We start from the raw sequence: 54891 nt of genomic DNA on the forward strand, positions 1-54891 counted from the left end.
TTCGCCAGCGTCATCGTGATCGCTGACGTCAATGTCGTCTTCCCGTGATCAACGTGCCCGATCGTCCCTATGTTTACGTGCGGCTTCGTCCTTTCAAATCTCTCCTTGGACATGGTCGCCTCCTTGAATTAATAATTTTTGATGACCTGCGCTGGAGCCCACGACCGGGATTGAACCGGTGACCCCTTCCTTACCAAGGAAGTGCTCTACCGCTGAGCCACGTGGGCTAACATGAAAAAATCTCTCACTATACTAATGACAAACTTCCTTATAAATAAAGGGATGGAGCGGGAAACGGGATTCGAACCCGCGACCCTCAGCTTGGAAGGCTGATGCTCTAGCCAGCTGAGCTACTCCCGCTCTTATCTGTTCCAAATTGTTCAGGTCCTGTGCGCGTCTTCTTTAACCCTGTCAAAAGGTTGATGTTTTATTACAATCAACGTTTTTGTTACCCCGTAAGATAGCACGGCACAAAGATTATGTAAATGGTGGAGAGGGGAGGATTCGAACCTCCGAAGGCTGCGCCGTCAGATTTACAGTCTGATCCCTTTGTCCACTCGGGAACCTCTCCAAACAAAAAAGCCCTCGTGATGCAGGTTCCTCAATAGCCAGAACACGACCTCACGGAGCAGACTCCCTCCTGGTCACGTGGAGCTGGCGAAGGGATTTGAACCCCTGACCCGCTGATTACAAATCAGCTGCTCTACCGCTGAGCTACGCCAGCTAACAAAGTTTTTATAATATCAATTCAAAAAAATAAAATCAAGATTTTTTTCATTTTTATTTTACTTTTTTGTAATGCTTCTTCTCATGACCTCATAGAGGATGACTCCACATGCCACGGAAACGTTCAGAGACTCCGCCTGCTCGCTTATAGGGATTCTTATGGAAGCATCCGTCCTACTCATCAATTCTGTTGTGATCCCGCTGCTCTCGCTCCCAAGGATCAGGGCAAGGGGAAACTCGAACAGAAAATCGTAGAAATCCTCCTTCCCGTCCTTCTCAACGGCAACGATATGAAAGCCTTTCTCTTTGAGCGCTTCTGCCAGGGATACAAGACTTTTTTCTCTGGAAATTCTCGCATGAACAATGCTCCCTGCCGATCGTTTTGCAGCCACCTTTGTCATTCCGACTGATCTCTTGATTGGAATGAAAATCCCTGCAACACTCGTTGCAACCGCAGTCCTCACGATGGCTCCGAAATTACCCGGATCTTCGATGCCGTCCAGGATCAGGACGATGGAACGGTCATCGATAAATTGGAAGATCTCCTGTCTGCTGGAATATCTTGAGGCTGCGATGGTGGCGACGATTCCCTGGTGTTTATCGGTCCCGCTCATCCTCCGCAGCATCCCCACGGGGACATTGGAAACGGGAATCCCTCTCTGCCGGGCCATCCTCATAAGAGCCCCGACTTTCCCTTCGGCGCCCCCTTTGGAAATGAAGATCTTCTCGATCTCAACTTTCCCCGAATGCAGTGCTTCGTGCAAAGGATTTATCCCGTATAGTATTTCTTCTTCGAACTGGTCTGTCATCCTTCCACGATCCTGCAAGTGTTTCAGCGCTCCCTCTGAAGAAGAGCCACTGCCTGAGCCGCCATTCCTTCTCCCTTCCCGACGAATCCCAGACCTTCCACTCTCTTCCCCTTGATACTGATCATCTCTCTGCTCACTCTCAGTGTAGAAGCTATGCGATCCTTCATTGCCTCGAAGTATGCCGCAAGAGGAGGCTGATCAGCTATGATTATGGAATCGAGGTTTATGATGGTGAACCCTTTCTCATGGACGATCATCCTAACCTTCTCGAGCATCTCCACGCTCGATGCATCACGCCAGGCTGGATCAGACACTGGAAAATAAAAGCCGATATCTTTCTCTGCCATTGCTCCAAGGATGGCATCGATGATACTATGAATCAGAACATCGGCATCGGAGTGACCATCCAGCCCTTTATCGAATGCAATCTCGACGCCGCCCAGTATGAGCCTTCTTCCCCTCTTCAGCGGATGAACATCGTATCCTATTCCCGCTCTTATCATGGCATCTTCCTTTCCCGGGATCGCATGAAAAGTTCGGCAATATGAAGATCACTTAGGCTGGTAACCTTCAGGTTGGTTCCCTCCCCTTCCACTACGCTGACCTTGAATCCCAGGCGTTCCGCAAGAGAGGATTCGTCTGTTGCCTCCCGCTTCTCTTTTGAGGCGGTCTTCATAATCTGCCCGAGAACATCGGCGCGGAATCCTTGAGGGGTCTGCGCGAGGTAGAGTTTATCCCTCTTGAGAGTCTTCAAAATGAATCTTTTTCGATCTACCTCCTTGACCGTATCATTGACCTTGATGGCGGCTATCGCCGCCCCGCATCTTTTCGTCTCCGCCAGAACCTTTTTGATCAACTCCCTGGAAACTAACGGCCTGACGCCATCATGGATGAGATAGATAGAAGCATCTCCAGCCGCCTTAATACCGTTCTCCACCGATTCAAATCTCATCTTGCCGCCCGGCACAACGCACGCAACCTTTCCATACTTCCCGGTGATCGCGCTAAAATATCTCTTTAGATATCGCCGCGGAAGGACGACAATGATCTCGCTGATTTCATCTATCTCTTGAAAAGGGATGATGGCATTTTCCAGAACGGTCTTGCCGGCTATCCTTAGGAACTGCTTCGGGAGAGTTGTACCCAGGCGCTTCCCCTCGCCCCCGGCAGCGATGATGGCTTTGACGATTTGTTTTCTTCCTGACAAGTCGTTTAAGGATCAGAGTTCCATGAGCTCTTTGTTCTTGTTTTTGACGAGATCATCTATCTTCATGACGAATTTATCCGTTATCTTCTGAATCTCATCATAACTCTTGTGCTCTTCATCCTGCGATATCTTTTTATCTTTCTCCAGCATCTTGATCTCTTCGTTGCCATCACGCCTAATCTGCCTGAGAGCCGTCTTCCCCTCCTCTCCAATCTGGTTGACTTTCTTGCCGAGCTGCTTCCTGCGCTCCTCCGTCAGGGGAGGAATGGGGATTCGGATGACCTTTCCATCGCTGATCGGATTCAGACCAAGATCAGCCTTCAGGATGGCTTTCTCAATCGCTTCCATGACACTCGGGTCGAAGGGATGAGCGATGATCATGGCGGGATCCGGGATTGAGAGTTTGGATATCTGACTGATTGGAGTTTCGGTTCCATAGTAGTTGACGGTCACGCCATTGAGGATTGCCAGGGATGCTCTCCCCGTTCTGATGACAGCAAGTTTGTGTTTCACGTCTTCGATTGTCAGGTTCATCCTCTTCTCTATTTTTGAAATGCATTCTTTCTGCATATCAGGACTCCTTGATGATCGAACCGACATCCTCTCCCAGAATGATCCGTTTTATGTTTCCCTTCTTTCGGATGTTAAAGACTATAATCGGCAGCCGGTTATCCATGCACAGTGAAATGGCGGTGGAATCGATCACCTTCAACCCTTTTTCCAGAACTCCCAGATATGAGATAGATTTGATCAGCTTCGCATCGGGGTGCTTCTCGGGGTCATTGGTGTAGATCCCATCGACTTTGGTTGCCTTCAGGAGGACCTCCGCCTTCACTTCCATGGCTCGCAGGGCAGCGGCGCTGTCAGTCGTGAAGAAGGGGTTGCCCGTTCCGGCTGCCATGATGATGACCCTCTTCTTTTCCAGGTGACGGATAGCCCTCCGCCTGTAGAACGGTTCGGCAACAGCTCTCACCTCAATGGCGGAAAGGACGCGAGTGACAAGGCCCAGTTTTTCCAGAGAATCCTGGATGGCCAGTGCATTGATAATTGTGGCAAGCATCCCCATATGGTCCGCGGCCACGCGATCCATGCCGACAGCGCGAGCAGATACGCCACGGAAGATGTTTCCCCCGCCAATGACGAGGGCTACCTCCACTCCGAGATCATAAACTTCCCGGATTTCTTCGGAGATGGATTCGATTGTGCTGGCGCTGATCCCGTACCCCTCGGTTCCCATCAGCGCCTCACCGCTTAGCTTGAGCAGAATCCTATTGTACTTAAGGCTTCGTTCAGGAAGGTCTGTCACCGGTCACTCCCGTGTTATGGCAAAGTTAACAGCTAACTGTTACCCTCTCCAAGAGCAAACCGTACGAATCTCTTCACCTGAATGTTCTCGCCGATCTTCGAAATGAGGGAGGCGATGTGATCTTTCACCGTGACGTCCATGTTCTTGACGAAGGGTTGTTCAAGGAGGCAAGCTTCCGCATAGAACTTTTCCATTTTTCCATCGACGATTTTCTCCAACACCTTTTCGGGCTTTCCTGAAGCCGCCGCCTGACTCCTGTAGATCTCCCTCTCGGCTATAAGAACCTCTTCGGTGACCTGCTCTCTACCAACAAACCGTGGAGATGAAGCGGCGATCTGCATGGCAAGATCTTTGACGAGCTGCTGGAAATCCGCGGTCCTGGCTACGAAATCGGTCTCGCAACTGACCTCCAGGAGCACGCCGATCTTCCCGCCAGGATGGATGTATGAACCGATGATTCCTTCGGAAGTCGTCCTGCCCGACTTCTTGAAAGCCGCGGCCAGTCCCTTCTTCCTTAGAATCTTGACCGCTTCATCGACGTTCCCTTTCGCCTCACTGAGAGCCACCTTGCAGTCCATGACTCCCGCGCCGGTCTTTTCACGAAGCTCCTTGACAAGCCCCGCGCTGATATTTGCCTGATCTCCCGCGTTCATTGTGATTTCTAACCTTTCTTTTTATCGCCTTTGGGCTCCCGGAATCCTTTCTTATCCCGGCTCCTGGCAAGCTTGATCATCTTCTCCCGCGTTTTTACTACATCAGTTTCCTTGTCAACCTCTTCATGTTCGAGCTCGGCTTTCGCCATCTTGGCTGCTACGATCTCCTTCCTGATCTCTCTCATCCTTGAGATCGATGCCGCCCTCTCTGCCTCTGCCAGCTTTTCTTTCTCAGCAATCTCATCCTTCTTCGCGCTGATGAAGAGATTGACTCCTTCGATGACTGAATCGGCGATCTTGGAGGTGAAGAGCTTAATGGCCCTGATGGCATCATCGTTACCAGGAATGACATAATCGATGTTCTCAGGGTCACAGTTGGTATCCACGACCGCGACGATGGGAATTCCTATCTTGGACGCCTCGCTGACGGCGATCCTTTCCTTCTTGGGATCGACGATGAAAATGGCATCCGGGAGCGATTCCAGAGTCCGGATCCCGCTAAGCACCTTTTCCAGTTTGACCCTCTCCTTTTCCAGCCTGGCTCTCTCCTTCTTGCTGAGATTCCCATGATTCTCCGGCTTGAGGATCTCTTCGAGTTTGTTTAGCCTGTTTACGCCCTTGATCACCGTGCGAAAGTTCGTCAGAAGTCCGCCGAGCCATCTCTGATTCACGAAGGGCATTCCGCAGCGGACGGCCTCCTCACTGATGACGTCTTGAGCCTGCCTTTTCGTCCCAAGAAAGATGATTTTGTTTCCACGAGATGCCAGCTCGGTAACGAAATTGGCGGCTTCGCGGAATTTATCCAGGGTTTTCTGAAGATCGATGATGTAAATATTGTTCCTCTGGCCAAAAATGTAAGGCTTCATCTTCGGGTTCCAGCGTTTTGTCTGATGCCCGAAATGAACCCCCGCTTCTAGCAGTTCCTTCAATTCTACTGATGCCAAGTTCCCTCCAGAAAAGAATGATTAACGTTTCGAGTACTGGAATCTCTTCCTGGCCCCCTTCTGGCCGTATTTCTTTCGTTCCTTCGCCCTCGGGTCGCGCGTCAGGAAGCCTTCCACTTTTAACTTCTTCCGAAGCTCTTTGTTGTATTCGAGAAGGGCCTTGGCGATGCCATGCCGGACTGCACCAGCCTGGCCGCTTATCCCTCCTCCATTGACGGTGATTTTGATGTCGAACTTATCGATCGTATCTGTCACGGCAAGAGGCTGCTTGATGATCATCTTGATGGCCTTGCTCGGGAAATACTTATCGAAGCTCTCCTCGTTGACTGTGATGTTCCCGCTTCCGGGGCGAAGGAAGACCCTCGCAACAGACGTCTTTCTTCTTCCCGTCCCATAGTATTGAATAACGCTTGACATGAACACCTCTTATTAAAGTTTTATCTCTTCCGGTCTCTGCGCAGCATGGGGATGTTCACTCCCGGGATAGACCTTGAGCTTCTTTAACATGGCCTTTCCGAGTTTTGTCTTGGGCAGCATGCCCCACACGGCCATCTCGATTACCATCTCCGGATTCCGCGAAAGAAGCTTTCCTGCCGCGATCTCCTTGAGACCCCCCGGATATCCCGAGTAATGCCTGTACATCTTTTCTTCAAGTTTGTTGCCGGTCAGGACAACCTTGGATGCATTGATGATGATAACATGATCACCCACGTCGATGAAAGGAGCATAGGTTGCCTTCTTCTTTCCGGTAAGATATTCCACCACTTTCGTGCAGAGGCGGCCCAGCGTTTTCCCTTCGGCGTTGACAAGCCACCATTTTTTTTCGATCTCCCCCTTTGAAGGGACATAAGTTTTCATGGTTATACCTCGGCTGCGATTAACTATATTTATCAATCCGACATCTTAAAAGTTTTTTAAGATGATTGCCTCTATTTCTTTAGAACCATCGTTTTCATCTTTCAAGATTGAAATTCGCTTTTCTAAGCCTAATAAAGAAATTGATTTTTTACTATAGCTGCAATATTTTGTCAAGGATAGAGCCAGCATTGTTTGCTCCACTGGCATCTCAAGAATTAGTCTTCTGAAATAAACGAAGCAATCACTTTGGATGCTCCTTTGAGGGTTTTTTGAGTCAATCCCATCTTCAGTTGAAAATGGGATTGACTCCATCAGGAAAATGAATAATTGAGATTCAAAATAAGCTGAGCTGAAAAGAAAGGACATCGGGTAAAATTCCTCCAAAATGTTATATGATTACTCGCCCATGGCTATGAGAGATGTAGGAAATATAAGAGAGATGTTTTCGAGCATATCGGGAAGGTATGACCTCCTGAATCATCTCCTTAGTTTTAACATAGACAGAAGATGGAGAAAGAAACTAATCGCAATGATCCCTGCCAGGAGCCGTCTCGTTCTCGATTACTGCTGCGGTACTTCCGATCTAGGAATTCTAGCAGCTAAATCGGAAAAATCTATCATTGGATTGGATTTCAGCCATGAGATGCTGGTTGAAGGTAGCAGAAAGATCCTGAAGGAGGGGTTGAACCACACCGTCTGTCTCATCGAGGCGGATGCCCATGTACTGCCCCTGAAAGATGGAAGTGTTGACACCATTATGACCGCCTTTGGCATCAGAAACCTGGTGGACCTTGAAAGAGGCTTTTCTGAAATGGCAAGAGTCCTGACTGCAGGAGGGACGGCACTGATAATCGAATTCAGCAACCCGACCAACATCTTCATAAAGATGCTTTACTATCCTTACCTGAGATTCCTCCTTCCTCTCTTCGGAACTCTGATCAGCGGGAACAGGAACGCGTATCATTACCTCACCTCAACGATCATGGCTTTCCCGGAACCTGAAAAGATCCGGCAGATAATGGAAAAAGCAGGTTTTGAAAAGGCAAATCTCAAAGGCCTATCAGGCGGGATCGTTACTCTATACATCGCCAATAAGAGAACTGGCGAACAATGAGGGTTTATCTTCTTCCCGGACCTCTCTCTTCGATTGTGAGGACGATGTATCAGATGAAGCTTTCTTCGCCCATGAGGAGGTTCATGATTGCCTTCTGCACATGGAGTCTATTTTCAGCCTGCTGGAAGATCACTGAATATTGAGCATCGGCAACGTCGTCGGTGACTTCTTCTCCCCTGTGTGCTGGGAGGCAATGCATGAAGATGGCGCTCTTTGAAGCCATATCCATTACAGTCGAATTGACCTGATAGTCTCTAAACTTCCGGATCCTTTCTTCCCGTTCCGCTTCCTGTCCCATGCTTGCCCAGACATCCGTGTAAACGACATCGGCCTTTTTCAGTCCTTCGCGGATATCATTGGTGACATGTATCTCTACCCCTGTCTTCTTCGCATCCTCCCTAGCTTCCCTCGCTACCTCTTCTCTCGGTTCGTACCCTGGGGGTGTGACTATGGTGATGTTCGCTCCCACCTTAGCGGCGCAGTGCATCAGTGAGTGTGCCACGTTGTTTCCATCCCCGACAAATACGACCTTCAATCCCTTGAGATCTCCCTTGATGTCTCTGATCGTGAAGAAGTCAGCGAGCGCCTGGCAGGGATGGAATAGATCCGATAGCCCGTTGATCACTGGAATGCCGGCATAAGCCGCCAGGTCAACGATCGTCTGATGGCTGAACGTCCTTGCCATGATGGCGTCGGTCCATCGCTCGAGATTTCTGGCCACGTCGGGGATAGATTCCCTCTTCCCAATCTGAGCATCCGATGATGCGAGGTAGATGGCGTGCCCTCCCATCTGAGTCATGCCAACCTCAAAGGTGACCCTCGTTCTAAGAGAAGGCTTCTCAAAGATCATGGCGAGGGTCTTTCCAGCAAGAGCATCGGTGTACCGATCAGGATTGGCCTTCATGATCTCCGCCAGATTAAGAATCTCCAGAATTTCATCGATCTCCAGGTCATGGATGGATATAAGGTCCGTGTTTTTCATCTTTTCTCCCGCTTTTTAGCCCATTATGATAACAGATTGAGAGCCGATTTTTAAAAAGCCTGCGAATTTTATCAGGTTATGATTCTTTGGTCCGCTCGACCATAGGAGGAAAGAGCGGAAGGCTCTCTCGGATGATGAGTGTCCCGCTTTTCCCTTCTATTGCATCCTTTACGGAAGAGATCGAAGTAATAAGGACTTCCTTACCAGTGGTTTCGACGAAATCGATGGCGGCTTCCACCTTGGGGCCCATACTCCCTGGCGGGAACTGACCCTGCTGAAAATATCTCTTAGCTTCCTTCAGAGTCAGGAGAGAAAGCTCCTTCTGGCTCTTCTTGCCGTAATTAAGGTAAACCTTCTCGATGTCCGTTAGAATGATGAAGAGATCGACGCCAACCTCCTTGGCGATCAGAGCTGCGGCATAATCTTTATCGATGACAGCCTCGATCCCGTGTAGAAATCCCCGTTCATCCCTGTAGACAGGGATGCCACCTCCACCTGCCGCTATGAGGACGTAACCCTGGGTTATGAGACTCTTGATGACATCCATCTTCAGGATGGCAATCGGCTTCGGTGAAGGGACGACCTTTCTGTATCCTCGTCCGCTATCCTCCACCATCGTCCATTTTTTCTCGGCCATGAGATACTCTGCTCTGTAAGCGGTGTAGAATGGACCGATCGGCTTGGTTGGATTCTTCAGAGCCGGGTCATCCTTGCTGACCTCGACCTCGGTGAGGATGGTAACAATATCCTTCTTGATTCCCCTCTTCCTGAAGGAGTTGGACAGTGCCTTTTCGAGCATATACCCGATGCTCCCCTCGGACTGGGCTACGCAGACATCAAGGGACAATGGCGGGACTTTGGTGACTGCTTCCTCCACCTGGATCAGGATATTTCCTACCTGGGGACCGTTACCGTGGACAAGTATTAGGTCGAACCCCTTTTCCACAATGTTGCAAAGAATCTCGGCAACCCTCGCGGCATTCTCGAGCTGCTCGCCCTGTGTTCCCTCTTTTCCTCTCTCAATGAGGGCATTACCACCGAAGGCTATCAGTGCAATCTTTCTGTCGTCCATCTGTCAATCCCGGAACCTTTCAAGGACTTCTGCCAGGTCAGGCTTGCTCATCTCTCTAAGCCTGTAGGTCACCCGCAGCGCCTGTTTCTTGAAGTCGATGATGCGTCTCAGATCGATGGGCGTTCCAATAATTATAAGGTCACAATTTGTCCTCTCAATGGTTTCCTGAAGCTCTTTGATCTGCCTGTCACCATATCCCACGGCAGGGAGGAGTGCTCCTATATGTGGATAATCCTCAAAAACCTTCTGAATAGAACCAACGGCAAAGGGTCTCGGGTCAATGATCTCAGCGGCGCCGAATTCACGCGCGGCTATGGTCCCAGCCCCATATTTCATCTCTCCGTGTGTTAGAGTAGGACCATCTTCGACGATCAGCACGCGTTTCCCCTTTATCATTTTGGAATTGTCAACTTCTATCTTCAAGTCAGCCTCAATCACTATCGCCTTAGGATTGATTTTTTTTATATTCCGTTTGACTTCCTGGACCCCCTCCTTCGGTGCAGTCGAGACCTTACTAATGATGATGACGCCAGCCCTTCTCAGATTGACCTCTCCGGGGAAGTACCTGATTTCATGTCCCGGCCTGTGCGGATCGACAATGACTATCTCTAGAGAGGGCTTATAGAAGGGCAGGTCGTTATTTCCACCATCCCACATGATGATATCGGCTTCCTTCTCCGCCTCTTTCAGGATCGCTGCATAATCGACTCCGGCATAAACGATGTTGCCGTTCGTGACATGATGTTCATACTCTTCCCTCTCCTCGAGCGTACATTCCTGCCTATCGATATCCTCTACCGACGCAAACCTCTGGACCTTCTGCTTTACGATGTCACCGTAAGGCATGGGATGCCTTATGACGACAATTTTCTTTCCCATGCCGCGAAGAATCTTGGATATCCTCCTGGTCGCCGGGCTTTTACCGCTTCCCGTCCTCACGGCACATATGGAAATTACAGGGAGCCTGGATTCCAGCATGGTGTGCCTTGAGCCGATCAGCTTGAAATCAGCCCCCGCAGCAATCACCTGGGAAGCCTTATGCATGACAAATTCGTGCGATATGTCGCTATAGGAAAATACAACCTCATCGATCCCATGTTGATCAATGAGCTCATTAAGCCTTTTTTCCGAATAGATGGGTATTCCCTCAGGATAAAGCTTTCCGGCAAGCTCGGCCGGGTACTGCCTCCCTTCGATGTTTGGTATCTGTGTCGCGGTGAAGGCCACAACTCTGTAATTCTCATTATCTTTAAAGTATAGGTTGAAGTTATGAAAGTCCCTTCCTGCTGCTCCCATTATGAGAACATTTTTGACTGCCATAGAACCTCCTGATTAATTATGATAAAGATGATTTTTTCTGAAAAATGAAAACGGAGCTTAAGCTCCGTATAATCCCTGGTTAAAATTAATATAAAAATATAGCAAATGCTTAGCTTAAGTCAAGGAAGGGAGGGTTTCAATGGATCGATCCCTAATTCTATTATTTTTGTATATAATTCTGTTTCACTAAGACCAAGGATCTTCGAAGCTTCTTTCATGTCGCCTTGCGCATCATTCAGCGCTAGAAATATCTTAAATTTCTCAGCGACACCGGCACCTGCGTCCCTTGCCTCTTGGAGATCCTTTTCCTTTAAAGAGGCAATGAATCCCTCAAAGGCAAGCCGAGCCTCATTTCTCCAGCCTATGCCTTTACTGATACACCACTCTGCAAGCGTTTGTCCTGGCAAGTTCAAATGTTCAATCTTGATTAGATCCCCCTCAACCAGGATGACAGCCCTTTCCATGCAATTCTCGAGTTCCCTGATGTTCCCGGGCCAGTGATAACTTTCCAGGGTTTTCAGAGCCCCATCGGTGAGTTTTAAATTCTTCTTCCGGAACTCTCTTGAGAACTTCTCAATAAAATGCCTGGCAAGGAGATGAATGTCTGATTTTCGTTCCCTCAGTGGCGGTATCAGAACCGGAACCACCGAAATCCTGTAGTAGAGGTCCTCCCTGAATTTCCCTTCCTCCACGCTCTTCTTCAGGTTCCTGTTTGTGGCGGCTATGATCCTTACATCGACTTCGACGGTCCTGGTCCCTCCGATCTTCTCAAACTTCTTTGTCTCGATGACGCGAAGGAGCTTGACCTGGACGTTGTGGGCGAGGTCTCCAATCTCATCCAGGAAGATCGTCCCCCTGTGAGCCATCTCAAATCTTCCCATCCTGGATGTGTGGGCACCAGTATAGGCTCCTTTTTCATGGCCAAAGAGCTCATTTTCAAGTAGGGTCTCTGGAATGGCGGCACAGTTGATAGGAACAAACGGCTCATTCTTTCTTTTGCTCAGAAAATGAACGGCACGGGCAAAGAGCTCTTTCCCCGTGCCGCTTTCGCCAAGGAGAAGAACCGTTGCATCAGTAGGGGCAATCTTCTTGATCTCAGCCTCTATATCTTTGATCTTCTCATGCTCCCCGACAATTTTCGGAAAGCCAAGCTTCTCTGAAAATTCCTCCTTCAAGATTATATTTTCCGTAAGAAGGTTCCTCTGCCTGATTCCCCTGTCGATGAGGAGAAGCAAGTGGTCTGTATCCACCGGCTTCGAGATGTAATCGAAGGCTCCTTCCTTCATGGCAAGGACGGCATCTTCGATCGTCCCGTAAGCGGTCATGACGATTACAGGGATGCTGGCATCAACTTCCATGGTCGCCTTGAGGATCTGGTGACCATCAGCTTCAGGCAGCCGCAGATCGGTTAAAACGAGGTCGTAGCCTTTCTGGTTAAGCATGGATATGGCGGCTCTGCCGCTCGGCGTGTCGTCGACGAGATGACCTTCCGATTTCAGCGTCTTTTTTAGGACCTCTCTCAGGGAGTCCTTGTCCTCAACGAGTAAGATTCTGCTCATGCCTCTCAGATACCCGCGTTTCTCAGCTCTTGCTTAAACCTTTCGAGTTCCTCTTCAGCTCTTCTCAGATCCTCCTCGCCCTGCTCTATCTGCTTCTCCGTCCTTTCAAGTCTCTTTGCGTTATCCATGGAGGCTTCCTCCTTCTGATCCTCTTCGGTTATCTCAGGGCGAGGCAAGAAAGGATTCTGGATCGATGCTCTCTTTTTCTTGAGATACTCCAGTCGTTGCTCTGCTTCTTTCACTTTAGCTTCCTTTTCCGCTATCCTGGCCTCTTTCCATTTCTGGACCGCCTGGGGTTCGGTAATCTTCTTTATGATCTCTTCGACGGATTCAAATGTGGCTTCTTCCTCTACCTCTTCTGCCTTTTTCTTCTCTCCCTCTGTCGCATATTTCTCAAGGTCATCGTTCGTGAAAACGTACGGCTCTTCCTCTTTCTTAGTCTCCTCTTTCTTCTTCTCTTCCCCGGCAGATGCAAAGGGAAATGCCAAGATAAGCAGTGCTATCAGCAGAAATGCGAGAAGTCTCAGATATTTTTGCATCGACAAATCCTCCTACTAACTTTATAAAATAAAACGCAATGAAATTATAATACAAAAGTCTTCACTATTCTTTTCTAAATAGTAAAGAAGTTTCCTGCGTTTTATAGAACTCTTAGCCCCTGAGCGACACTTGCCGGGAGCAGCGGGGGTTCCCATCCGGGCAAGCAGGAAGGGGAAAGCCCGCCCTTTGCATATCAATTTGCATCAAATTGTGGGATTACATGTCCGTCTGCATGGAAGAGATGACGACTCTAGGCAGGTCAAGCTCTGCGGGAGGCCACTGTCCTTTAATCAACCTCTCATCGAAGTAGATCTCCGGTGTGCCTGCAATGGCATGATCCTCGCCTGCTCCCTCCTTGGCGATGACACTTCCGAAATAGACCGCCTGTCCCTTTGCATTGAACTTCCCGTTAGTGTATAGAACCCCATAAAAGTTGATCTCGGTATTGATGGGTGAACCGGCATCCTCCCTGTCTGAAGCACTGGTTGATGTGGGGGTTCCGGTCAAATTGTACGTGCCTGTCTTCGAAGCAGGGTAACTCAAATTGAGATGCGTCTCTCCATCATTGTAGGCACCATCGAGAGGTTGTCCATTGGACCCATCGAGGTAAGGCTCTCCGGGGGGGATCAGATTCCTCATGGGAGGGCTTCCAATACCCAGCGTAACAAAGTTGGATGAATTCAAATATACAAATCCTCCCGACCACCACCCTTTTCCGCTGATTGTCACCTCGGGCGTCAGGTTATCGTACCATCCGTCTGCATCGTCATCATGGGGTGCTTTGCCATCGGCCGTGTCAAAGAAGAACAAGCCCATATTCGTATTCGTGAAGTACTCGATGGAATTGGGAGTGCCGCCGCCGTCTTCTTTGAAAAGCTGGGTAGCCGGATCATAGGAATAATAATGGATATTTCTTCCGCCGCTCAGGGCTATATTCTTCCACATGTCGTAATCGAAGTTCGGACATAGGTCCTTATCTACATACTGGAAGAGATTGCTGTGCTCCTTATCGATATCGGTCGCCACTGCAGCCGGATCAAACGGCCAGGGCTGCTGGTTTGTATTGGGAGCCCCGATGATCTGTCCCCCTACCTCTGCCTTGTACCAGGGATCCTCGATCGAATCGTCCGAGGAGTTGATCCACGCATTTAAATCAGAACCTGTTATGTGGGTCAGCAGATCTTCCCATGGAAATGCGCTGTTATGCTTGACGTCGATGGAACCGCCGGAGATGAAATCGGCATTGTTGACTGCCGTTGCGACACCCCAGAATACGGAGAAATCCCCGGTCCAGGACAGGTTTCTGCAGGAATGCAGAGGGCCCCACGGGCCGGGATACGGCGTCTCATTGAGAACGGCCTTCACTACCCTCTCGGCGATCTTTCTCTCGTTGGATGTACCGGCATTCTCGAAAAGGGATGCTGTTACTCTGACAGTTCCCATACCGTATCTGATCCTGTTCGCCCCGATCGTGATGATGGGCGGTTCATAGATGTCGATCTGGGTGATCCTTGCTCTGTAATGGGACTTTGGAAAATCCGGAAGGATGACGTCATTTACGCTCTGGAGAAATGCCCTGACGCTGGAGCTGGAGCTTGATTCGGATATCCTCATGTCGGGTCCGTCTTCCGTCCCTGAAAGCGCATCCTCGAGAATGCCGCGATAAGGCTTGTCGAAGATATCATTCGTGGTTTGCTTGTAATAGGGCTTCCCTGACGTGCCATCGGCAAGAACTCTTGCCGTCGAAGGGTTGTTGTCATGGTCTATCATCCTGAGACTCCGATCGACCTGGGATGATGCAGGAACGAGGTAGCTGTATGGAGAATCTGGCCTGTCGAACCAGTTCTTGACAAGCTTGACACCAGCCTCGGCAACGTAATGCGTGATGGAATAGTTCCTCTCGTTGACCGAGATCTTATTTTCAGTGTCCGCCATCAAGAGGAAAGAGATTCCAAGCAGCGTCATGATGACCATGACCAGAAGCGATATAACAAGAGCAGAGCCTTTCTGACCTTTCACCATTTTCATCAATCTTTCTTTCATTGGTCAAACTCCATGATTGATTTTCTGTAAATAAAATGACATTGAGCTATTCTTATTCAGGTATTGGTTCGATCCTCAAATCACATTCTCCTTGGGAAGGTTCACCATGATATCGGAACGTATAGACGACTTCCACGATGTCTTTCAACTGTCCAACGATGAGAGGCTTATCGAAGAGGAGCCCCATCTTCTGAGGATTCAGAGCCGTGTACTCGGCACCGAGTGGGAGAGGAGGCCTCGGGTCGTTGTTGAATGATACGCTGGCTGGCAAGGTGTCACCGCTTGAACTATAAACTACGTTGGGCTGCTGATCGAAAGATAGGCCTTCCACCCATGGATAGTATATCTTCTGAAGCTTCTTTCCCTTCTGCGTTCTATCCTCAGCCAGCCTGACCACGAGTTTGAATATCTCAAGGTCCTTTCCACTTGAATTGGCGATCTTCCACCAAATGCTGTTGTATTTGCTCGCCCCCTTAGTCGGGTTGTAGACAGGATCGCTTGCCGTGATCTCACAGGGAACGGTCGGAACGACATTGTAGGTTACCGTCTTTGTCTTTATGCAGCCGCTGGAATTTTCCACAGTGGCCGTCACATAATAATTGCCTGGAATAGTAACCGTCCAGGAGAAGGTGTATGGCGGAGAACCCGGTCTATCCTCATTGTAAACCGTTTGATTGTTCTGGTCGACGATCTGAAGATTGCAGGAGGTATAGGTGTCGGTTCCGGATACGGAGACGGTGATGGTATAAGTCCCCGTGGCCATCTCGCTTCCATCCGGAGGATCGATGCTGATCTCTCCATCAAACGGACATGACGATAGAGCGGGGTCTGACAGGTCGCTCTCATTGGGACAATCGTCAAGAGCGCTGACCCTGTAATATATCTCCCAGTCTTCAGACTGCCCTTCGGCCCCTGTATCGATATATTCAGAGGTACTCGAATTTCCGATATAAGTATATTCCGCCATCCATGGGTTGCTTCCCGTCGGTATCCTGGCCTTCCAGATTTTGTAATTGTCGATGAAGATCGTGTTTGGAGGAGTGGCGGTATCCTGAGTGACGGGAGTCCAGGTGATCCTGATGCGATCGGGACCTATCCTGTTAGCATTCACGTTGGTCGGTTTCGCCGGTTGGATGGCGGACGATGCTTTTCCCTGAATGGCAGCAGCCCACGGTGCACTTTCATTCCCACACTTATCCACCGCCGTGATGTTGTAATAATAGTTACGGCAATTGACAACGTTCCAATCAGTATATTGCGGGCTGGCTGAAGCCAGGACGGTATTTTCATCGGCCAGCAGGTAGGATGGTCCGGGAGTGTAAGAGGAGGAAGTGCTTCTGTATATCCTGTAGCCTTTGAGATCTCTTATAGTCGGGGAGCCTGGATCACAGGCAAGGGGGTCGGCATTCTGCGAGACAGCATTCCAGCTGAGCTGGATCCTCCCTACAAGGCCTTCGGATGGATCATGCCCGGTGATGGTGGCAGAGCCAGAATCTACCGCCGCCGGAACAGTCCTAGTTGGACTGACGTCGTCTTTTACAACTGCGGAGATTGCCGAACTGTACTGGCTCCTGTTGCCAGAAGCATCCACCGCCGCGACGGCAAAGTAGTAGAGCGTGCCTGTCATGAGATTGGATATGAAGATATAGGTATTTCTCGTTTCCCGAACATCATCCATGGAGCCAGGGGAAGTCCCGAATTTCACCATGTAATGATCGACGATCTCGTTGGGATCGTTGGCGTTCCACTTCACGATCATCCCTTCGCAGTGACCCTGACAGAGAGCGACTCCGGTTGGTGTGCTCGGAGCGGTTAGATCGATGTCGGGAATCCCTTTCATGCCGAGATTTCTTGGAATGATGTCTGAGGTCAGGTTGAATTTTCTGTACTGTCTGGTCTTCGGATCAGAATCGGCTGGGTCCACCCACTTTGGATCAGGATGCTGGGTCATGCCGACGAGATCCACCTCAATCCTTCTTATAGTGGACCGTGTATCCTTTGCCGATTCCGATCCTCCAGGTGCCGTCATTAGAGCACCATTCTGGTCATAGTATTTGAATGTCATTGATTTGATATTGTCTGCAACGGGCTGCCTGACTATGAAGGAGGATGTTCCATATGTAGCATAATCGTTATTAAGAGTGATCTTGTATAAGACGTATGGGGGGGCATCCTGCATCAGGGCCACATGATCGATTGTGACTTCCTCGACCGTTCCATCCCGTGTCGAATCGGCTACATCGGCGTAGATTTTAATGGAACTCCCTCCCGTCCAGCCTTCCTTGCCAAGAGCATACGTGACGATCTCATCGTTCCCCGTGGTGATGGTGCTGAAGGTCACGGCCAGGGAGCTCTCGGGGGTACTATTCAACGAGGGATCCTCATGATCGTAATCTCCCCTGACAGTGATGGTGGTGTCCCAGGCTCCTTCGATCTGTTCATCGGGGAGGACCGGGCTCCCCATGGGATTCGTGTTGTATCCTGCAAGACGGAGGTCCGTACAGAGTTCATCAAAAGCAACCCTTGTGCTCTGTTGCTGATCCGCCGCCATTTCTCCCTTCTTGAAGGATTCGCGAGAGAGATTGTAGATCACAAAGGCTACGGCTGCTGCTATGACGAAGATGGTAGTGGCGACAAGGATCTCTGTGAGGGTCAATCCCTTTTCACCCCTTATCACCATTCTTAATCTGCTCAGTATCTTTTTCATGGAAAATCACTCCTCAAAGTTAAAATCTCATGGTGGCCAGTTCCAGTTCTCGATGCCGCAGGTTCTCGTTCCATTCCACGAGAACGGTTATTCTTATTCCTCGCGCCGATGAGAAAGTGGGCGGTGAAGCCGTCCCACCGATGGGCTCGAGCGTGATCGTTGCCATTCCATCGTTGAGTTTTGACTCTATTCCTGCTTGCCAGTGCTGCGCATAGCTGTTGGTCTCCGTATCGGCAATGCAGGATGTTGCAGATTCGGAACAGCCAAATTCAGTATAGAGTTGATGGTAGCTGAGATTGTCGAGCTCTTCGAGGATGTCCTGCGCGATGGAGAGAGCTTCGGTCATCTCGCGACCGCTCTTGACAAACCTTGCCCCGTAAGTGAAGAGTCCTGCGATGGAAACCAGAACTCCCGCCAGAAGGGCTAGAGCGATCATGACCTCAATAAGATTGAAACCTCTGTGGTCGCTTAATAGTTTCATCGTGCCCTCCATCAGGATGTGATCTGTTCAAGCTGCACGGTAATCTTGCCTATGGCATTAACGGTGACAGTGTATCTGTTGATCAGGTCGCCGGCGATCCTGTTCTCGAGGACGACGGTCTTTTCCCCTCCTGAAACTCCGCCGTTAGATGTGAAAACGATCGGGTTGGAGGTCGTGGAAACCAGCCTGACGCCAACCGGCATCTCAATCTTCACCTGCGTTCCATTGGCATCATCGTACGTGTAGTAATTGAGCGGGTCGATCTGAATGTTGAAATCTCTCGTGGTCCTGTTCGTGACCGCTATGTATCTTGCCGCTCTTAGATCAACAGTCAACTGATCGGCGGCGGACCTAATTCTGGCCCGCTTTATCCACTCTCCCATGGCTGGGAAGCCGACGAGAACGATGATACCGAGAATCGCGAGGACTGCCAGCATCTCCGTCAGGGTAACGCCTTTTGAATCCTTTAATCTTGCCATTTTTTCCCCTCTCAAAACATGGCCTAATCAAGCATCATTTATGCCATGGACATTATATATTGCAACCTAATTATCTTATTTATTTATAACAACTTGTAAAAGTAGTCGCGTTTGCATATTGTCAGTGACATGATTATGACAAATTTTTCAGCAAGCTCCGTTACAAAAAGTATCTGATTCTCTCCCGTTTTGCCTTCGAAGGATCCTCTTCATAGACTTTCCTCTATAAAGATCCCTTTCAGGAGGCTCTCAGCTCAAGAAATGGGAAAGTTATTTTAAAGATAAGACCGATCCCTTTCCGATTCTCTACTTCGATAATCCCGTCGTGGCTCACTATGATCTTCTGAGCTATTGCCAGACCGAGTCCTGTGCCGGACTCCTTTGTAGAGAAAAAAGGAATGAAGATCCTGTCAATCTGGTCATCCGGGACTCCACCCGCATAATCATAGAAAATGACCTTTCCCTTCTTATCCTCCGATCTTTCAAGAGCGATTTCTACTCTTCCGCCAGAGGGACCGTAAGCCTCCGCAGAATTTCTGATGATGTTGAGAAAAGCCTGCTTCAACAGCGCTTCATCTGCCGAGATCTCCAAGGGATCAGCATGCAGCTCGATCTGAAGAGGTTTAAATTGCTCATTGTTCTTCAGATCATCCTTGAGATCCATCAGGAGCTTTTTCAGATCCACCCTGGAAAGATTAAGCTTGGCCGGTTTTGCATAGGAGAGAAAATCATCGACGATCCGCTTAGACGATTCAACCTCCTTCAGTATCGCCTTCGCGCTTTCAACGGATTCTTCGATGCTCCTCCCCTTGATGATGAGCTTTGCATTAGCTAGGATGGCGCCGAGAGAATTCCTGAACTCGTGGGCGATCCCCGCAGAGACCACTCCTGCTGCAGCCAGATTCTCCCTCACTCTCCCCCTTTCCTGGAGATTCTGGATCTCCGTGAGGTCAGTCAGTATGCAGAGGGCTCCAATAATCTTGCCGGCCTCCCCCTTGACTGGAGTCACGGCGGCTCCAATATGCCCTCTTTTCCAGTCTCGGCTCATTGACTTCAGCACTTCTCTTGAGAACTTTTTTCCCTCTCCAATCGATTGCTCAATGAGATCGGATAATCCATCTATATGAGCGGTTGCCGAGAGCAAAAGTTTTCCCTTCAATCTTTCAAGGCTGTCATCGAGGATCTTTTCAGCCTCTGGATTCATGGTGATGATCCGGCCATCGCTACCCAGATATATGACGCCACTCACCATTTCCCGTCCCACTTTCTCAACAAAGGCCTCCACGCTGACGTCAAGGGTCTCCACACTCCCGTGAAGCCTGTGAAGAGTTTCCTCCTGTTCCATGATCTTCTCGAGAACCTTCTTGAAAGACTCCTCCACGAGAATTGGCTCATCCGCCCATCCCCATTCTTTCTTTATGGTCTCCGGTATCCTGGAGGCTGCTTCCTCAAGGGCGCGAAATGGTTTCGCCACCCAGCTCCCGAAGAGAATACCGAGTACCAGCAAAATGATGATCACGGCAGCCTGCGAGATGATGAGCACTCTGTAATGCTTCTCCTGGCTTTGAAGGTCGGCATCGTAATAGGCAGATTTGAGGAACCCGAGGATTTTTCGTTCAGGTGAGAGAACTGGCGATAAATAAACGACCCTCCCTGCTTCCGGTGCCAGGTGCACCTCCATCCCCAGTCTGAGGGATTTCGCAGGGACTTCTCCGAGCTTTAGAAAATCTGGATCATCCTCCATCGGCATGAAGTTCTCCGAGCTTACGATGATCTCGCCATCCGAGTTCAGGATGCTACCTGAGAGCAGTCCGCTTTTCGAGACCCACCGCCTCAAATAGGAGGAATATACAGGAGACTCAAGCTTGCCAGGACTGGTGAGGATCTGCGTGGCACCGCTTTCGACAAGGCTCCTGAAAGCCGATGCGCTGATCGCTTTCCCTTTCTCGATAACCGAATTGATGAGGATGTTCCTGGATGAAGAGAGGAGATAGAAGTTCATAATATTGATGATGAGAAGAGTAAAGACGAGGAGGATGAAGAAGATCCTTATCTGATTTTCGTATCTTCTAAGACTCAATCGGGGCATATCGCTTAAGCCAGACCTATCAGAGAGAGGTAGCAGTTCAAAAGTCTCTCACCTGCGAAGAGGAAGATGAGTGAGCCGATGGATATGAAGCATCCAAACGGAAGAGCATGTTTGAAACTCTTCCGGAAGAAGATGATGAGCAGAAGTCCGACGATGGCGCCTGTCAGGCTGGCGATGAAGATGGTGGCAAGGACTCCCTTCAACCCGAGAAAAGCGCCGACCATTGTGATCATCTTGATGTCTCCTCCACCCATCCCTTCTTTCCCCGTCAGTCTCTCATAAATAAATGCGATCAGATAGAAACCAACAAAACCTGTTGCTGCACCCAGGATGGAATTCAGGATACCCAGGTGCTTCAGGAGGGGCGAAAGTCCTATACCTAATATAATCCCCGAAATGGTAATTTCATCTGGAAGGAGCTTTTCTCTGTAATCGATAAAGAAGAGGACGATGAGAGCCAGGGTAAAGGGGAGGTAGGCGATGAATTCGATGGCCAGCCCGAACTCCAGATAGAGGGAGACCGTCGCTACTGCGGCGACGATTTCAACGAAAGGATAGACGGGGGATATTCTGGCACCACAACTGGCGCAGTTGCCGAGGAGCAGAAAGTAGCTCAATACCGGGATGTTCTGATACCAGGGGATCAGGCTTCCGCAGGCTGGACAGAAGGAACGGGGCTTCACGATGGAAAGATGCTTCGGGATCCGGTAGATGCAGACGTTCATGAAACTTCCAAGCGTTGCGCCGAAGGCGATGAGAAATATGATTATGAACCAATCAGGATAATTCATATATTCAAAACATATCGCATTTTTCGATCATCTATTCTTCCATCAAATGGTCCAGATATTCGATCCTAATACGATTCATCGCTTCAGGATGAGCTGTGTCGCCGGCCTTGCAATTCCTTCTTTTCTGTCATAGATATATTCTTTCCCATTCGGATCCAGCGGGATCTCAGGAAGAAACCCCGCCGTAACCAGGTCGCCAAGCCGCGCGGGTCTTCTCCCATGTTTGGATTGAAACTGCCCGATCGCCTCGTTAATCTTCGCGAGATCGATCTCGATTTTCAGATCATGAACATGCATCCAGGCGATGTTTCTCGCGTATTCGTCCTCATGAGAGGTCCTGTAAATCTCGAGCCAGTAGCCATACGCAGTCTCTCTGTTCCCCATTCTCTCGAACATTCCCGCATACATCCTCTTGATGGAAGGGTGAACGTCAGGAGCCTTCATGGCTTTCTCGAAGTAATAGGCTGCCCGTGAGAAATCTTTCATCTGAAAGCAGTACATCCCCGCATCATAGGCAAGGATCCATCTGTCAGGGTTAAGCGCTATCCCCTGATCGAGGAGTCTTAGAGCCATCTCCGTGTCTCTCGTCTCGGCAGCCATTATCAAGGCTCCGATGAGGAAGGGATCAAGATAGTGCGGATCGAGATCGGGGATGATCTTCGAGTAGATATGCTCCAGATATCGGTATCGATCCTTGATCTCGTAGTTGCTGTAAAACTGGATGGACCATAGATATATGAAATCGGCCATCAGGCATGAGAACCCCATGGATGTTATCCGTAGATATTTTCCCGATGGGAGGTAGAGAAGATGATATGAGAAGGGGAACTTCTCAAGCGACCTCTCCATCCGGTATTCGGACGAAGCCGCAAGAACGAGGCCAAAGGCAAGAATGACCGCTGCAACTGTTTTCTTCATAAATTCTCTGTCTAAGATATTGCGTTCTTTTTGTCAAATGAGAAACTTTTCAGAGATACCAGATCCCCGCGCGAAGTCAATTGAAATTTCTCCTCTGAAAGATGATCGAGGCAAGGGTTATCAGTAGCAGGCTCCATCCGACGCCATAGGCTGAAGCGGATAGGATGTACCAGCCGTTCAGGGGTATTCCATGGACGACTTCGCTCCTGATGTTGAAGTATTCAAGATTTGGCACGACGTAGTAGAAGAAGTCGCACAGCCGTTTCCCCCAGGCTACATCGACGTAGTTCTTGAGAAGGAGAAAGCTCCAGGAGAGATGCCCTATTACGTATAGGGAAATGGTGAAGACGGAACTCAGAATAGGAGTCGAGAAGCTCGAAAAAAGGATGGCGATCGCCGTTACCACAAGGATCTCGACGAAGGTCAGCAAGATGGCCTTACCGAGATCAGGGTCGAAGTAACTCTGGATGGCAAGCACCATATAGAAAATAACAGCCATGATAACGAGATTGATGAAGACGGTCATGGTGAGACCGAAATATTTGCCGACGATAAACTGGTATCTCTCGATCGGCTTCGTGACGATGGTGTAGATGGTCTTCTTTTCTATCTCCTTGAAGACGAGTCCAACTCCCACGAAGATGCCGATCAGGACGCTGAATATGTTGATGGCAGCAAGCCCAACATCCTTGACTATTTTCTCTTCGCTTCCAATGGTGAGGAGCGAGACGACACGCGCGGTCGACATTATGAGGATCGCAAAGATGAGGAGCAGATAGAGGATGCGATCACGCACTGCTTCGCGGAACGTGTTGATCGCAATGGCATAAACCTTTCTCAACTCTATCCTCCGACTGACAACTCCTCCATCCGGATGTCAGATCTTTGCCCTGCTAAAGACCCTGTCATTCGGCTTTCAGATATTTCCAGGGCTGGCAATTGCTTCGCTCCACCATCTGATTTTCCTTGCCCTTCAGGCCTTCTCGCCGACCTTGCGCATGAAGAGATCTTCAAGGGTTTCTCTCTGCGGAAGGATGGATATTACATGACCTCCACTCTTCCCGAGCTCTTCGATAAAGAGGTTCAGCTCCATTTCGGAATAGATCCTTACGAGGCGTTCCCCATCCTTGCTTGAGAGGATATGTTTCTTGATTGGAGCGCTTTCAGGATCGAAATTAGAGCATGCGACATCCCAGAATTTGATCTTCGCCGACAGAAGTTCACTCAGTTTTCCCTGAAGCCTGATCTCGCCATCTTTTATGATCCCGACGCGGTCACAGATCATCTCGGCATCCTGAAGGATGTGGGATGAGAAGAAGATAGTCTTCCCTTTTCTCCTGAGATCTATGATGATGTCGCGCAGTTCGCGCCTCCCGATCGGATCGAGAGAGGACATAGGCTCATCGAGGATGAGAAGCTCCGGATCGTTGAGGAGGACCTGAGCAAATCCGAGCCTCTGGATCATTCCCCTTGAATATTTTCTTAGCTGCAGATCTTCCTTCCCGCTTAATCCAACGAGTGCGATCAACTCCTCCGATCTCCCCTTTCTCTCCGCGGACGGTATCCCGAGGAGTCGCCCGTAAAAATCAAGGAATTCACGGCCGGTCAGGTATTCGTAGAAACAAGGATTCTCAGGAAGGAAGCCTATCCTCGCTCGAGTCTTTCTATCGTAAGGGCTCTGCCCTAAGATCCTGATGTTCCCCCGGTCGGGGAAGATCAGTCCCATGATGAGCTTGATCGTTGTGGTCTTTCCTGCTCCGTTCGGTCCGATGAAGCCGTATATTTCCCCTCGATCCGCTTCAAGCGAAAGATCCTTGATGATCCGAAAGGTTCTAAGAGAAAGATGGAACTTGAAGGACTTGTAAAGATTTTTAATCTCTATCGCCCGTTCGTTCATCCCTTGCTTATCCACCATTCTAAACAGCTTCAAACTTCCATTGGCAATTATACATATCTGACAATCGATAGACAATTAACAACTCATGATGAGTCTCCTTAGTTTTATGGAACGCTTAGCCCCTGAACTACACTTCGCACACGCAATGAATAGGGAGTGCGTGCATGCGCGACCAAGCCGAGCGGTATAGATGTGTCGCTGAACAAGCCTTGGCGCGAAGGGGCAAGAGCTCCAAATCCTGATGAGGAGATACCGGATCGAAAGGAATTGAGATCATGCGGCGCGTGAAGTGAGAGAAAGATAAAGATCCTCTTGCTTTCTGACCATCATATCGATGTCGAAATCATCGAGCATCTTCTTTCCCTCTTTTGCAAACCTCCTGGAAAGATCCTTATTTTTCAGCAGCATGGCGATGCGGGATGCAAAGCCATTTATATCATGCGGAGCCAAGAGGAAGCCGTTCTTCCCATCCTGGATGACATCCTTTGCACCATCAACGGCCGTCGCCACGACTGGTTTCCCCGATGCAAAGGCCTCCGGGATGACTCTCGGGAGGCCCTCCCATAAAGACGTCAGAACCAGGACGTCAATGGCCCTCATGAAAGACGGCATATCGCGGTTCCACCCTAGCAAAAGGATTCTTCCTTCCAATGAATTTTTCTTGATCTCTTCTTCTATCTCGAACCTTAGCTCACCATCACCGGCCATCAGGAAGTAAGCATCCTTCACCTGCTTTATCAACTGCGCAGCGATATTCACGAAATCGACAGGGGATTTCTGGGGCTTGAAGCAGCTGGCCATTCCCACGAGGGGTGCTTCAGACGGGATCCCTGACCGCTGCCTGAGCCTCATCCCATCATCAGAATTAGAATGACAGAAATCAGCAAGCTTGATTCCACTCCTGATCAATACGGTTTGCCCATCTGATAGAATCCCAAGAAGTTTTCCGGTCTTAATGTTGTCGCTCGAAACGGCGATGAACTTAGTCGTAATCTTCGAGGTCATTCTCTCTAAGACGATGAAAAGGTTTCTCTTCAAGAAGCTCTGCTCATTGTGGAATCCGAACCCATGGATACTATGGATGATGACCGGTACATCTGCAAGGAAGGCCCCCCATCTCCCGAGAATCCCCGCCTTGCTGCTGTGTGTGTGAACGATGTCCGGAGCTTCCCTCTTCAGAATGGCTTGTATCTCTAACAGCACCTTCGGGTCTTTGATAGGATTCACGCTGCGTACAAGGGAAGGAAGAAAATAGACTCGTACACCTTCCAGCTTCCTGGCTTCCTCATCCAGAATTCCTCCTGTTCCGCAGATCAAGACAGGATCGAATCTCCTTTTATCAAGATGTGAGACAGTATAAAGGGTGTTCTGCTGTGCTCCGCCCAGCTCGAGTTTCGTTATGATATGGCAGATTCTAATTCTCATAATATGTATCGCATCGGATCGCTTCGATCATTTTGTTTTCATCGGGATTTTAGCACGACGCTGGCTGCACGTTGGCCTGCAAGGAAAGCTCCTTCCATGGGAAGATAGTCCCATCCTCCAAAACGGCCTGCCGTTATTACATCCATCTTCTCCAGAGCTGTTGCGATCTTCTCTATGTTATTCTTTCTGAAGAAATCGAATACAACATAGGCAGGGTCCAGCATATTGACATCCCGCACCACGATCTTTTTTTCATTTTCAATAATCTTCAATCTGATGAGAGCTTCAAGAAGCTCTTCTGTCATGCTTTCCATATCCGGCGTTTCTTCGCCTCTCAATGAGACTTCTGCATAGAGACTCGAGTAACCTTCCGGTGCCACTCCTTTCGAGAAATTAGTAGGAAATCCCACCCTATAAAACGGCAGATTGCATTCAGGAAAATAGATCCAGTGAAAATCGTTCTTCAACTTTCCTTCAAAGCCTATGTTTATGTTCATAACTTTTACATACTTGAGATGCTTCCCAAATCCGGCGATCTCTTCAGGAATGTTTCTGGAGATTGACAGCAATCCGTCCAGAGGGATCGTCGAGATCAAGGTACCATATCTTATGAAACCACCGTTTCTGAGATGAGCCTCTTTCTTTAGAAGATCTATGGAATCAATCTCCGAGTCGAGCAGAAGGTTCCTGCATTTTGAAGCCAATCGATTGGCCAGGACCTCTATCCCCCCAGATACCGGATAGAGAAAAGTCTTATTGTATCCAACACTCGTCTTCTTGATGCCAATGGCTCCTGCCATGACATCCTGAAGAGACGGAACTGGAATGGACCAATTAGTCCATTCCGAGGAGAGTTCCTCAAGGTTCCGGCAGTACATCTTTTCATTGAAGGGGAAGAGAAAATGGTTTGCGAACCCAACACCGAATTTTTTCAATATCCATCTTTTAAAGGATAGCTCTTCTTCTCGCTCTGCTTCTGTCTCTTCTTTCGCCTCTTTTGCTTCCCTTGCTTTTCTTGCCTTCTTTATCTCTTTCACATTTTTCTCTGCATTTCTTCCTTTATTCTTCTTATATCTCTCTCCCGTGGTCATACTGGAAAATCCATTCCTCTCACAGATTCTGGCTTTAACGAAGCCGTACAGGCATTCAAAGACTGCATCCCTCGGAAGACCAAATGTATTTATCTGGAAGGGATATGGTGTGTAAACTCCTTTCGAATATATGAACGATCTTCTCTCATGCCCTGTAAATACGCCGGGAAACACCTCCGTAATGAATGAAGAGAAATAAGGGTCATTGATATGAAGGAGATGGCCGGCATAATCGAATGTGAAGCCTCCCACCTTCATGCTCCGACAGAGGCCGCCTGCTTCAGATTCTTTCTCCACGATGATGTAATCTCCGTCTTTGATATGATAGGCGGCGCTTAACCCTGCCAGACCGGCGCCAATTATAAGGATCATATAACCTGCTTAAGAATAACTTTCCATTCAAAGACTCATATCGATCTTCTTGAGCCATATGGCAGAGACCAGTGCTGATAGAAGGATGATACCAAGGAAAACATAAGCCCAGAAATAGCCGGACAAGACAATCAATATTCCCATGAGCCCGAAGAAAGCGGCAATCAGGTAACTGAGAACGACGGTTCCTCGGGTCGAAAGCCTCCACTTTCTAAGGCGCAGCGCAAAATGGTCGGGGCTGCCGGTCATGATCGGGAGCCCCCTTCTCCACCTGACGTACATTACGAAGAGCATGTCAAAAATCGGAACACCGAGAATGATTATAGGAACGATGGAAGCCACACGGTTGTTGATTGTGTAAGAGTTGATCATGGCAAGCGAGCCTATTGTGAGGCCGATGAAGAGGCTTCCTGCATCCCCCATGTAGATCCTCGCCGGATGAAAATTGTATTTAAGGAAACCGAGAATACTTCCCGCCAGCGCCGAGAGGAGCATGGCGATCATGACCCTCTCGTTCATCCAGGCCACGGCAAAGAGAAAGACTGTCGAGATGAAGGCAATACCGGCAGAGAGCCCATCCATGATGTCCACCAGGTTGAAGGCATTGGTGATGGCAATGAGCCATAAGAAGGTTAGCGGGATGGCAAGCCAGAATGGAATGAACGTTAGCTTGATGAAGATCGATGATTTGATGAGGACGACTGCTGCCAGAGACTGGCCAGCGAGCTTCGCCCATGGACCGAGTACGCCGAAGTCGTCGATGAGTCCAAGGATAAGGATGATGGAGCCCGCCAGGAGCGTCCCGAGAACCTCTTTGCTGAAATCGAATGTAAGCGAGAGAGCAAGGAGGAACGAGACATAGATGCTCAATCCTCCGAGATAGGGGGTTGGCTCGGCATGATTCTTGAGCCTGCCATCCGGTCTATCCACGATGTTGAATTTAATGGCCGCCTTCCTGAAGACCGGGGTCAGATAAAGCGAGAAGAGGAGCGCCAGAAAGAAAGTTGCAACGTAGAGAAGATATTGCATCATAGACTTCCTGCTTCAGGAAGACATAAATCTTTCATGCGGCCAATCTCCCTTTGACCATAGACGATCTCTTCTCCATGGCTTTGCGAAAGAGCTTCCTGTTCTTGAATAAGAGGGCAAGGACTCCCGGCGATGAAAACAAGAGATAGGTAAAGACGATGAGATCTCTCGAAAGTATGAAGGGCAGATCTCTCAGGTAAGAGCCCAGGGAGTCGTTCTTCAATATGCTCAGATAGCGGTTCTTCACGATATGATATTTTATCTCAGAAGGCCTCGCGGCAATCTGAAAATATCTGCGCCAGAATAAGCTACCTGCCGTTCCACCACGATAATGGTAAGCAATGGCATCTGGAATGTAATACCCATTCCAGCCATGAAGGTTGCCCCTCCATCCCACGTCAATATCCTCATGGAAAGAGAAGAAATCCTCATCGAAAAGCTCTCCATCAGCGTAAGAAATATCTTCTATCATCCTTCTCCTATAAAATGCAGACGCCCCGCAAACGGAAAATACTCTTCCTTCAATGTCGAAGCGCCCGTCATCACGGCTTCCGTATCCCCGTTCTTTAGTCTTCCTGCTCCTTGTAAGGAACTGCCCTGTCGAATCGATGGTGATCCGGTCAAACCTCAGGATCTTCCCGGTGATCATGCCTATTTTGCTATCCGTTTTGAACCCATCTATGCACTTCTCAATGTAATCGTTTTCGAGGATCACATCGCTATTCAGAAACAGGAGATAAGTTCCCTTCGCACTTTTCAGAGCGATGTTGTTCGCCTTGCAGTATCCAAGATTCTGTTTGTTTTCTATCAAGATGACCGATTGAAATCTGCTCCTGATGATCTGAGTGGTTGAATCGCCTGAGCCGTTATCCGTAACTATGACCTCGATCTGCGGGTAGCTCTGTTTGAAAACGGAAGAAAGACACTCTTCGATAAACTTCTCACTGTTCCAGGTGATGACGATTACAGATACGAGATCCAATTTCCTGCTCTCTACCATTTCTCCGCCATTCTCTTCAGCATTCCGCAGGCTGATTGATAGACCTGATCAACAGTGATGAGGTCGAAGCATTTCCTATCCTCGCAGTCATTCCGGTAGCATGGGCGAGGACAATCGACTTCGGCCGATATTGCCTTGAAGAAAGGAGATTCAGAACCATAAGGCCACGACCTTTTCACGCTCGTCGTCCCGAAGATTCCAATGGTCGGCGTTCCCAGAGAAATGGATAGATGCATCGGACCAGAATCGTTTGCGATATAAAGGATGCACTTCTTCAACAGGGCTCCGAGCTGGTTGAGATCGATTTTCCCGGAGAGATCGATTGATCTACGTTTCATCTCTTTCCGCACGAGTTCCACGACTGCGGAATCTGAACCGGCAGCGACGAAGATGACCTTAACGCCAAAGGTTTCAATCAGGCGATCGCAAAGCTCCGCAAACTTACTTTCATGCCATCTCTGTTCTACCCTGTTTGTCGTTGGATTGATCCCAATTAGATGGTCTTCCCATTTAATGCCGTTTGCGGCGAGAAGTGAGTCGACGAACGCTTCATCTTCGGCGGGAACATAGAACCTGGTTCTTCTATCCGACCGGTCGATCCCGAGAAGCGAGAGTGCATCGAAGTTGATATCCATGTAAGGTTTTTCGAGATCATATCCGGTGGAATCGGTCAGGAGAAAGCCGAGCCCGAGATCCCTGAAGCCGATTCTCCTTCTTGCCCCTGCGAGCCAGAGGAAGAGGAAGATGACGCGAAAGTCTCCCCTTAAGTCCACTGCAACATCGTACCCGATCCTTCTCAGCCTGAGAACAGTTCCGGCCACGTCAACGGGCCAGATCTCCCCTCCCCTTCTGGGGTCATACCAGGTGGCATCGAACGTATAGACATGATCGATGTAAGGATTTCCCTTGAAAATGGCCTTCGCACTTTCCCCTCCCAGAAGATCAATGCGCGCCTCCGGAAACTTCTTTCGGAGAGCGGCAATGGCAGGAGTCGCCATTAAAAGATCACCGATATGATCCAGCCTGACCAGAAGGATCTTTTCTATCTTTTCATGAGCATCGGACTTTCTATCCGCGAAAGCACCTGTCAGAAAGTGCTGGCTGAGGATCCGATAGACAGGAGCCAGGATCAGGTCCATCAGCCAGGCTATGATCCTGGCCTTCCTGCTATGATTTTTATAATCTCCGTAGAACCTCACGATGGATTAACCTTCATGCCTTTTTTTCATGGATCATCCTGTAAAGAGCGAGCGTTTTCTGGGCGGCCTCCCTCCAGGAAAACTGAGCGGCTCTCTTCAAGCCGGCTTCTCTCATTCCTATCCTCAAGCCCTCGTCCTGCAAGAGTGTTTCGATCTTTGCCACCAGTTCATCAGGCTTTTCTGGATTCACGTAAGCCGCCGCATCTCCGAGGATTTCAGGGATAGACGCCCTGCTTGAAGCTATGACCGGAAGCCCGCATCTCATCGCCTCCAGCGGAGGGATTCCGAAACCTTCGTAGAGAGATGGAAAGATGAAAAGCTCGGCATTTCGGTAATGAGCAACCAGATCATCATTCTCCAGATAACCTTTGAGAACTATCCTGCCCGAACGTATTAGCTTCTGAAAATCGCGATTGACAATAGAATCCAACCTATCGCTATCGGCGCCGACGATGACGAGCCCCAGATTCGCATACTTCCTCGATATTTTATCAAAAGCCTGGAGAAGAACGGGAACATTCTTCAGGGGGTTCAATCCTCCGACATAGAGGAGATAAGGCTTTGCAACATCAGGCCTTCCGGCTGGGAACGGCACCCCCGTCATGGAAACCTCCATTTGTCCTGCAGCTCTATGTTGCTCCCCAACTGGAAGATGATCGACCCCGTTATGGATAACCTCGATCTTCTCACCGGGTATCCCCAAGATCCGGATGATGTCGGCTTTTGTGTTGCTGGAGACAGCGATGATCCGGTCGACGAACCTCAAGAGGGAAAAATTCGTCCTGAAGACGAGTCTGTTCTTGCGAGAAGTGCTCCGCTTGAAGATGACCGGTATCAGATCATGAACGGTCTGAACAACGGCGACACCGCTTGGGACGAGGACCGGCGCGGCATAGAACGGAGTGTGGAAAAGATCAATCTCCCACTTTTTCAAGGCGGGATACCAGAGTAGCTGATCCCAGAAGATGATGTTCTTCGCCGGGCGCTTCAGGAGGACGGCTCGTCTCCTCATCTCGTCGGGAAGATCCTTAAATCCGATCTGTGAAAAGGCAAAGAAGATATACTCGTTCTCTCGATCGATCTGAAGGAGAGACAGGATAAGATTCCTTGTATATACCCCGATCCCCCTTGAACCACTTTCCGACTGAAGCACCCGAACGTCAATCCCTATCTTCATTTTCATCTCTTCTTCCCAGCGATAAGGGAAGCGTAAACTGCTTCCGTCTGCCGTACCATTTCGGCAGCGGAAAATCTTGTCCTGATGGCATCATAGGCATTTTTCGATAGAGTCAGCGCCAGCTTCCCATCCTTCATCAGAGCATGAATGGCCGCGGCAAGCTCTGCAGCATCGCCAGGTTTCACCAGCCACCCGTTTTCCAGATGCTGGATCATCTCTGGAACTCCTCCGACCCTGGTGGCAATGACCGGTACTCCATGGGCCATTGCCTCGAGAACCGAGAGCGGAAACTCCTCCCCAAAGGAAGGTAAGACAAAAATATCCGAGATGGAGAGATAGGTGGAAATATCTTTCTTATATCCCAGAAAATGGACCCTCCTCGAGTCAATGAGATTCTTGTATCTCTTCCAGAGATCAAGTCTCATTACTCCCTCGCCGATGATAAGGAAATGAACCTTGTTCTCTTCCCTGACCAGCTCCTCGGCAGCCTGAAGGAGTATGGGAATCCCCTTGCGTTCAGTGATCTCCGACACCGTTGTAACTATCGTGGAATCCTCATCGATGCCTGATCCTTCTAATTCACTGATGCCAGATATTGTCTTAATACTTCGCTGTCCTTCATGGCGCACTTCTTCCGGGATTTCTATGCCATTATAGATAACCGCTATTTTATCTGAAGGGATCGAATATCTCTGGATGAGCAGGCGGCGCCCATTCTCGCTTAAAGCTATTACCCTGCCCATGAACTTCGTCAGGAACCGCTTGACAATCCGGCTGTAAAACCTTTCGAGAGGAAAATAGGACGGTGCATGTTCCGTTTCCAGCGTGGCCGGGACTCCCGCCATGAAAGCAGCAATGAAGGTAAGCGTCGATTCACCAGGGGATGCGAGATGGACATGAAACAGGTCAGGCCCTTTCCGCTTCAGGAAGCGATAGAGTCTGACAAATTGGAGCCAGTCGAATTTTCCCTTGACGACGCAGTGCTCGATCTTCTCTTTTCTCGATATTATTTCCTCAACTTCTCTGTCAGATGCATCTCTTTTTTCGAGAGGAGATGGCTCTATCCCTTTCTGCAACGCCTCTGGCAGGACAATGGTCACGTCATGTTTCTCTGAAAGAGCCCTGCCCAGCATCTCCACATGCCTCATTAAACCTCCATGGACTTTCGGACATGCGTATAAAACGATCTTCATCGCTGTAACCTGAAATCAAGAAACGATATGATTGAAATCACCATCCTCTCCCGGCAAACAGTCTTTTCACCTTCCTAGTCATCCTTATGGCTCCCGGACTCATGAAGGAAGAGAAAAAGTAGATGAATGGTTTGAATCGAAGGGGGTTATTCTTCATGGCCATGATGAACTTACCTCGCGCTTTCTCCATCTCATGAGCGAGGAATAGCTTGTATCCCGATTCGAAGAAGATGATGCTGGTCTTTTCCTTTATCAGAGAGTAATGGTCCTTCCTGAGCTCAGGATTGCGCTGGATCGCTTTGTCCATCACTCTTAGTTCATACTCGCACATCAGTTCGGCATCCCTGCTCATATTTTCCGGGTGAAGCCTGACCCTGGCAAGAACCCGGTCGATGAAGCCTATTCTTTTCTTCCTCGCCAGCCGCAGGTAGAAATCGTAGTCTTCCACGGCCATAAGCTCCTCATCAAAGAGGCCAATCTCATCGAAGGACTCCTTCCTTGTAAGAATCGTCGGAATAGCAATGCAGTTGAAGAGAAAGAGATCGATAAACGGATCCCCTTCCCCTCTTTTAAAGCTGTCCGGGATGGGATGCCGCAGGAGGCTTCCACCGAAATACTCAAAGTCGGAAAAGACCATGGCAGCTTCTGGATGGGCATCGAGGAAGTTTTTCTGGAGTGCAATCTTTTCCGGGAGAAAGAGGTCATCGGCGTCGAGAAAGGCCAGGTATGAGCCCGATGCCAGCTTTATCCCGGAATTTCTGGCTGCCGCCAGCCCCCTGTTCTCCTGGAAGAAATATCTGATCCTCCCCTCATATTTTTTAAGAATGGAAGCCGTTCCATCAGTAGAGCCATCATCCACGACGATTATCTCGATCCCGGGGAAGGTCTGAGCAAGGGCACTTTCAAGAGCTTCTTCGATGTATCTCTCTGAATTGTATGCAGGTATGATGACGGAAACTTCAGGCAATCTCCACCTCACTGGTTCAGGCGCAGCCAGGATCTCTTGAATTCCCGGAGCGCGTCAAAGCCTCGCTTCCCCGTCATGGCGGCCATGAAATAGTAATATGGTCTCACCCTCCAGGGCTGCTCGATGATTGCATTCATGAAACTTCTCATTGCCTGCCCAACATCTCCTTTCCTAACTAATTCCAGGCCGTACTGAGTGTATAGGGAATTGAACCTGCGATGAACTCTTCCTCCCAGATCCCTTGCCCTCTCGGGGAAAAGTTCCACGATCTTCCGGATTACGCGGATCTCGTTGTCCAGGAGACGGCAGTAGTCCCTGCTCATGTTTGAGGGATGCACCCTGTACATGGCAAGCATCATGTCCACATAGCCTATCTTGTAATGAGCCGAGATGCGCAGCCAGAGGTCGTAGTCTTCTACGGCGGTCAGGGTCTCATCGAAGAGCCCTACCTCATCGAGACACTTCTTTCGGATCATGACCGTCGGCATGACGAGGAAATTCCCCATGAAGAGCCTTCGAAAGCAATGGCCTGTGCAAATCCTTTCCTCTTTCAGAATGGATTCCCGCAGGACATTCTTTCCGTCGAAAGCTCTGGCGTCTGAGAAGACGATCCCTACGTCGGAGTCCTCGCTGATGACCCGCAGCTGGGCTTCGAGTTTCAAGGGAAGCCAGATATCATCGGAATCGAGAAAAGCCAGATACTTCCCGGTCGAGACCTTTATCCCGGTATTTCTCGCCGCGGAGAGCCCCATATTCTCCTGATAGATGTAACGGATCCTGTCTTCATATTTCCTCAGCACTTCCACCGTGTCGTCCGTAGATCCATCATCCACCACAATGACTTCGAAATCTCCATAGGTCTGCGCAAAGATGCTCTCGAGGCAGGGATCGAGGAAGCGGGCATAGTTATATGTGGGGACTATGACACTCACTCCTGGCATTGCTCACTCATCATTCAAAGTATCGTTCATTCCTCTTTCCCGACAGAAGGCCCTGCCGACAGGAAGACGCTCCTCAGGAGCTTTCCATCTTCCGGGGTGAAGAATCTGAGAATGACAGCAACGGCGATATAAGCGATCATACCAACCAAAATGATAGCAGGAAGCCATATATTTTTCTCTCTGAGAAAAAGGACAGGAATTGCCATAATGCTGCAGGAAATCAACGCTTTGACGATCGGTTTCACAACCGCGATCCTGCAGATATTCTTCACGACATAAATGAATGCGATCATTGATGTGATGAGATCAGTGGCAATGGTGGCTGCGGCGGCCCCCAGATAGGAGAAGCGCGGGATGAGAAAGAGGTTCAGTAATATGTTGAAGATAACGCCTCCGGTCGCCGTCCATGCATAAAAACGGCTCCCCTTCAGGTCAGCATTCAACAGGATGGTCCCGAATGTGGCTCCGAAGAAAACGATGGCCGTCGTCAGAGCAAGAAGTGCGAAAACGGTGGCAGCCTCCTGGAATCTTCCCTCATAGAGGAATCGGATGATCGATTCTGCAAGGAGGGAGCTGCCGACCGCTACGGGGGTTCCGAAAAAGATAAGATATCTTGCGCTCCTTTCTCCCAGCTCTTTCAGTGCCGCACGATCTCGCGCGAAATGTTTCGAGAAAGCAGGAGCGGATGCTCCCATCAGTGCCCAGATCAGGAAATGGAAATATCCCATCATCCTGTATGCCACGCTGTATATACCCACATCGTAATAGTTCTTCATGTACTTCAGCATGATGAGATCAACTCGATTGTAAATGACGTACATGGCAACGCCGAAGCCGATTGGCACTGCGGATGTTATGAGATATTTCCAGATTTTCCAATCAACGCCGACCTGGAATACGATCCCCTCTCTCCTTCCGCAGAGGTAATAGGCCCATCCGGCTGGAATGGCCCATACGAGATGGAGTGAGGCAAACCAGACGACGCCGAATCCGAACTGAATGAGGATGAGCCCGGTGATGGAGATGAGAGCAGTGCTGGCCGTTGAGATGATGCTCCCGTAGTACATCCTCTCGAAAGCGTTGAGGATACTCTGATAGGTTGAGCCGAAGGCGATGATAACCTGGGCAAGCCCGTAAAGGTAAATGGCCATCAAGACTTCTCTCTGGAATCCCGACAGGTTGGCCGCCGCGACGATGACTATAAAGACGGTCATGGAGATGAGTAGCCTGAGGGAAAGAACATTCTTGAGAAATTGATCTGAAAGCCCTCTGTTTCGCGAGACCTCTCTGACGGTGACGGTGGAGAGGCCGAAATCGGAGAAGATGTTGAAGAGCTCGGCAAAGGCGGCAGCAAAGGTCAACTGTCCAAGCCCTTTCTCCCCCAGATGCCTCGCCAGAAAAACCATATACAGGAAGCTTATGATCTTGATGAGGAGCTGCGAGGAGAGGATGGCAGTTGTATTTCTCCCTAATCTGATGTCAGCGTCTTCCATATTCATATTCCATTCATTTCAAGAGGCTCCCTTTGATCTTCAGGAACAGTTCCCTGTCATAATCGAGGATCTGAAATTCATAAATATTTTGCGGCCTGAAGCCCTGAAGCTCCATGAACCGCCGTTCCATCGTCTCTATGACGGCCCTTGCCTTTTCGACCTCCCCCTTGTCGATATGATTCAACGCAAGGAGAACGGAACTTTTAAAGAAGTACGGTTCGATCTTCAGACTGTTCATGATCTCCCGTTCCGCATTGTCGAAATCCTTTATCCTCCTGTAGAGCAATGCCATTGAATAGCTTATGAATGGATCCTTTGGCGACAGCTCTTTCGCCTTCCTGTAGTAAGAAACGGCACGACTGAGGGCCAGATCAGAAGCAGATCCCAGTCCATTGAGCTCTCTTAGGAGACGAGCCATATCTTCGAGATAGGAAGCTTTGAGCCTGTTGAGCGAAATGGCTCTGGCAAAGTCCTCTTCACACACGATGAACGTCTCTTGCGACAGTCCATCTTTCTGCAGTCTCCTCAGCTCGATACGACCCCTCTGATTGTAATAGTCGGGATGGATGGGATTGAAAAAAAGCGCCAGATCAAAATATTCAAGAGCTTTCACCGAATTGTCAGATGATTCCCGCAGAGCCCTTTGACTGAAAAAATGACCCATGAACGGCGAAAGTACCGCCAGATAGTAAATGAAGAAGAGCGGCAATAGAAACAGCAGAATGAAAGAACTTCTCTTTACCGGACATGAGATCGGAATCCTGAATGAATCCTTTCGCAGTATTTCATGAAGGCCCACGCCGGCAAGGATGGCAAGGCTCATATAGAGAGCCGGTCTGTTTGTAAGATTATCAAAGAGCGCCTGCACTAAAAGTGCCACAAAAATGGAGAGAAGGAGCGGCTTCAGAAAAGGATCTTCCTCCGATCCCTGTAACACTTCGTCCCTGAAACCTTTTCTTCCGATGACTCTGAAGAGAATCATGAGTAGCGCAAGAAAGAGAATGATAAAGCCGATAACCCCAAGCTCGATGAGAACAAGGATGTAATCGCTGTGCGGAGTCGAAAAATATCTCCCATATTGTATGGGGCTCGATAGCTGAGGGAAATTATAATTGAGGGAATGATACTTGAACATTCCGGGTGCGATACCGAAAATAGCATAATCCGAGAAGATTTCCAGGCTAGCCTTCCATATCCTGATCCTCTCGTATCTGTAAATGTCAAGGCCGCCGGCAAACCTCTGGACCAGGAGGAAGAGGCCAGCCAGTGCGACCGAGGTGAGAAGGATGCAGGCGATTATGGTTTCCATCTTCTTCATTTTCTTACGAAGCATGAAGATGAGAAAGGCAGAGGCTGCGATGAAGGAAAGGAGCGCACCTCTCGACGAGGTGATCATAAAAGAAACGAGGATAATCAGCAGCGCCGGGATAAGAAACGCTGAAGAAAGTTTCTCCCTGTGCTTCAGAAGGAAAAAAGAACCGATGAAGAGTCCCATGGAGAGGTAGGCGGCGAGATGATTCGGGTTCAGGAAATAAACAGCCGTCCTTTTGAAGCCCCCCTGAATGAAGAAGACGATGGATAATAGCGACTGCAGCATGGTGCTCAGGAAAAAGCTCATGAGGACGGCCTTGCCGAAACTCCTCTTTTCAGAAAAATGAAGCGAGAGCATGAAGAGCATGAAAAAGATGACGATCTCCCAGAGAGATAGAAGAGAAGCGTAAAGGTAAGGAGAGAAGAGGGACCGGATGAATAGATAGATGAAAAACGGAATTAGAGTGACCAAGAAGTGCGGCACCGCGATGGTAACAGGCTTTTCCCGGATTGCTTCAAGACCTGCATAGCCCAGGAAAACGAAGACTAAGGTATGGATGACAAATAGGGAACCTGCTCTCGCTCCCCCTTCGTAGAATGGAAGAAAGAAGATAAGGAATGAAAATGCGAGAAGCAGAAAAAGAATGTCTCTACATTCTGATTTCATCTTCATCTCTTTTCTGTACCGCCTTTCAAAAGAGTCCAGATCGTATCTCTCCTCGCCTTGTAATGCTCATCTGCAGGATAGAGGGAGGCCGCCTTTGAAATGGAGATGTAAGCCTGTATTGGGTCTCCTGATAGAAGATGAATATCGGAAGCCACGCGATGGTAGTAAGGGATGAAAGGATCGAGAGCTATGGCTCTTTCAACTTCGCCCAGGGCTCGCATAGGATCGCGAGATGGATTTTTTTCATCCATGAGGAGCTGGGCTCTATAGATTCTGTAATCCGATTTCAGAGCGTTAAAGAATTTCGCTCTCCTCAACAGGCGATCCGCTTCCTCAAATCGAACACTTTCTCGTGCGTCCATCGCTTCCTCGAACGAGATCTCTCCGATGAAGGAGGAGAGAAAGAATAGTGCTGATACGGCAAGGAGAAGGATGAGGAGAATCTTCCCAAATGATCTTTTTCCCCCATATTCTCCTAACCCGGCAGGATATGCATTCTCTCTTCTGTCCCCCGGTTCCTCTTCAAGCCCGGCGCCCATAGAGAAAAACAATCCGCAGAGAGGAAAGAAGAGAAAAGAAACTGAAGGGAGATAGAATGTAAAGTCAGATAGATTATGAAGGATAAAGGAAAGAAGCGCCATTGCAAGAAATGGAGCCCCCTTCAGCCTCGCGACGTTAGAGTTGTTTTTTGATGCGGAAGGATCGGAAGACGTTACGGCTCTTATCCTGTGACGACGTAACAACTCCCATGCAGAACGGAAGAAGATGCAGAGAAAAGCCAGCAGGAACGGCACCGCAAAGAGACCGTTCTCGGAAACAATCTGAAGGAAACTGTTGTGTGCATAATTCGATTCGTTCATCCACTCCTCGCGATACCGGGAAAAGGCAACCCCGTAAGAGCCTCCGCCGACACCAAGAACGGGATGGTCTCCGATCATGAGGATGGATGCCTTCCAGTTCCCGTACCTCAGTTTCAAGGGGCTATCAGAGCTCCAGAATTCTGAAAATCCAATATCCCTGTACATGAGAAAGAACACCGCCGCCGTGATGAAAACGATCATGATGATAGAAATGATAAACATTCTTCTCCGAAGTTTCAGAGAGGCAACGATAAGGGCAGAGGCAAAGAGAGCTACAAGGGCTCCAATGGAAAAAGAGAGGAAGAAGGAGGCCGTCTGGATCAGGAGAAGCGCACCGTAAAGCGTCCTTAGCTTCCTGTTCTCGGATAGAAAGACAAAAAATGCTGTTACAGGGATGGTCATCAGGAGAAAGCCCGCAAAGGCTCCTGGGGTGACAAATGTGGAGAAGACCCTGCCCGCTTCCAGCTTCTCCAGAAAGATTGAGGGTATCTCCATCTCTGTCTTTCTTATAATTGAGGCGAGCTTCTCCAATCCGAAAAAGTACTGATGGAGCCCATAGAACGAAACGGCTGCCGCCAGAAAGGTCATGATCCTCAGAAGAGTTAAAGTCTGGAAAAAAGTGAAGACTCCTGGTAAAGCAAGGAAGAGGATGAAGAGAAGGAAGTAATATAGAGCCGCTTCCACAGATCGGCCGGGTGAGAATGATAGAAAAATGTTGACGCATTGGAAAAGGAAGATAATGGTGAAAAGCGTCGCGTTCCTTTTTGAGAAATGGAAACCGGGACTCCTGACAAGGTGGTATCCGAGGAGAAGGACGAGAATGCTCGTCAATGCCTTCGAAAAGAGATAGATTTCCGGAGGGAAAAACGCGCTAAAAAAAAATATCAAGAGGATGATTAGGAACGGGGCTTCAATTTTTCCCTCTCTCTTTATCACTCAACCGGGCGCGCCATGAAAGTGCCGTTGTACATGACGATATCTTTATCGAAATCGAACCTCGTCTCGTAAGAGATGTCATCTCCATCGATCCCATCCTTCCCGTAGCTTATCAGGGTGTAGCTATCGACAACGTTAGTAGAGTAAGAAAAAGGATTGCGCCAGGCATCCTCGACGGGAAGGACGCTGGAAGAATAAGGGACCAGGACTTCCCGTAGCTCTTCCATGTTCAGGCCGTTCCTGGGGTAATAGCCATTATCGATGTTGTACGTTTCGAGAGCGCGCGAGATGGTTCTCATGTCGGACATGGTCGCTTTCTGTCTAGCCTTTTCTATTGTAGAGATGATGTTGATTATAGCGATGGCGGAAACCAGCATGATGATCACGAGAGCCACCAAAAGCTCGACAAGTGTCAGCCCTCTGTTATTCATATCCATGCTTTCGAAATTCTAACAGAACTGCAGAGCGACAATCAATAAAAAAGGGGGGAGAGGAAAAGGCAAAAAAAGCGGCGACGATTCAAAAATCTGCCGCCGCATTGATCCAAGGATCTGCTTATGTCTGCATCCCTTCTGGCCACTGCGTGAACTGTCCATCGATGAAATAGATGTCAGCATCGAAATCCGTGGTCTGTGGGGGGGTTACAGGACCATCGGCAGTTGTGTCTTTTCCGTAGCTGCAGAGCGTGTAGTCGGTGTATGCATCCGTATCACCGCCGGCATGCTGCATGTAAGTTGCCCATCCGTCCTTCTCCGGAATGATCCTGATGTAGTGAGGTTCCAGATAGTTTTTGAGGGTCGTCACATCCGCGAAGCCACCGGCATTCAGGTTGACATAACGGTTGTTGTCGATGTTGTACTCGTCGCAGGCTGTCGCAATCGACCTCATGTCAGCCATCGTTCGCTTCTGCCTGCCCCTGTTGATAGCGTTCAAGAGGTTCGGGATAGCAATGGCAGCAATAATACCGATAATGGCTACAACGATGAGAAGCTCAATTAGTGTAAAGCCCTTATTCTTTTTTCTTAACATTAAGTTCACCTCCTTTCAAAGTAAAGGATTAATTGGCAATAGATATGCCATTCCGCATTGATAAAGCAAGTTTATGATTTTTTTACTATTTTATTATCCCTTTCATTATCATACACTTAAATATAACCCAGACGATTCAGAGAGTATAAATTTATTGCTAACTAAGGAAAGCAATAGATTGCTCATTAAAAAGTTACAAATTTTGCCACTTTCTGGACAGATTTTTAACATTTCTTTTCATTTTTTAAACTCAGTATTCCGGCAATAAAGAACAGATAATTAATCGAGGTATCCGAGCGATCTGAGCTTATCTCTCGTTTCCTGATCCACCCATTCGTGGCTCATGACAGGCTTTTTATCCATCAGGTAATGTTCGACCTGCTGCAGGAGCCGATCTTTCACATCAGGATATTCATAGACCAGATTCTTAGATTCCAGCGGGTCTTCTATAAGCTGATAAAGCTCATGGCGACCCGAGGAGCTGATGATCAATTTGAAGTGTTGATCGTATTTGGCCCTCAAGATGCTACCGAACCTTTCCCCGAATTCTCTGAAGTAATACCGATTTATGTAGAGTTCCGCCAGCGGGTTTCTGTTTCCAGTCTCGAAGGGAGCCCCGTCCAGGTCGCGCGGGATCTCTTTCCCGAGGACGCTAAGGATTTCAGGCATGACATCGACGATTCCGACCCTCGAATGCAAGATTCCGGTTTTCTTAGAGAAAGGATACTTGACGATGAGCGGTATCCGGAGAACCTCTTCGTAAAGACTATTCGTGTGGTCGAGAAGATTGTGCTCTCCGAACATCTCCCCGTGGTCGGATAGGACGACGATTAAAGATGCTTCATAGAGACCCATTTCTCTCAGAGTCTGGAACAGCCGCCCGATGTGATGATCGGCATATGCAATCTCTCCATCGTACTGCGAGAGGAGATACCTTTTCTCTCTCTCGCTCAATGCCCGATGGTTTCCCATGACTTCCCAGAAGGGGTCCTTCATGGAGAAGATTTTCTCCTGGAGGAACTTTCTGTTGAACGGCGAGTATGGAAGGTAAGGTCGGTGTGGCTCCATGTAGTTCAAGAAGAGAAAGAATGGTTCCTTCCTTCTCCGCTCCAGCCAGCGGATCACCTCGTCGGAAATGACCTTTGCGCTTAGGAAAGGCTTGGTTGTCCTGCTAATGAAATCGGGGATGGTACCATAATCTCCAAGTGACGTAGCGAGAATCCTGTGAAAGAATGGCTTGAAAGAGACCCACGTTCTCTCCCGATTCATGTAAATGTCGAAACCCTGGTCCATCCCCAGCGAGGCGGAGAGGGCAGCAAAATTGGAGACGAAAGCCACATTGGTGTAATCATGCTTTTTCAAGATCTCGGCAACAGTCGTCGCATCGGCAGGAAGAGGAAAGACTCCCGTCATGTCAAGATCATCGAGGGGATAATGCTCACCCGCGGCTGGAGGGCGATCTGCATAATGGGCCCCATGACGGTAAGGAATGAGTCCTGTGAAGAGGGATGCATGCGCGGGCAGCGTCCACGAGGAACTTGAAACGGCATTGGTAAAGAGAAGAGCATCCTCTGCAAATTGATCGATCCAGGGGGTCGTTTTTCTGGAATAGCCGTAGCAGGAGAGATTCGACGCCCGGAGCGTGTCAATGGAGACTACTATGACATTGATGGGGCTATTTCCTGCGCCGCTTCCTATCTTCCATTCTTGCTCATGAGAAGAACAGGAAATGGCATCGATGTGCGTGCAGAACCATAATAGGGAAAGCCCTATAAGGAGAAGGGTGATGGCGTTTCGAGAAAATCTCAAAGCGGATCGATCGAGGGGAATTTCCCTTCTTCTCATGATCCTTGAGATGACGAAGTTAGCAAGGAGATAAACGATAGAGAGAACTATGAGAAGGGCCATGCTGATGGAAAATCGATATGTTCCCCTGGCACCCGCTAATTTGTATTCGTTGAGCCACAGGTAGCCCGAAGCGATGATCCCGGAGAAGATCATCTCCAAGAGGCCGGTAGGATAAACAGGAAAAAGCCTCTTTCTTATCAGGGGGCAGAAAAAATAGAACGAAAGGGAGAGGACAAGGCAGAGGATCGTAAGAAGTAAGGTCGCCAGGAGCCCCTTCGATTCGTAGAACCTGGTTCCCATGAGGATTCTGCCATGGAGGAAGAAGAATCCGAAGAAAAAGATGAGAAAGAACAAAATGGAAGCCTGCAGGAGATCGAATCCTCGCTCTTCCTCACGCATGTAAAAAAGAGTGGAAGCTATAAGGGAAAAACATCCTGCCAGAAGCCCGGAGATCAAGCCACCCCCGGCATCGAACAATAGCGTGAGAGAAAGATAGGAAGCCGGGATCCTTTTCCCTGAGATCATGACGAAGAAGGATTCAACGATGAAGAGAGAAACTCCCATAATCAAGCCGAGAAAAAGTCCCGAAAAAATCATGCTCCTCTTGTTCATGACTCTTCTGCACGGAAATATATTCTCAGAGAGAAGAAAAGGGTGAGGGATGCGATGCCTGTGATGGAAACAGCAGAGAGGGCCAGACCAATAAAGAGAATCGTTGGACTGAACAGAAACTCCACGATGTGCGTTCCCCTTTCAAAGCAGATTCCGCGATAGAGGCCGTTCGCCAAGAAGATCCTTGATTCTTTGCCATCGACGCGGCAGCGCCATCCCGAATAATAGCTGTCGGAAAGAACAAGGAAGCCATCTCTATTCGATTCGATTGCTAGCCTTATCTCGTTGCATCCCATCTTTAAGATCTTTATCCTGAAGAGATCCGAGTGAAGAACCCGATCAGGTCCTGCCATCCAGACGAACTTCTGCTCCTTCACTCGCATCAGGGGAGAAGGACCGTCTCCTGCCTTCAGATGATTCAACATCTCCCCATCATGGGTCCCGGCAAGAACGACGGCTTCCTCGTAAGGATGAAATGTTTCGGAAAACAGTTCTCTAAAAACCAGGTTCGGGTCATGAATCATTCTGACTCTTGGAACAGCATATACCCTGGGGAGGGGAGCCCTATTCAGATACAGAACGACAGGGTAATTGCTCCCGGAGCTGCGCTCCATGACTTCCGAAAGATGAGGGTCATTGACTTTATTATAGAGAAGGAGATACCGTACGCCCGACATATCCAGAATCTTTTTCCAGGTTGACCATCCTCTATCCTTCGCTTTTTCCATGAGAAGATAGTGATCGTAAGGTCCCAGCCGGTCAACATTTCGGTCAAAGGCAAAGGCAATCCTGTGAGGCAGGCCAATCCACTGAAGAAGCATCATCCTGTTCCAGTAGAAACCCTCCTCCCTCTGTCTGGACCCGATCTTCAGCATCAGGTCTCCCGGAGTCCTATCGCGAAAGACCCTGTAGATCTCCCGATCTTCCCCGAGAGCACCGAGGAAGGGGGATCTCATCTTATAAAAGTTCGCTCCGGCTACGGGATTGAGGTTCATGTTGACTATCAAAAGATCCATGAGGATGATCCCAATCAGGACGGGGCAGGCAAGACTTCCTCTGATCTTGGTGTAAAAGGAGGCAAGAATCAGTAGAGCGACTACGAGAGAAATACCGGCTGCATAGACGACGCTGGCAAGCAACCGTGACGCGATGGATGAAAGAATGATGGCCCCGGCATCCTGTCCCACATGCAGAACTCTTTCAATGAAAAACCTGTATGATTGAGGGAAGAACCTTCCGATGCAATAGAGGGCCACGAGAGAGAGGGTGATCAGAACTGGAATCACAAGAAACGGCCATCGTCGTACCGCCTGGGTCAACCTTTTCTCAGATATCTCTCGCATTAGATCCAAGCCACTCCCTGAAAGGATAGCCCAGGAAAAGGAGAATAAGATGAAAAATTTGGAAGTATATCGGAATGCAGAGAGCAAAGGGACCTCCCCGGATAGCTTCTGAAAGAGAGGCACGCTACCCAATGCTCCAAGAAAAAGTGATGCGACAATAAGAATAGCGAAGATAGTAAATGTCCTGTCCCTTCTATATAAAAGGATACTGACGAGGAAGAGAGATGGGAGTCCTGTATAAAGGGAAGCGAAGAAGGGAACCGTTTCCCTGAAAAAAAAGCTTCCCCAGTATTCCGCCGGATTGGTAACAAAGGGGTTCCCGAAAAGCCTCGGGATGAAAAGACCAATGATCTCCTCGGGATGGAGCGACCATTTTGAGATGATATCGGAAGCAAGTCCTGCTGCCCTTTCGGAGTTCGCGAAGAACTCTGCGGCAGGAAGGAGAAGAAATAATGAAAAAAGAAGCGCGCAGAATAGAGTTGCGGTCAGAAGACCAACCTTCGAAAGAACAGCTCTTGCCTGTGTCGGATCCGGCTTTTGTAAAAAGATCACGGCCAGTGCGATGAGTAGCGTGCTGAGAATGAAGAATGGTTCTGCCGTAATCAGAACGACGGATAGAATCAGGGAAGCCGGCAACAGGTAGAGTCGCGATCGGTAAAGGAAGCGGTGCAAGAAGAAGAGAAAGAGCGGGATCCAGGCGGCACTGCATAGCAGGTTGTAGTGATGGGCGAGGCAAAGCATGAAACCGGAAAAGGAAAAAAGAGAAGCGGCAAGAAGCGACCCCTGTCTCGAAAGCCCGCACTCCCTCGAAAAGAGATGCATTCCGAAGGCACAGAGGAGGTACTGTATGATGATGGAATATTTGAAGGCTGCTTCGAAGGGGATGATGAGAAAGATCAGTGAGATAGGGTGAAAGAGGAGATTGTTGGGATTCGCATAGAGAGGTTGTCCGGAAGTTATGAAAGGATTCCATAGGGGGAAAACTCCCTCCGCTATCAGCGTGGCGATCAGCTTCCTCGCAGGGTGATGGTTCTGGCTGATATCGCCGTAATAGAACTGACCGTCGGAGAGGATGGCAGAATTAAAAAAGAGGATTGTCGTGATGACTAGAAAGAGAGGGGCAGCGGCCATCCTGAGATATCTAGCCATTTCCTCCGCTTTCTTTCCCGGTCTCCTCTGATGCCGTGGAATTACTCCGCCCTGAAATATCGTACTTCTTGGCAAAATATCTGAAGGATCTAAAACTCATGCCAAGCATCCTCGCCGCTTTGGATTGGACTCCCCCGCACCTCTCCAGAGCATCCTCGAGATACCTTTTCCTCAGCTTCTCGATCTCTTCTTCCAGATTGAATCCTTTCCCCCATGAGGCTCCATGAAACTCAAATAGCTCGGTACCCTGGGGAGGGGAAGCTTGAGAAAGGGACGGATCACCCGCTAATACTTCCTGTGGTTGGAATTTAGACTTGCCCGTTCTAACGTCGGCCGGAAGGCTTTCTACTCTTATCTTGTTCAAGATCTCCAGTGTGACCGCTCTCTCGATGGCATTTTCGAGCTCCCTGACATTCCCGGGCCAGTGGTAGGATTCCAGGGCTTCCATCGCGTCAGGATCGAAACCAGAAATGCTCTTGTGAAGCGCCTGGGTGAACTTCTTCAGGAAATGATCGGCGAGAATGGGAATGTCCTCCCTCTTCTCCCTGAGAGGAGGCATCTTGATCTCTATGACGTTGATCCGGTAATAGAGATCTTCCCGGAACCTCCTCTCCTGGACAAGCCGTTCCAGATTCTGATTGGTGGCTGCGATGATCCGTACATCGACATCGATCTCTTCCGTGCCACCCACTCTTCTTATCTTCTTATCTTGAAGTACTCTCAGGAGCTTCACCTGCATCCCCAGCGAGGTCTCACCGATCTCATCCAGGAAGAGGGTACCACCGTTGGCGACCTCAAAGAGCCCCCTCTTGGTCATCGTTGCCCCTGTAAAGGCTCCCTTCATATGCCCGAACAGCTCACTCTCAAGGATCCCTTCGGGAAGAGCGCCGCAGTTGATTGAGACGAAGGGAGAATCCTTTCTAGAGCTGTTGTAATGGATCGTCCTCGCGATAGCCTCCTTACCTGTCCCGCTCTCTCCCGAGATGGTGATTGTCGTGTTCGTGTCGGCGATCTTGTAGATGAGGGAGAGGATCTCCATCATCTTCGGACTTCTCCCGACTATCTCGCCGAGATCGCTCTTCTTCTTGAGCTGCTCCTTGAGGTATACATTCTCCTTGGCGAGTCTCCTCTTGTCCAGCTCGTTCTTGATTATGATCTTGATCTCATCCACGTTGAACGGCTTGACAATGTAGTCCGAGGCACCGAGCTTTAGAGCTTCGATTGCGGACTCCGTCGAGGCATAGGCTGTGATCATGATGACGGATGTTTCCGGCAGTGCGTCCTTGGAGGCTCGCAGCACTTCGATCCCGCTGATCCCGGGAAGGGAGATATCAGTCAGGATGAGATCGTACAGTTTTTCGGTGAGTAGTTTTTTTGCTTCCTCCCCTGTGGGCGCTACATCGACTTCATACTCCTTCTTCAAGAGCAGGAAGAGCATGTCCCTCATGCTCTTCTCGTCTTCTACGATGAGGATCTTGTTCTTGTTAGGGCTCATCTTGTTCTGCCTGTTTGAGCTTTAAGGAACTCTGTGATCTGGTTCAGCTCATCCGACTTTCTGGGGATGACGATCTTCACAGTAGTCCCCTCCCCGATGCGGCTCTTAACGTCAATCCTTCCACCATGTTCCTGAATAATTTTGTAAACGATGGCGGCGCCCAATCCCGTTCCCTCCTTGAAGGTCCCCTCGAAAGGTTGAAAATAGCTCTCCGCCTCCCTCTTATCCATCCCGATACCGCTATCGGAAAAAACGATCGTGAGCGCGTTCCTGTGGCTTCCATCCACTTTTATGGTCAGAGTTCCCCCGTTGGGCATCGCTTTGAGAGAATTTGTCGCCAGGTTCCAGAATACCTGTTTCATTCTGTTGACATCGATGTATGAGATGATCTCAGGGCTCGAAAACTCGGTCACAACGCTGTGCTTCCTCCCAAACTCCTTACTGTTCTTCAGAAGGCGGACCGATTCCTCGATGATCAAAACTACATCCGCCCGCTCGGGAGAGAATTTCCCCGGCTTGGCGAACATCAAGAAATCCCGGATCGTCTTCTCCAGCCTCTCGGATTCCATGAGAATGATATCCATCAGATCGAGATTCTCCCCATTGAGATCGAGTTCGTTCTTGAGGATCTGCACTGACCCGCTGATGGACGCAAGAGGATTCCTCAACTCATGTGCCATTCCGGCAGCCATCTCCCCCAGGGCTGCCATTCTCTCCTTGAGCCTCATCTCCTTCTCCATGGCAATGATCTCCGTCAGATCTTGGAAGATGAAGACGAGACCGAGACTTCTTCCCCCTCCGTTTCTTAGACGCGATACGGCGAACCCGAGATACCGTTCGCCGCCCTGGGCTCTCCGGAATGATCGTTCGAATCGGAATCTCTTTTCCTCCTCCAGAATGCTCCTGATCTTCCAGAGGAAAGATTCATTAAGGTCGAAGAGGTCTTTCACACTCCTGCCGATGCTCTTCAGCGGGTCAATCCCTGTGATCTCCGCTCCCCCTCGGTTCATGAAAATGATCTTTCCCATCAGATCCGTCGTGATGAGACCGGTGCCGATGCTCTCAAGGATCTTTTCGTGGATCGCCTTGAGCTCGTCCAGGTCATCCTGTTTTTCCTCGAGTTCCTTCCCCGTGATCCTGAGCCTCTCTGATAGATAGGAGCTGAGATAAGCCACTACGAAGAGCCCGATGAAATTCACGGAAAGCGCGTAGTAGAGTTTCTGCTTGGTTACCTCCATCACCTGAACATAACTTGTGGAGTAAAAGGGGACTATGTCATAGATTAGAAAGCCTATGAGAAGGAGATAGAAGAAGAAGCATGCCGTGGCAACGATAAATGCCCCCTTCCTGTAAAGCATGATTGAGGCCGTGATGATGGGAAGTATGTAAAGGAATGACATAGGGCTGTCCAGTCCGCCCGTGATGTAGACAAATCCGGTAATGACCAGGGTATCTCCAATCCCCTGAATGTAGACAAACGATTCCTTCTCTTTCAGGCTCGGGTAGAGGAACCCGTATGCGATTACGAGGAAGTAGGTGAAGGCGGAGAGAAAGTAGAGCGGTTCCAGAGCCCGTGAAGGGCTATACAGAAGTTCGATGATGAAGGAGGAGATCAACAGGGTCGTGATTACGACGACGCGGAAGACCATCAACCACTTAATCTGCCTCTGTATTTCCTTCCTCATCATGGACCCTTTATCATTATCAAAACGTCAGGAGCCGCTCCCGTAAAAGCCTCATCTTTTTTCAGAGTTGCAGGTTTACCTCTCTAACTCTTCAGATATAATGGGCAAGGTGCTTGTTACAAAGAAAAGCGTCGCGAAGATCCAGCCGAGCTTTCCCTTATATGGGCAATCCAGCCATCCATTATGAACAGGAAGACGGGATTAGCCTATCTTGTTGATGAGATCGAACATCGGAAGATACATTGAGATGATGATCCCTCCGATGACGACTCCCAGAAAGGCAATCATAATGGGCTCCAGTAGCGAGAGGAGGTTCTGCGTGGCATCATCCACTTCCTCTTCGTAAAAATCCGCAATCTTGGCAAGCATCGTGTCAAGAGCGCCCGTATGCTCTCCTACTGCGATCATCTGAACCACCATAGGGGGGAATACATCGGTCTCTTTTAGAGGTTCCGAGATGCTCTTTCCCTGCTCGATGTTCTTCCTGGTCTCCATTATGGCATCTTCCACAATGGCATTTCCCGATGTCCTCGCTGTTATATCAAGGGCATCAAGGATCGGAACGCCGCTCGATATAAGGGTGCCTAGCGTCCTGCAGAACCGTGCTACAGCCAGCTTCCTCAGAAGCATGCCGATGATCGGCATCTTGAGAAGCAGACCATCAAGGATGCGCCTCCCATTGTATGTCTTGTGGTATCTGTTGATGGCAATGATGGCAAGGACAATCACAATTCCTATAAACCACCACCATCTCCCGATGAATTCGCTCAGGGCGATGGTGATCCTTGTGGGAAGGGGCAGCGAAGCCCCAAGTCCGGCGAAGAGGGCGGCGAATGTGGGAATGACCTTCCAGAGTATGACCGTGACGACACCGATGGCGATCGTGATGACCGCCGTTGGGTAGACGCTGGCAGAGCGGATGGCCACTCTCAATTTGACGATCTTCTCGATGTACTGGCTGAGACGCTGAAGGATAGTATCTAGGATACCCCCCGCTTCTCCCGCTGCGATCATGTTGCAGAAGAGATCGTCGAAGACCTTTGGATGCTTCCTCATGGCATCGGCCAGCGTGGACCCCGATTCTACATCCTGCCTGATCTGGAAGAGGATCCTTTGGAATGTCCTGTTGTTCTGCTGGGTCCCGAGGATTTCGAGGCACTGTACAAGAGGAAGGCCTGCGTCGATCATGACGGAGAACTGTCTCGTGAAGATAGCGATTTCTTTCTTCCTAACTCCTCCACCGATCTTCGGAAGGGCAAATTCCTTCCCCTTCTCCGTGACCGCCGTGACGATGATCTGCTGTCGCCGAAGGGTATTGATGACGGCTTCCTTGTTGTCAGCCACCATCACTCCCTCTTGCATTTCCTTCCCTCTCACGCGTCCTTTCCATGAATAGGTTGGCATATTTCCCTCCCGTTAAAATGGGTTTACGCCCTGGTCACCCTTGTAGGTCCAGGTTTCGGTGGCGTATAGATGAGCCCAGCACCACGGTTGATCATCTCCTGAAGCTCATCCACGTTATGAGAAACCGACAGGGCCGTTTCCAGAGTGATCTGTTTCTGGAAATAAAGCGTGGCGAGCGATTGGTTGAACGTCTGCATGCCATATTTCAACTGCCCTGTCTGCATGGCTGAGTAAATCTGATGCACCTTGTCTTCCCTGATGAGGTTCCGGATTGCTGCATTGGGAATCATTATCTCCAGAGCCAAGACACGACCATGTCCTCCAGCTTTTGGCAGGAGGCCCTGGCAGAAGATCCCCTCGAGAACAAAGGAAAGCTGGGCTCGGACCTGGGGTTGCTGGTGGAATGGGAAGACATCGATGATTCTGTTGATGGTCTGCGCGGCGGAGTTGGTATGAAGCGTGGCAAATGTGAGATGTCCGGTCTCGGCAATCTTCAACGCCGATTCAATCGTCTCCAGGTCTCTCATCTCACCGATGAGTACGACGTCCGGGTCCTGCCTGAGAACGGAGCGAAGAGCATTTGCAAAAGAATGCGTGTCCGCATGCAGCTCCCTCTGGTTGACGATGCATTTCTTGTGGGAGTGAAGATATTCTATGGGGTCTTCGATGGTTACTATATGCTCATTCCTCTCGCGGTTGATCTTGTCGATCATAGCCGCAAGAGTCGTGGATTTTCCGCTTCCCGTGGGCCCGGTAACAAGAACGAGGCCTCTAGGTTTTTCGCATATCATTGCGGCCGCATCGGGAAGCCCGAGCTCCTTGAAGCTCCTTATCTCCCATGGGATGAGGCGGAAAGCAGCACCTACCGCTCCCCTCTGACTGAAGACGTTGGCCCTGAAACGGGCCAGCCCTTTGATGCCGAAAGAAAAGTCGAGTTCCAGATTCTCTTCGAACCTATGTTTCTGATTATCGGTCAGCACCGAGTAAGCGAGTTGTTTGGTCTCTCCTGCCGTCAATGGCGGAAGTTGAAGCTGGATCAGGACCCCATCTATGCGGATCTGGGGAGGAGAATTAGTTGTGACGTGAAGATCGGTTGCTCCCTGTTCGACCATTGTTTTGAGAAGCTGGTGCAATGTGACTCCCATCTCTTCCTCCTAAAATAGAGATATTACAGAACCGTTTCCCTGACGATCTCCTCGATCGTGGTGATTCCATCTCTCAGCTTCTGGAGGCCACTTTCCCTCAGACTGATCATCCCGTTCTCGATCGCTTTCCTGCGAAGCTCGATGGAGGAAGCGCCGGCCAGGATGAGCTCGCGAATGTCATCCGATAGCTCCATCACCTCGAAGAGTCCCGTCCTTCCCTTATATCCAGTGTTGTTGCAGTTATAGCAACCCTTCCCTTTGTGCATTTTCAACTTCTTCGTCTCCTCATGAGAAAACCCAATGTCCACGAGGACTTGCTGCGGGACCTGGATCTCTTCCTTGCAATCCCTGCATATTTTTCGGATCAGCCTCTGTGCAGCGATCAGGTTGACCGAGGTCGATACGAGGAAGGGTTCGACGCCCATGTTCATCAGTCTGTTGATTGTGCTCGGCGCGTCGTTCGTATGGAGGGTGCTCAGAACAAGGTGGCCCGTCAGCGCGGCTTTCACGGCGATCTCTGCCGTCTCGAAGTCGCGGATCTCACCCACCAGGATGATATTGGGATCCTGTCTCAGAAAGGACCGTAAAGCCGTGGCGAAATTCAGCCCGATCTGCTCCTTCATCTGCACCTGGTTGATCCCGTGGATGTTGAACTCAACCGGATCCTCCGCCGTAAGAATGTTCGTATCCGATGTGTTGAGTTTGTTGATTGAGGAATAAAGCGTATTCGTCTTGCCGCTTCCCGTGGGGCCTGTCACGAGGACCATCCCGTAAGGCTTAAGGATCGCCTTCTCGAACCGTTCAAGCGATTCCGGCTCCATTCCCAGCTTGGTCATGTCAAGCATGAGATTCTCTTTGTCAAGAAGCCTCAGGACGATCTTCTCTCCAAAGAGAGTGGGAAGAACGGAGACCCTGTAGTCCATCTCCTTGTTCTTCCCCTGGATCTTCATCTTAACCTTGATCCTTCCATCCTGGGGAAGCCTCTTCTCCGATATGTCAAGCTTGGCCATGATCTTGATCCTCGAGATGATGGCATCCCTCAACTGCATGGGAGGATGCATCATCTCATAGAGGACCCCATCGATCCTGAACCGGACCCGGAAGTCTTTCTCGTAAGGTTCCAGATGGATGTCGCTTGAATTCTTCCTGATGGAATCGCTGAGAATGATATTAACGAGCTTGACGACAGGAGCCTCTTCGGAAGCGCTCTCGAGTTTGGAGATGTCGATTTCTTCTTCTTCCTCGAGGACCTCAAGCTGCTCCGCCTCGGCCTCAGCCATCTCGTCCATGACCTTCTTGAGCTCAAGCGAATGACTGGTTCCATAATACTGATCGATCGCTTCACGGATGGCGATTTCGGAAGCGACGACCGGCTCGACGTTATAGCCGCTCATGAACTTGATGTCGTCCATGGCAAAGACGTTGGTCGGGTCTGTCATGGCTATTGTCAGCGTCGCTCCCGTCCTGTTGACCGGGATGATGAGATATTTTTGGGCGACTTCCGAGGGGATGAGTTTTATGACCGCTTCATCGATTTCAAAATGTCTCAGATTGATGGAAGGAATGCCGTACTGCTCCGATAAAAAACTCGTGATGTCTTCCTCGCTCACGTATCCGAGCTTCACCAGGTTGTAGCCTATCTTGCCACCCGATCTCTTCTGCTCTTCAAGGGCTTTCTTAAGCTGCTCTTCCGTGATCAGACCGGCCTTGATCAGCATCTGTCCCAGCTTAAGAGCCATTATCTTCCTCTTTTAAAGCATTAAATTCAAGCGGAGCGGCAAATCTCAGGATCATAGAGCCAAATGACTGCGAAGTTAATATTATGTTACGGGTCAATTTTTGTCAAGCAGAGGCTGAAATGAGCAAAAATTGCCACAAACTATTGAAAAATAGCCTTTTTTATCCTTTCCCCCTGCATGAATTCAGGGGAAAAACCTTGATCTAAAAGATTTCATAACCTATTTCTCTCCCTGTATCTTCCGCCAGGCCGGGAGGAACATGGTATAATCATCGAGATTGAAAGGATCGGGATCAGTGAAATTATCCATTATCATCCCTGTTTACAACGAAAGAAGCACGATAGAAGAGGTGCTCTCATGCGTTAAGAGATCGCCTCTCGAAAAAGAGATCATCATCGTTGATGACTATTCCACAGATGGCACCCGGGGGGTCCTGCAAACGTTGAATGACATAGCGGTGAAAGTCTTCTTCCATTCCAGGAACAGAGGAAAAGGAGCGGCCGTCCGGACAGGCATAGAAGCCGCCACCGGAGATATCATCATCATCCAGGATGCCGACCTGGAATACAATCCCGAAGAGTATCAGATCTTGATCGAACCTATCGTTCACAATAAGGCCGATGCTGTTTATGGCTCCAGGTTCCTCGGCAAGCATCGGGTCTTTCTTTTCTGGCATTACCTCGGGAACAAATTCCTGACATTCTTGACGAACATCCTCTACGACACGATGCTAACTGACATGGAGACCTGCTACAAAGCAGTAAAAGCCGACGTCATGAAAAGTCTCCATCTTCGATCCGACCGTTTTGACATAGAACCCGAGATAACTGCCAAGCTCTTCAAGAAGAAATATCGAGTCTTCGAGGTCCCCATCAGTTACAGCGGAAGAGATTATAGGGAAGGAAAGAAAATTACCTGGAAGGATGGCGTCATAGCCCTCTGGACACTCCTCAAATACAGATTCACCGACTGATTTTCATTTTAGGTTCCATCTTGCCTGCTATCCCCTTTCAATCAAGGAAATTTTTTCTACCGCATTCGCTTCCTTTCAGATGGATATGGCAAACGTATGAAGCAGGACATAGGCTATAGAATGGAGAAACAGCCTTCGGCATTTTTGAGCGAAAGGCGCCTTTATTGACATAGGGCATCCTTATTCTACCTAGTTTGAGCGATTTTTAGCATAAGAAATCCCACCCAATGAGTTATACTGTTGATATGAAACAAAAAACAACAGACAGCAACTTTGCTGTCCTTAACCCATAGGGTGGGAGGAAATCATGAAA

48 protein-coding genes and 4 tRNA genes are annotated in these 54891 nt (G+C 49.3%); 2 read left to right on the top strand and 50 right to left on the bottom strand.

Translation table 11 applies throughout. The features are described 5' to 3' along the window. From AB1756_01305 to AB1756_01375, 15 genes are all read right to left on the bottom strand, one after another. A partial coding sequence (locus AB1756_01305; GenBank protein MEW5805985.1) for a GTP-binding protein occupies positions 1–113 on the bottom strand: 113 nt, incomplete at its 3' end. Between the two features lie 39 nt (positions 114–152). Continuing rightward, positions 153–227, bottom strand: a tRNA-Thr gene (locus AB1756_01310). A gap of 56 nt (positions 228–283) precedes the next feature. Beyond that, positions 284–360: transfer RNA gene (locus tag AB1756_01315), tRNA-Gly, on the bottom strand. Between the two features lie 126 nt (positions 361–486). Further along, positions 487–571, bottom strand: a tRNA-Tyr gene (locus AB1756_01320). Between the two features lie 78 nt (positions 572–649). Further along, positions 650–724 (bottom strand) — tRNA-Thr (locus tag AB1756_01325). Positions 725–785: 61 nt separating this feature from the next. Then, the gene (gene rlmB, locus AB1756_01330; GenBank protein ID MEW5805986.1) at positions 786–1535 is read right to left on the bottom strand and encodes a 23S rRNA (guanosine(2251)-2'-O)-methyltransferase RlmB; all 750 of its coding nucleotides are present in this window, start codon (positions 1533–1535) and stop codon (positions 786–788) included. Positions 1536–1558: 23 nt separating this feature from the next. Then, positions 1559–2038 carry a 2-C-methyl-D-erythritol 2,4-cyclodiphosphate synthase gene (gene ispF, locus AB1756_01335; protein ID MEW5805987.1) on the bottom strand — a complete coding sequence of 160 codons (480 nt, stop codon included), beginning with the start codon at positions 2036–2038 and terminating at the stop codon, positions 1559–1561. Further along, positions 2035–2742 carry a 2-C-methyl-D-erythritol 4-phosphate cytidylyltransferase gene (gene ispD / locus AB1756_01340; protein MEW5805988.1) on the bottom strand — a complete coding sequence of 236 codons (708 nt, stop codon included), beginning with the start codon at positions 2740–2742 and terminating at the stop codon, positions 2035–2037. The genes ispF and ispD overlap by 4 nt, the downstream gene beginning before the upstream one ends. Before the next feature lie 12 nt (positions 2743–2754). Then, positions 2755–3312: a ribosome recycling factor gene (frr, locus tag AB1756_01345; GenBank protein MEW5805989.1), complete on the bottom strand. Its 558-nt coding sequence runs from the start codon at positions 3310–3312 to the stop codon at positions 2755–2757. 1 nt (position 3313) lies between these two features. Further along, positions 3314–4048, bottom strand: a complete 735-nt coding sequence (pyrH, locus tag AB1756_01350) for a UMP kinase (GenBank protein ID MEW5805990.1) — start codon at positions 4046–4048, stop codon at positions 3314–3316. A 32-nt stretch (positions 4049–4080) separates the two neighbouring features. Further along, a complete protein-coding gene (tsf, locus tag AB1756_01355) occupies positions 4081–4701 on the bottom strand; it encodes a translation elongation factor Ts (GenBank protein MEW5805991.1) in 621 nt (206 codons plus the stop codon). Between the two features lie 8 nt (positions 4702–4709). Beyond that, positions 4710–5645, bottom strand: a complete 936-nt coding sequence (rpsB, locus tag AB1756_01360) for a 30S ribosomal protein S2 (protein MEW5805992.1) — start codon at positions 5643–5645, stop codon at positions 4710–4712. Positions 5646–5666: 21 nt separating this feature from the next. Continuing rightward, positions 5667–6062: a 30S ribosomal protein S9 gene (rpsI, locus tag AB1756_01365; protein ID MEW5805993.1), complete on the bottom strand. Its 396-nt coding sequence runs from the start codon at positions 6060–6062 to the stop codon at positions 5667–5669. A gap of 12 nt (positions 6063–6074) precedes the next feature. Then, positions 6075–6503 carry a 50S ribosomal protein L13 gene (gene rplM / locus AB1756_01370; GenBank protein MEW5805994.1) on the bottom strand — a complete coding sequence of 143 codons (429 nt, stop codon included), beginning with the start codon at positions 6501–6503 and terminating at the stop codon, positions 6075–6077. 45 nt (positions 6504–6548) lie between these two features. Next, on the bottom strand, positions 6549–6869 hold the full coding sequence (locus AB1756_01375; protein MEW5805995.1) for a hypothetical protein: 321 nt from the start codon (positions 6867–6869) through the stop codon (positions 6549–6551). 46 nt (positions 6870–6915) lie between these two features. Here AB1756_01375 and ubiE point away from each other — a divergent pair, with 46 nt between their 5' ends. After that, positions 6916–7617, top strand: a complete 702-nt coding sequence (gene ubiE, locus AB1756_01380; protein ID MEW5805996.1) for a bifunctional demethylmenaquinone methyltransferase/2-methoxy-6-polyprenyl-1,4-benzoquinol methylase UbiE — start codon at positions 6916–6918, stop codon at positions 7615–7617. A 49-nt stretch (positions 7618–7666) separates the two neighbouring features. Here ubiE and argF read toward each other — a convergent pair whose 3' ends face one another. The 35 genes from argF to pilB form a co-directional block, all read right to left on the bottom strand. Further along, a complete protein-coding gene (gene argF / locus AB1756_01385; GenBank protein MEW5805997.1) occupies positions 7667–8599 on the bottom strand; it encodes an ornithine carbamoyltransferase in 933 nt (310 codons plus the stop codon). Positions 8600–8675: 76 nt separating this feature from the next. Next, positions 8676–9671, bottom strand: coding sequence for a carbamate kinase (gene arcC, locus AB1756_01390; GenBank protein MEW5805998.1), 996 nt, complete (start codon positions 9669–9671; stop codon positions 8676–8678). A gap of 3 nt (positions 9672–9674) precedes the next feature. Further along, the gene (locus AB1756_01395) at positions 9675–10991 is read right to left on the bottom strand and encodes a cyclic 2,3-diphosphoglycerate synthase (GenBank protein MEW5805999.1); all 1317 of its coding nucleotides are present in this window, start codon (positions 10989–10991) and stop codon (positions 9675–9677) included. Between the two features lie 119 nt (positions 10992–11110). Continuing rightward, positions 11111–12550, bottom strand: coding sequence for a sigma-54 dependent transcriptional regulator (locus tag AB1756_01400; protein ID MEW5806000.1), 1440 nt, complete (start codon positions 12548–12550; stop codon positions 11111–11113). Between the two features lie 5 nt (positions 12551–12555). After that, positions 12556–13089 carry a hypothetical protein gene (locus tag AB1756_01405; GenBank protein MEW5806001.1) on the bottom strand — a complete coding sequence of 178 codons (534 nt, stop codon included), beginning with the start codon at positions 13087–13089 and terminating at the stop codon, positions 12556–12558. 217 nt (positions 13090–13306) lie between these two features. Continuing rightward, complete coding sequence (locus AB1756_01410) at positions 13307–15133, bottom strand: PilX N-terminal domain-containing pilus assembly protein (protein ID MEW5806002.1); 1827 nt, start codon at positions 15131–15133, stop codon at positions 13307–13309. Positions 15134–15185: 52 nt separating this feature from the next. After that, positions 15186–17840 (bottom strand): prepilin-type N-terminal cleavage/methylation domain-containing protein, encoded by a 2655-nt coding sequence (locus tag AB1756_01415; GenBank protein MEW5806003.1) that lies wholly within the window; start codon positions 17838–17840, stop codon positions 15186–15188. Between the two features lie 19 nt (positions 17841–17859). Beyond that, positions 17860–18321 (bottom strand): prepilin-type N-terminal cleavage/methylation domain-containing protein, encoded by a 462-nt coding sequence (locus tag AB1756_01420; protein MEW5806004.1) that lies wholly within the window; start codon positions 18319–18321, stop codon positions 17860–17862. Positions 18322–18332: 11 nt separating this feature from the next. Then, positions 18333–18800: a prepilin-type N-terminal cleavage/methylation domain-containing protein gene (locus AB1756_01425; GenBank protein ID MEW5806005.1), complete on the bottom strand. Its 468-nt coding sequence runs from the start codon at positions 18798–18800 to the stop codon at positions 18333–18335. Positions 18801–19038: 238 nt separating this feature from the next. After that, a complete protein-coding gene (locus AB1756_01430) occupies positions 19039–20880 on the bottom strand; it encodes an ATP-binding protein (GenBank protein MEW5806006.1) in 1842 nt (613 codons plus the stop codon). Positions 20881–20894: 14 nt separating this feature from the next. Then, complete coding sequence (locus AB1756_01435; protein ID MEW5806007.1) at positions 20895–21680, bottom strand: prepilin peptidase; 786 nt, start codon at positions 21678–21680, stop codon at positions 20895–20897. A gap of 75 nt (positions 21681–21755) precedes the next feature. Then, the gene (locus AB1756_01440; GenBank protein ID MEW5806008.1) at positions 21756–22598 is read right to left on the bottom strand and encodes a hypothetical protein; all 843 of its coding nucleotides are present in this window, start codon (positions 22596–22598) and stop codon (positions 21756–21758) included. 76 nt (positions 22599–22674) lie between these two features. Beyond that, positions 22675–23439, bottom strand: coding sequence for an ABC transporter permease subunit (locus AB1756_01445; GenBank protein MEW5806009.1), 765 nt, complete (start codon positions 23437–23439; stop codon positions 22675–22677). Positions 23440–23571: 132 nt separating this feature from the next. Beyond that, positions 23572–24513 carry an ABC transporter ATP-binding protein gene (locus AB1756_01450; GenBank protein MEW5806010.1) on the bottom strand — a complete coding sequence of 314 codons (942 nt, stop codon included), beginning with the start codon at positions 24511–24513 and terminating at the stop codon, positions 23572–23574. A gap of 255 nt (positions 24514–24768) precedes the next feature. Continuing rightward, the gene (locus tag AB1756_01455; GenBank protein MEW5806011.1) at positions 24769–25920 is read right to left on the bottom strand and encodes a glycosyltransferase family 4 protein; all 1152 of its coding nucleotides are present in this window, start codon (positions 25918–25920) and stop codon (positions 24769–24771) included. 38 nt (positions 25921–25958) lie between these two features. Then, entirely contained in the window at positions 25959–27383 is a 1425-nt protein-coding gene (locus tag AB1756_01460) for an FAD-dependent oxidoreductase (GenBank protein MEW5806012.1), read from the bottom strand. Positions 27384–27410: 27 nt separating this feature from the next. Beyond that, the gene (locus tag AB1756_01465) at positions 27411–28415 is read right to left on the bottom strand and encodes an MraY family glycosyltransferase (protein MEW5806013.1); all 1005 of its coding nucleotides are present in this window, start codon (positions 28413–28415) and stop codon (positions 27411–27413) included. Between the two features lie 31 nt (positions 28416–28446). Continuing rightward, a complete protein-coding gene (locus tag AB1756_01470; protein MEW5806014.1) occupies positions 28447–29412 on the bottom strand; it encodes a glycosyltransferase family 2 protein in 966 nt (321 codons plus the stop codon). After that, a complete protein-coding gene (locus AB1756_01475; GenBank protein ID MEW5806015.1) occupies positions 29406–30611 on the bottom strand; it encodes a glycosyltransferase family 9 protein in 1206 nt (401 codons plus the stop codon). The genes AB1756_01470 and AB1756_01475 overlap by 7 nt, the downstream gene beginning before the upstream one ends. Before the next feature lie 13 nt (positions 30612–30624). Further along, complete coding sequence (locus AB1756_01480; GenBank protein ID MEW5806016.1) at positions 30625–31794, bottom strand: glycosyltransferase family 1 protein; 1170 nt, start codon at positions 31792–31794, stop codon at positions 30625–30627. Beyond that, positions 31791–32981, bottom strand: coding sequence for a glycosyltransferase family 4 protein (locus AB1756_01485; protein MEW5806017.1), 1191 nt, complete (start codon positions 32979–32981; stop codon positions 31791–31793). The genes AB1756_01480 and AB1756_01485 overlap by 4 nt, the downstream gene beginning before the upstream one ends. 37 nt (positions 32982–33018) lie before the next feature. Continuing rightward, positions 33019–33948 carry a glycosyltransferase gene (locus tag AB1756_01490; protein ID MEW5806018.1) on the bottom strand — a complete coding sequence of 310 codons (930 nt, stop codon included), beginning with the start codon at positions 33946–33948 and terminating at the stop codon, positions 33019–33021. Positions 33949–33956: 8 nt separating this feature from the next. After that, positions 33957–34889: a glycosyltransferase gene (locus AB1756_01495; GenBank protein MEW5806019.1), complete on the bottom strand. Its 933-nt coding sequence runs from the start codon at positions 34887–34889 to the stop codon at positions 33957–33959. Between the two features lie 26 nt (positions 34890–34915). After that, positions 34916–36388: a flippase gene (locus AB1756_01500; GenBank protein ID MEW5806020.1), complete on the bottom strand. Its 1473-nt coding sequence runs from the start codon at positions 36386–36388 to the stop codon at positions 34916–34918. Between the two features lie 7 nt (positions 36389–36395). After that, positions 36396–38360 carry an O-antigen ligase family protein gene (locus tag AB1756_01505; GenBank protein ID MEW5806021.1) on the bottom strand — a complete coding sequence of 655 codons (1965 nt, stop codon included), beginning with the start codon at positions 38358–38360 and terminating at the stop codon, positions 36396–36398. A 2-nt stretch (positions 38361–38362) separates the two neighbouring features. After that, a complete protein-coding gene (locus AB1756_01510) occupies positions 38363–40051 on the bottom strand; it encodes an O-antigen ligase family protein (GenBank protein ID MEW5806022.1) in 1689 nt (562 codons plus the stop codon). 101 nt (positions 40052–40152) lie between these two features. Next, the gene (locus AB1756_01515; protein ID MEW5806023.1) at positions 40153–40587 is read right to left on the bottom strand and encodes a type II secretion system protein GspG; all 435 of its coding nucleotides are present in this window, start codon (positions 40585–40587) and stop codon (positions 40153–40155) included. Positions 40588–40711: 124 nt separating this feature from the next. Continuing rightward, entirely contained in the window at positions 40712–41185 is a 474-nt protein-coding gene (locus AB1756_01520; protein MEW5806024.1) for a prepilin-type N-terminal cleavage/methylation domain-containing protein, read from the bottom strand. 279 nt (positions 41186–41464) lie between these two features. After that, entirely contained in the window at positions 41465–43645 is a 2181-nt protein-coding gene (locus tag AB1756_01525; GenBank protein ID MEW5806025.1) for a sulfatase-like hydrolase/transferase, read from the bottom strand. Next, entirely contained in the window at positions 43642–46137 is a 2496-nt protein-coding gene (locus AB1756_01530; GenBank protein ID MEW5806026.1) for a hypothetical protein, read from the bottom strand. The genes AB1756_01525 and AB1756_01530 overlap by 4 nt, the downstream gene beginning before the upstream one ends. Beyond that, positions 46130–47632 (bottom strand): sigma-54 dependent transcriptional regulator, encoded by a 1503-nt coding sequence (locus tag AB1756_01535; GenBank protein ID MEW5806027.1) that lies wholly within the window; start codon positions 47630–47632, stop codon positions 46130–46132. The genes AB1756_01530 and AB1756_01535 overlap by 8 nt, the downstream gene beginning before the upstream one ends. Next, entirely contained in the window at positions 47629–49320 is a 1692-nt protein-coding gene (locus AB1756_01540; protein ID MEW5806028.1) for an ATP-binding protein, read from the bottom strand. The genes AB1756_01535 and AB1756_01540 overlap by 4 nt, the downstream gene beginning before the upstream one ends. 198 nt (positions 49321–49518) lie before the next feature. After that, entirely contained in the window at positions 49519–50721 is a 1203-nt protein-coding gene (locus AB1756_01545; protein MEW5806029.1) for a type II secretion system F family protein, read from the bottom strand. A 23-nt stretch (positions 50722–50744) separates the two neighbouring features. After that, on the bottom strand, positions 50745–51866 hold the full coding sequence (locus tag AB1756_01550) for a type IV pilus twitching motility protein PilT (protein MEW5806030.1): 1122 nt from the start codon (positions 51864–51866) through the stop codon (positions 50745–50747). A 23-nt stretch (positions 51867–51889) separates the two neighbouring features. Next, on the bottom strand, positions 51890–53608 hold the full coding sequence (gene pilB / locus AB1756_01555; protein MEW5806031.1) for a type IV-A pilus assembly ATPase PilB: 1719 nt from the start codon (positions 53606–53608) through the stop codon (positions 51890–51892). A gap of 292 nt (positions 53609–53900) precedes the next feature. On the opposite strand from pilB, the gene AB1756_01560 reads away from it, so the two are divergent. Continuing rightward, positions 53901–54578, top strand: a complete 678-nt coding sequence (locus tag AB1756_01560) for a glycosyltransferase family 2 protein (protein ID MEW5806032.1) — start codon at positions 53901–53903, stop codon at positions 54576–54578. Positions 54579–54891 lie beyond the last annotated feature (313 nt).

The organism is Acidobacteriota bacterium (genome assembly GCA_040752675.1).
In the GTDB taxonomy this organism is placed as follows: domain Bacteria; phylum Acidobacteriota; class Polarisedimenticolia; order JBFMGF01; family JBFMGF01; genus JBFMGF01.

Coding starts and splice junctions, on each gene's coding strand:
- rlmB (MEW5805986.1), bottom strand. CDS start 1,535: ATGACAGACCAGTTCGAAGAAGAAATACTATACGGGATAAATCCTTTG.
- ispF (MEW5805987.1), bottom strand. CDS start 2,038: ATGATAAGAGCGGGAATAGGATACGATGTTCATCCGCTGAAGAGGGGA.
- frr (MEW5805989.1), bottom strand. CDS start 3,312: ATGCAGAAAGAATGCATTTCAAAAATAGAGAAGAGGATGAACCTGACA.
- tsf (MEW5805991.1), bottom strand. CDS start 4,701: ATGAACGCGGGAGATCAGGCAAATATCAGCGCGGGGCTTGTCAAGGAG.
- rpsI (MEW5805993.1), bottom strand. CDS start 6,062: ATGTCAAGCGTTATTCAATACTATGGGACGGGAAGAAGAAAGACGTCT.
- rplM (MEW5805994.1), bottom strand. CDS start 6,503: ATGAAAACTTATGTCCCTTCAAAGGGGGAGATCGAAAAAAAATGGTGG.
- AB1756_01375 (MEW5805995.1), bottom strand. CDS start 6,869: ATGTCCTTTCTTTTCAGCTCAGCTTATTTTGAATCTCAATTATTCATT.
- ubiE (MEW5805996.1), top strand. CDS start 6,916: ATGAGAGATGTAGGAAATATAAGAGAGATGTTTTCGAGCATATCGGGA.
- argF (MEW5805997.1), bottom strand. CDS start 8,599: ATGAAAAACACGGACCTTATATCCATCCATGACCTGGAGATCGATGAA.
- arcC (MEW5805998.1), bottom strand. CDS start 9,671: ATGGACGACAGAAAGATTGCACTGATAGCCTTCGGTGGTAATGCCCTC.
- AB1756_01395 (MEW5805999.1), bottom strand. CDS start 10,991: ATGGCAGTCAAAAATGTTCTCATAATGGGAGCAGCAGGAAGGGACTTT.
- AB1756_01400 (MEW5806000.1), bottom strand. CDS start 12,550: ATGAGCAGAATCTTACTCGTTGAGGACAAGGACTCCCTGAGAGAGGTC.
- AB1756_01405 (MEW5806001.1), bottom strand. CDS start 13,089: ATGCAAAAATATCTGAGACTTCTCGCATTTCTGCTGATAGCACTGCTT.
- AB1756_01410 (MEW5806002.1), bottom strand. CDS start 15,133: ATGAAAGAAAGATTGATGAAAATGGTGAAAGGTCAGAAAGGCTCTGCT.
- AB1756_01415 (MEW5806003.1), bottom strand. CDS start 17,840: ATGAAAAAGATACTGAGCAGATTAAGAATGGTGATAAGGGGTGAAAAG.
- AB1756_01420 (MEW5806004.1), bottom strand. CDS start 18,321: ATGAAACTATTAAGCGACCACAGAGGTTTCAATCTTATTGAGGTCATG.
- AB1756_01425 (MEW5806005.1), bottom strand. CDS start 18,800: ATGGCAAGATTAAAGGATTCAAAAGGCGTTACCCTGACGGAGATGCTG.
- AB1756_01435 (MEW5806007.1), bottom strand. CDS start 21,680: ATGAATTATCCTGATTGGTTCATAATCATATTTCTCATCGCCTTCGGC.
- AB1756_01440 (MEW5806008.1), bottom strand. CDS start 22,598: ATGAAGAAAACAGTTGCAGCGGTCATTCTTGCCTTTGGCCTCGTTCTT.
- AB1756_01450 (MEW5806010.1), bottom strand. CDS start 24,513: ATGGTGGATAAGCAAGGGATGAACGAACGGGCGATAGAGATTAAAAAT.
- AB1756_01455 (MEW5806011.1), bottom strand. CDS start 25,920: ATGAGAATTAGAATCTGCCATATCATAACGAAACTCGAGCTGGGCGGA.
- AB1756_01460 (MEW5806012.1), bottom strand. CDS start 27,383: ATGATCCTTATAATTGGCGCCGGTCTGGCAGGGTTAAGCGCCGCCTAT.
- AB1756_01465 (MEW5806013.1), bottom strand. CDS start 28,415: ATGATGCAATATCTTCTCTACGTTGCAACTTTCTTTCTGGCGCTCCTC.
- AB1756_01470 (MEW5806014.1), bottom strand. CDS start 29,412: ATGGTAGAGAGCAGGAAATTGGATCTCGTATCTGTAATCGTCATCACC.
- AB1756_01480 (MEW5806016.1), bottom strand. CDS start 31,794: ATGAAAATGAAGATAGGGATTGACGTTCGGGTGCTTCAGTCGGAAAGT.
- AB1756_01485 (MEW5806017.1), bottom strand. CDS start 32,981: ATGAAGATCGTTTTATACGCATGTCCGAAAGTCCATGGAGGTTTAATG.
- AB1756_01495 (MEW5806019.1), bottom strand. CDS start 34,889: ATGCCAGGAGTGAGTGTCATAGTCCCCACATATAACTATGCCCGCTTC.
- AB1756_01500 (MEW5806020.1), bottom strand. CDS start 36,388: ATGAATATGGAAGACGCTGACATCAGATTAGGGAGAAATACAACTGCC.
- AB1756_01505 (MEW5806021.1), bottom strand. CDS start 38,360: ATGAAATCAGAATGTAGAGACATTCTTTTTCTGCTTCTCGCATTTTCA.
- AB1756_01515 (MEW5806023.1), bottom strand. CDS start 40,587: ATGAATAACAGAGGGCTGACACTTGTCGAGCTTTTGGTGGCTCTCGTG.
- AB1756_01520 (MEW5806024.1), bottom strand. CDS start 41,185: ATGTTAAGAAAAAAGAATAAGGGCTTTACACTAATTGAGCTTCTCATC.
- AB1756_01525 (MEW5806025.1), bottom strand. CDS start 43,645: ATGAACAAGAGGAGCATGATTTTTTCGGGACTTTTTCTCGGCTTGATT.
- AB1756_01530 (MEW5806026.1), bottom strand. CDS start 46,137: ATGGCTAGATATCTCAGGATGGCCGCTGCCCCTCTCTTTCTAGTCATC.
- AB1756_01535 (MEW5806027.1), bottom strand. CDS start 47,632: ATGAGCCCTAACAAGAACAAGATCCTCATCGTAGAAGACGAGAAGAGC.
- AB1756_01540 (MEW5806028.1), bottom strand. CDS start 49,320: ATGATGAGGAAGGAAATACAGAGGCAGATTAAGTGGTTGATGGTCTTC.
- AB1756_01545 (MEW5806029.1), bottom strand. CDS start 50,721: ATGCCAACCTATTCATGGAAAGGACGCGTGAGAGGGAAGGAAATGCAA.
- AB1756_01550 (MEW5806030.1), bottom strand. CDS start 51,866: ATGGGAGTCACATTGCACCAGCTTCTCAAAACAATGGTCGAACAGGGA.